Consider the following 56999-nt stretch of genomic DNA (forward strand, 5'->3'; position numbering starts at 1 on the left):
ACCGACAAGCAGGGCATCATCGACATCGCGCTGGAGGGTGCGCGGCTGTGCCGCGAGTACGAGAAGACCGTGCCCGAGGTGCAGGTCTTCTACGAGTACTCGCCGGAGAGCTACACCGGCACCGAACTGGAGTTCGCCGTCGACATCTGCAACCAGGTGATCGAGATCTTCGAGCCGACGCCCGAGCGCAAGGTCATCATCAACCTCCCCGCGACCGTGGAGATGGCGACGCCCAACGTCTACGCCGACTCGATCGAGTGGATGTCGCGGCATCTCAACCACCGCGAGAACGTGATCTTGTCGCTGCATCCGCACAACGACCGCGGCACCGCGGTCGCGGCGGCCGAGCTCGGCTACATGGCCGGCGCCGACCGCATCGAGGGGTGCCTGTTCGGCAACGGCGAGCGCACCGGCAACGTCGACCTCGTCGCCCTGGGCGTGAACATGCTGACGCAGGGCATCGATCCGCAGATCGACTTCAGCGACATCGACCAGATCAAGCGGACCGTGGAGTACTGCAACCAGCTGCCCGTGCCGGAGCGCAGCCCCTGGGCCGGAGACCTCGTCTTCACGGCCTTCAGCGGGTCGCACCAGGACGCCATCAAGAAGGGCTTCGAGGCGATGGAGGCCCGCGCGGAGGCGGCCGGCGTCACCATCGACGACATCGACTGGGCCGTGCCGTACCTGCCGATCGATCCGAAGGACCTCGGCCGGTCGTACGAGGCCGTCATCCGTGTCAACTCGCAGTCGGGCAAGGGCGGTGTCGCGTACCTGTTGAAGACCGATCACTCGCTCGACCTGCCGCGCCGCCTGCAGATCGAGTTCTCCGGTGTCATCCAGGCGAAGACCGACTCCCACGGCGGCGAGGTCACCAGCACGGAGATCTGGGAGGCGTTCACCGACGAGTACCTGCCCTCCGAGGTCGCCGAGAACCGGTGGGGACGCTTCGAGCTCGTCGGCACGCGCACCTCCAGCGACCTCAGCGGCGACATCGAGCTCACCGTGCGGCTGCGTGACGGCGACGAGGTCGAGGAGGCCGTCGGACACGGCAACGGACCGATCGCGGCGTTCCTGGACATCCTCGGAAGCCGCGCCATCGAGCTGTCGCTCTACGACTACGTCGAGCACACCCTCAGCGCCGGCGGCGACGCGCAGGCCGCGGCGTACGTCGAGCTCCAGGTCGACGGCCAGCGCCTCTGGGGCGTCGGTATCGACGGCGACATCTCGACGGCGTCGCTGAAGGCCGTCGTCTCGGCCGTCAACCGCTCCATCCGCGCACGCCACGAAGCCCCGGAGCTCGCGGCCGTCTGACGCGCGCACCGCCACCGTCACCGAGACTGCACCCGCGCCACGACACTGCTGCCCATGGCGGCTGTCTCGTGGCGCGGGTGCAGTCTCGCGATCGGGGCGCGCCGTCACGGCTGGTCGGACGGGCGCACGATCGGGATCGTGGAGGTCTCGACGGCCACCTTTCGCCGGTGCAGCATCCGCTGCTCGGGGAGCGACAGGTCGAAGACGACCGCCAGGATTCGGATGACCGCGGTCAGGACTATCCCCGCGATCGCGGCGATGAGCAGCGGGGCACCGAGCGCGTTCGCGCCCGCGAGCACGACGCAGCCCGCACCGGCGGCGACGGCGTAGAGCGAGCCGACGTGCATGATGGCGACGGGAAGACCCATCAGCACGTCCCGGAGGACGCTTCCCCCGACGGCCGCGCAGACCCCGACGAAGACGGCGGGGACGATCGGCAGGCCGATGCCGAGCGCTTTGCTGGTGCCGAACGCGCCGAACATGCCGATCACCAGCGCGTCGAGCGCGACGATGGCGCCGTTCAGCCGCTGGAAGAGCCCCGCGAGCAGCATGCCGACGAGGGCTGCCACCGTCGCGGTGATGAGATACCAGTTGCTCTGGAGCGTCGCGGGCACCACCCCCAGCAGCAGGTCGCGGATGAGGCCGCCGCCCATGCCGACCATGATGCCGATGATCGCCACCCCGAGGAAGTCGAGGCGGCGCTGCCCCCGGAAGCCTGAGGCGAAGAGCGCGCCCTGCACGCCGCCGAGCCCGACGGCGGTGAGGTCGGCCCAGAGCGGGATGAAGAACGAGGGCTGGTCCACGCTCCTATTGTGGCCGGGGCGCGGCGCGCCCGGTCGGACGCGCCGCGGCGGATAATGGAGGGGTGCCCACCTACCGCGACGAGGTCGTGGTCCTGCGTACCCACAAGCTTGGGGAGGCGGACCGCATCGTGACGATGCTCGGGCGCCGCACCGGCAAGATCCGGGCGGTCGCCAAGGGCGTGCGTCGCACGTCGTCGCGCTTCGGATCGCGGCTCGAGCCGTTCATGGTCGCCGACGTCCTGCTGTATCAGGGACGCTCGCTCGACATCGTGCAGCAGGCCGAGTCGCTCGGCGCCTACGGCGCCGACATCGTCGTGCATTACGACCGGTACACGTCGGCTTCCGCGATGGTCGAGACCGCCGATCGTCTGAACGAGGCCGAGGCGACCCCGCAGCAGTACCTGCTCCTCGTGGGAGGGCTACGGGCGCTCGCCCGTGGCGAGCACGCGGCACGGAGCGTGCTGGACTCCTACCTGCTGCGGGCCATGGCCCTTTCGGGCTGGGCACCCGGGCTCGAGGGGTGCGCGCGGTGCGGCGCCGCCGGCGAGCACGACGCCTTCGTGGCGCAGCTGGGTGGCATGGTGTGCGTCAACTGCGCGCCGGCCGGCTCCGCGCGCGTGGCCACCCCCACCGCGTCGCTCCTGCGCGCCCTCATCCGCGGCGACTGGGACCTGGTCGACAGCGCGGATGCCGCGGCCTCCGCCGGGGCATCCGGTCTCATCGCCGCCTATGCCCAGTGGCACCTCGAACGCGGGATCCGCTCGCTCGCGCACGTCGAGGGAGCGCGGTGACGCCCAAGCCCTACACGCACCGGGATGCGGTGCCCTTCCGGCCGCTCGACTGGACGGGCGAGCACCCGCCCGAGTTCCCCCGCGGCGCAGTGCCCGCCCACGTGGCGATCGTGATGGACGGCAACGGGCGCTGGGCCAATCGCCAGGGCCTCACCCGCGTCGAGGGACACCGCGCGGGAGAGGCGGCGCTGCTGGACGTCGTCGCCGGTGCCGTGCAGGCCGGGGTGAAGCACCTCTCGGTGTACGCGTTCTCCACGGAGAACTGGTCGCGTTCTCCCGACGAGGTGCGCTTCCTCATGGGTTTCAACCGCGAGGTGCTGCACCGGCGGCGCGACCAGCTGAACGAATGGGGCGTCCGCGTCCGCTGGGCCGGCCGCAGACCTCGGCTCTGGGGCTCGGTGATCAGAGAACTGCAGTACGCCGAGCAGCTGACCGCCGGCAACGACGTGCTCACCCTCACGATGTGCGTCAACTACGGCGGCCGGGTGGAGCTGGTGGACGCGATGCGGCGGATGGGTGAGGACATCGCCGCGGGACGGCTGAAACCCTCCGCCATCACCGAGAAGCTGGTACGACGCCACCTGTACCAGCCGGACATGCCGGACGTGGACCTGTTCGTGCGCTCCAGCGGCGAGCAGCGCACCTCGAACTTCCTGTTGTGGGAGTCGGCGTACGCCGAGTTCGTGTTCCTCAACACGCTGTGGCCCGACTTCCGTCGTCGCGATCTCTGGGAGGCGATCGGCGTCTACCTCGACCGCGACCGGCGCTTCGGCGGCGCCGTCGACACGCCCGGTGCATGACGGACGGAATGCGCGACGCCCGCGCGATGTTGCCAGAAGCGTGAGCGAACCCATCAAGATCGACGTGTGGAGCGACATCGCCTGCCCGTGGTGCTACATCGGCAAGCGCAACCTCGAGACCGGGCTGGCCGATGTCGCCCGAGACGACGACGCCCCGATCGTGGAGGTCGAGTACCACTCGTTCGAGCTGGCACCCGACACCCCCGTCGACTTCGAAGGTGGCGAGATCGACTACCTGGCGCACCACAAGGGCGTCTCGCCCGACCAGGCGGCGCAGATGCTCGAGCGTGTGACGGGTGTCGCGGCGGAGGCCGGCCTGGAATACCGCTTCGACCTGCTTCAGCACACCAACACCGTGAAGGCGCACGAGCTGCTGCACTTCGCCAAGGCTCACGGGCGGCAGATCGAGCTGGCCGAGCGGCTGATGTCGGCGTACTTCACCGAGGGGCGCCATGTCGGACGCGATGACGAGCTCGTCGCCCTGGCCGCCGACGTCGGCCTGGATGCGGAGCAGGCGAAGGTCGCGCTGGAATCCCACCGCTACCTGAGCGACGTGCGCGCCGACCAGGAGCAGGCGGCGGCGTACGGCATCAACGGCGTGCCGTTCTTCGTCGTCGACGGCAAGTACGGCGTCAGCGGCGCGCAGCCGGCGGCCGCGTTCGCGCAGATCGCGCGCCAGGTGTGGGCGGAGCGGACGGAGGCGGGGAACGCCGACACGGTGGACGAGCCCGCCGCCTGATTCAGCGCGGCAGGGCGCTTTCGATCACCGCGACGATCGCGGGGTCGTCAGGCTTGACGGCGGGGCGGAAACGGTGGATCTCGCCGTTGGGCGTCAGGACGAACTTCTCGAAGTTCCACAGGATCGGGCCGCGCTTGCCCTCCTCGTCCTTGGCGCGCTTGAGCGCCTTGTAGAGGGGAGCGGCGGAGCGGCCGTTCACCCGCACCTTCTCGGCGATGGGGAAGCTGACCCCCCACGTCGTGGCGCAGTAGTCGAGGATCTCGTCCATCGAGCCCGGCTCCTGACCCATGAACTGGTTGCAGGGGAACCCCACGACCGTGAACCCGCGGTCGGCGTACTCGCGCTGCAACTGCTCGAGCTGCTCGTACTGCGGTGTGAGGCCGCACTTCGAGGCGACATTGACGATCAGGACGACGCCGTCGCCGTAGTCGCCGAGGGTCGCGGTTCCCCCCGCCGCCGTCTCGAACGGGATGCTTCGCAGATCTGTGGATACCTCCGGCATGTCCCCAGGGTAGAGCGCGCACGAGGCGCCTCGGGTCGATCGTCTGGGAGAATATGGGAGTGACGTCGACCTTCGCTCCTGTGCGCCCGCTGCGCATCGGCCCCCTCGAGCTCGACGCGCCCGTCGTTCTCGCACCGATGGCCGGAATCACCAACACGGCGTTCCGTCGCCTGTGCCGTGAGTACGGCGCCGGGCTCTACGTCAGCGAGATGATCACGACGCGCGCTCTCGTCGAACGCAACGCCGCGACCCTCCGTCTCATCCGTCATCACGAGTCCGAGACGCCCCGGTCGATCCAGCTCTACGGCGTCGACCCGGTCACGGTCGAAGCTGCGGTGCGCATCCTCGTCGACGAAGACCGCGCCGACCACGTCGACCTGAACTTCGGATGCCCCGTGCCCAAGGTCACCCGCAAGGGCGGGGGAGCGGCACTGCCCTGGAAGACGGGTCTCTTCCGCGACATCGTCACCCGTGCCGTGCGCGCCGCCGGCGACATCCCCGTCACGGTGAAGATGCGCAAGGGCATCGACGACGACCATCTCACGTTCCTCGAGGCCGGCCGCATCGCCGAGGACGCCGGAATCGCCGCCGTTGCCCTCCACGCGCGCACCGCGTCGCAGTTCTACTCGGGAACCGCCGATTGGGCCGCCATCGCGGCGCTCAAGGAGACCGTGCAGAGCATCCCCGTCCTCGGTAACGGCGACATCTGGTCGGCCGACGATGCGGTGCGCATGATGGCGGAGACCGGATGCGACGGAGTGGTGGTGGGGCGGGGGTGTCTGGGCCGTCCGTGGCTGTTCGGCGACCTGGCCCGCGCCCTCGGCCCCGTCGACGCTGCGCCGGCGCCGGTGGACGCGACCCTCGGCTTCGTGGCCCGTGCGTTCCGCCGGCACGCCGAGCTGCTGGTGGACTTCTTCGAGGACGAGGACCGCGGATGCCGGGACATCCGCAAGCACGTCGCCTGGTATCTGAAGGGATATCCGGTGGGAGGCGACATCCGCGCGCGCCTGGCGACGGTGTCGAGCCTCGATGAGATCGACGCGCTCTTCGCCGAGCTCGACCTCGATGCCCCGTATCCGGGTGCGGCCGCCGAGGGCCAGCGCGGGCGGGCGGGGAGCCCGAAGCGCCCGGCGCTACCCGACGGCTGGCTCGCCTCACGAGACCTCGGCGATGCCGCCTCGCGTGAACTGGCCGACGCCGAGATCGACTCCAGTGGCGGTTGAGGTCGCGGGGCCGCGCCCGCGCCCGACCGGCTACGACGACGTCGACGCAGCACGGTTCCACGCCGAGACGCATCGCTCGCAACGCGATGACTTCGCGCGCGACCGCGCTCGCGTGCTGCATTCGGCCGCCCTCCGCCGACTCGCCGCGAAGACGCAGGTGCTGAGTCCGGCGAGCCCCGCCGATTTCGCACGCAACCGACTCACCCACTCCCTCGAGGTCGCGCAGGTGGGACGGGAGCTGGCGACCGCTCTGCAGCTGTCCCCCGACGTGGTCGACACTGCCTGCCTCAGTCACGACCTCGGGCATCCGCCGTTCGGGCACAACGGCGAACGAGCTCTGAACGAGTGGGCCGAGGACATCGGCGGATTCGAGGGCAACGCGCAGACGCTCCGCATCCTGACCCGCCTGGAGCCGAAGGTGGTCGACGCCCGCGGACACAGCTTCGGACTGAACCTGACGCGGTCGAGCCTGGACGCCGCGTGCAAGTATCCGTGGACGGCCGCGCATCCGGTGCCCGACCCGGGCGGGCGGTTGAAGTTCGGCGTCTACCCCGACGACGAAGACGTCTTCTCCTGGCTGCGCGAGGGCGCGCCGGGGCGGGTACGTTGCATCGAGGCCGAGGTCATGGATCTCTCCGACGACATCGCCTATTCCGTGCACGACTTTGAAGACGCCGTCGTGAACCGGTACCTCGATCCGGCCCGCCTCGCCGACACCGGCGAGCACCAGGGCCTGCTCACCGCCATCCAGACGTGGGTCGGGTACGACTTCGCCCGCGACGAATTGGAAGACGCGCTGTACCGGCTCATGCGTCTCCCGGAGTGGATCGGCGAGTTCGACGGCACGCGGCCCGCACTGGCCCGACTGAAGAACCTCACGAGCGACCTCATCGGCCGTTTCGCTCGCGCCGCGACGACCGCGACGCGGGAGGCGTACCCGTTCGAGTCGCTGACGCGCTACCGTGCGCACGTGGTGGTACCTCGTGTCATCGAGGCCGAGATGGCCGTTCTCAAGGGCATCATCGGTGCGACAGTGGTGTCCATCGAGGGACGCCGCTCGCTCTACAAGGAGCAGCGCCGCGTCCTCAAGCGCCTCGCGACGGCTCTCTGGGAACACCCCGAGGCGCTCGACGCCCTCCACGGAGCCGATTTCGCCGCCGCCGGGAACGACGGGGCACGGCGCCGCGTGATTATCGACCAGGTGGCCAGCCTCACCGATCAGCTGGCCCTCGCCTGGCACACCCGTCTCATCGGCGACGTCGACGCCGCCTCGCTGGGCATCTGGGCGCCGGGGATCTCCCGCAGCGGAGCGGCGCGCTGATGGCCGGCCGCATCCGCCAGGCGGACATCGACGAGGTCAAGGCCCGCACCAACATCGCCGACGTCGTGGGGGAGCGGGTGGCACTGAAGTCCGCCGGCGTCGGATCCATGAAAGGCCTGTGCCCGTTCCACGACGAGCGGAGTCCGAGCTTCCACGTGCGCCCGCAGGTGGGCTACTACCACTGCTTCGGATGCGGTGAGTCGGGCGACGTGTACTCGTTCCTGCGCGCGATGGACCACGTCTCCTTCACCGAGGCCGTCGAGCGCCTCGCCGGCCGCATCGGATACACCCTCCACTACGAGGACGGCGGAGCGACTCCGGAGACGTCGGGGCGTTCCCGTCTCTACGCCGCCAACGCCGCGGCGGCGGAGTTCTACCGACTCCGCCTGGCCGACCCCGAAGCCGAGACCGCGCGCCGTTTTCTCGGCGAGCGGGGATTCGACGCGGGAGCCGCCGCGCACTTCGGTGTGGGCTACGCCCCGAAGGGGTGGTCGGCGCTGACCGACCACCTCCTCGCCCAGAAGTTCACGCGCGAGGAGATCACGCAGGCCGGCCTGGTCTCGCAGGGGCAGCGCGGCGTCTACGACCGCTTCCGCGGCCGACTGGTGTGGCCCATCCGCGATGTGACGGGGCAGGTCATCGGATTCGGGGCGCGGAAGCTCTACGACGACGATTCGGGACCGAAGTACCTCAACACCCCCGAGACGCCGATCTACCGCAAGGCCCAGGTTCTCTACGGTCTCGACCTCGCCAAGCGCGACATGGCGCGCGGCGAGGTGCGCCGGGTGGTGGTCGTCGAGGGCTACACCGACGTGATGGCGTGCCATCTCGCGGGCCTCACGACGGCGGTGGCGACCTGCGGCACCGCCTTCGGCGCCGAGCACATGAAGATCGTCCGGCGCATCATCGGGGATGAGCAGTCCGCCGAGGTCGTCTTCACGTTCGATCCGGATGCGGCGGGGCAGAAGGCCGCGGTCCGCGCCTTCGCCGAGACGCGCACGCTCAACGCGCAGAGCTTCGTGGCGGTGGGCCCCGAGGGACTCGACCCGTGCGACCTGCGGCTCCAGCGCGGCGACGCCGCGGTGGCCGGGCTCATGCACGCCAAGGTGCCGATGTTCGAGTTCGTCATCGACCAGCGCATCAAGGGTCTCGATCTCTCGAGCGTGGAGGGTCGGCTCGCCGGATTGAACGCCGCGGCGCCGCTTCTCGCAGACATCCGCGACGAGCCGCTCCGTCGCCGGTACGAGCACGTCCTGGCCCGCCGGCTCGGCGAAGATCTGGGTGACGTGCACCGCGAGGTCGAGCGGGCACGCCGGAGGTCCGCCGCCCCGGACAGCGCGCCGGCATCCGCTCCCCGCGACGGCAAGCCCGTCGCCGACCCGGTGCAGGACCCGCCGGCTCTGCGGGTGACGATCGCCTCGCTGCCGCGCGATCGCGACACCGCCCTCGAGCGCGACGCCCTGATGGCGTTCCTGCAGTACGGGCACCGCCTCGACACCGACATCGTCGACCGGGCGCTGTCCCTGCAGTTCCGGCATCCGGCCCTGGACGCCGTGCGAGCCGCCGTCCAGAGCGCGGGGGACCGCGGGCGACCGGGATGGGCCGCGGATGCGGTCGGATCGGTGCGCGAGCCGTTCCGCTCTCTGGCGGCCGAGCTTCTCACCGCGGCCTTCCCCGCGCGCGATGAAGTCCATGCCATCGCGTCGGGCAACGATCTCGCCCGGCGTGTCCTCGTCCGCTCGCTCGAGCGCGAGAAGACGGAACTCCTCGGGGCCATTCAGCGCGTGCCCGCCGAGTCGGAGGAGGGACGTGCACTGCGCATCCGCCTGCGTGATCTCGACCGTGATCGGCAGCGACTGCTCGAGGTCGAGTAGCGCGGAGCGGTCGGCCACGGCAGGATGGGGCCATGCGCCGCCGAACCGAACCGGACGTTGCTGTCCGCGCCGATGATCTCTCGCTCTCCCGCGGGGGCGTCCGAGTCGTCGACGGCGTCTCACTCACCCTGACCCACCGCACGGTGCTGGCCATCATGGGTCCGACGGGTTCGGGCAAGTCGACGCTGGCGGCGTTCCTCGCCGGCCAGGAGGAAGACGGACTCCACGCCGTCGGCGGCTCCGCGCTCGTCCACGGCATCGACGCCCGCCATCCGGGGCGCTCCCGCCGCCAATGGACGTACGCCACGGGATACGTCCCGCAGCGCGCGGGGGCTGACCTCCCGTCGCGCCTGACGGTCGCCGATGTCATCGGCGAACCGATCACGAGTCGCGACCGGCGGGTGAACCCGCGGGCTCTCGCCGTCCGCGTGGCCACCCTCCTCGACGAGATGCAGCTGCCCCTGGGCGCAGCCGCCAAGTATCCGTACGAACTGAGCGCCGGCATGCGTCAGCGCGTGGCCCTTGCCCGTGCGCTGGTCCTGGACCCGCGTCTGCTCGTCGCCGACGACCCATACGCCAATCTCGACGTCGAGGTGCGGGGGGCGGCCCGGGAGGCCATCATGCGGCGACGTGACGGCTACGGGATGACGACGCTCCTCGTGACGAACGACGGCGACGCTGCACGGGAGTTGGATGCCGACGTGCTTGTGCTGAGAAGCGGACACCCCGTGGCCTATGGCCACAGCGGCGACGCGCTCCTGTGGACCCCCGACGGCGCCGACGCGCCCCGAGCGGGGGCGCGCTGAGTTCTTCGCACCCCCGATGCTTTGCTAGCATGGTGGGGTTGCCCGCGCGCAGCGCAGGCACATTCCTCGGTAGCTCAATTGGCAGAGCAATCGGCTGTTAACCGATAGGTTCTTGGTTCGAGTCCAAGCCGGGGAGCGGAACGGCTTCGGGCTCCACCCCGGGGCCGTTTCTCCATTTCCGCCCCATCCGCGAGTTCGTGTCGACGCCGAGCGTGTCCGGCGGGCGAGTCGCCCCGGGCCGCGGTATTTTCGTCTCAGCGAAAGGGGTCGGACGGATGGGTGAGCGTCGTGCACGGTCGAAGAGCATCCGCGTTCCTCGCCACGGCTACGCGTTCGTCTCCGTCACCGCCCGCGACGCGAACGGCTTCGTCCACCACTTCGACGAGATCGAGACGCCGCTGGGCGCCCTGCACGAAGCCGTCGCCGTGATGCAGCTGAAGTCCGTCGCGATGGAGACCGCTCACCGGGACGCTCAGGGAGCCTGAGCTCTCAGGCTCGCTCTCCGGCGAGCGGGCTGTCGTCGAGATCCGCGAGGATCTGAGCGACGTCGTCGTAGACGGCGATGGCGCCCGCGCGTCGCAGCTCCTCGGCCCCGGTGCCGCCGCTGAGCACCGCCACGCACCGCACGCCCGCGCGCTGTGCCGACTCCACGTCCCATACCGCGTCGCCGACCATGACAGCGTCCTGCGGAGCAGTCCCGGCGCGGTCGAGAGCGGCCTGGAGGATGTCGGGCGCCGGCTTGGCGGTGTCGGCATCCTCGGCCGACGTGACGACGTCGACCGTGTCGCCCAGATCGAGCGCCTTCAGCAGCAGCTCGAGCTCCTCCTCGGGCGCGGAGGTGGCTAGCACGACGGTGTGTCCGCGCGAGGAGAGCTCGCGCAGCAGCTCCCTCGCCCCCGAGAAGACGCGCAGGCGCTCGGCGAAACCGGCGTAGATGCGGCCGTGCGCCTCCTTCGCGGGTGGCCCGGCGGAGGCGACCTCGTCGCCCAGCAGCTCGTCGAGGAGCTTGGCGGAGTCCATGCCGATCCCGCGGTGGATGCGCCACGTGTCCACCGGATGCCCGGTCTCGGCGAAAGCCCGCGCCCAGGCTTCCACATGGAGGTAGTTGGAGTCGACGAGGGTGCCGTCGATGTCGAAGAGGATGGCGCGGGGGGTGTGAGCGGGCATGCGCCCAGCCAACACCTCCGTGACGAACGGCGCAGCGGGGTGGCGCGCGCGTCGGCGATGTGTCAGGCGGGGCCGTCAGGCCTCGATGTCGTCGACGCCGGGGGTCCAGGCGACGCCGGTGCGGCCCCATCCGCGCTTCTTCGCGATCTTCTGCGCGGTCTTCCAATCGCCGTCGTCGAGGCGATCGATGTACAGCACACCGTCGAGGTGATCGAACTCGTGCTGCATGATGCGCGCACGCCAGCCCGAGACCTGGATGCGCACCGGCTGAGCGTCGAGATCGGTGCCCGTGACGAGAACCTCATCCGACCGGCGGAGCGGGAACCGCTCGCCCGGGAACGACAGGCACCCCTCCGACTCCTCGTCCGGGTCGGGCGCGCCGGGCTCCAGTGGCCGCATCCACAGTTCCGGATTCAGGATGACCCCGCGCCACGGGTGGCCGTCGTCGTCGGCGTAGTTGTACACGTAGATCCGAAGCCCCACGCCCACCTGCGGAGCGGCGAGCCCGACGCCGGGCGCCGCGTCCATCGTGTCGAACATGTCGGCCACGAGGGTGCGGACCTCGTCGGTGACGGCCTCGACGGGGGAGGCGGGGGCATGGAGGACGGGGTCGCCCATGATGCGAATCGGGAGAACGGCCACGCCTTGAGCCTATCGACGGGTTCGGCCGGTTAGTGTCGGAGGGTGATTGTCGCGGATGTATCGCTCGGGGATGTGACCGACGAGCTCGTCGGCATCTTCCGCGATCCGCGTATCCTGCTGGGCATCCCGCTCGCGCTCCTGGGCGCCGTGTTCATGTCCTTCGGCGCGCAGTACCAGCATCGCGGAGTGGTGAAGGTCGAGCGCCTCAAGGGCAAGACGACCGGCGGACTCACCGGTGGGCAGATGGTGGCCCTGCTGCGCCGCCCCTCGTGGGTCGCCGGGACGGTGATGCTCGGGCTGGCGATCGGCTGTCAGCTCGCGGCGCTGTCGGTGGCGCCGCTCATTCTCGTGCAGCCGCTGGGCGCGATCGCCCTGGTCATCACGACCCTGCTGAACGCTCGACTGTCCGGCCACAAGCCGACCCGGCAATCGATCATCGCCATCGTGGCGTGCGTCGGCGGCATCTTCATCTTCGTCATGATCGCGGCGTTCTTCGCCACCGAGCATGCCGTGACATCCCGCGAGCTCCTCATCATCCTGGGGATCCTCGCCGTGGTGCTCGTCGCCTTCGCGATCCTGTGGGTGTGGCTGCGCCGCCGGATGCGGGCGCTGTTCTACATCACCGCGGCGGGTGTCATCTACGGATTCGTCGCCACGCTCGCGAAGGTCGTGATCAGCCGCATCCAATCGGGTGACTTCGAGTGGCTGACCATGCTGTGCGTGGTCGCGCTGCTGGCCGCCGTGGCGATCGGTGCCTATTTCGTGCAGACCGCGTACTCCGTCGGCCCGCCCGACCTCGTGATCGCCGGGCTCACGGTCATCGACCCGCTGGTGGCGGTGCTGATCGGTCTCCTCGTCCTCGGCGAGGCCTCCACGGCGCCGGTCTGGGCACTGCTCGGCTTCGCGGTGGCCGGCGCGATCGCCGTCTGGGGCGTCATCCAGCTGACGCGGCATCATCCGCAGATGGTCAGCGAGTCGCAGGAGATCCCGATCCCTCGCGGCAGCGACGGCGACTGACGACGACGGATGCGGCGCGGGCGGTAGGCTCGAGAGCACAGGGGGCGGTGGCCAAGCTGGTCAAGGCAGCGGGCTCATAACCCGACGATCGTGGGTTCAAGTCCCACCCGCCCTACACCTCCCCACGTTGGGGCGCTCGATGTGCTTTGGGGCGCATGATGGTCGCCCCAAAGCACATTCGCCGCCCCGAACGACGCCGGGCCGCCGCGGCGGCGGTCAGGGCATGGCGTTGCCGATGTAGGAGTACTTCACGAAGACCTCCGCCGCGAAGCCGGCCTCCTCGAGGACGCCCTGCACGGCGGCGAGCATGTAGCGCGAGTCCCATCCGCCGTAGAGGAAGTGGCCGTCATCGAGCGCCTCCCACTGCCCGTTCCACGCCATCGCCTCGTACACCGGGCCGCCGCGCCGCGCGCTGAACGCGATCACCGCGGGGCGGGCATCCGCCCACAGCCGCTGGAACACGCGGTTGAAGAGGTAGCGGACGTCGTACACCTCCCAGTGCTCGCCGCGGTACTCCACGTACTCCCACTCGCGCTCCCAGCCGCGCGGCCACCCGCGGCGCCGCTTGGCGTCGAGGATCGGGGTCAGGTCGTCGTCGTCGATTGCGACGACGGGGGGCTTCGGCCAGATCTCGAGGAAGCGTTCGCTCAGACGCGCGGACCGCGCCGAGATGGCGGCGGTGCTCCACGAGCGTTCTCCCGTCAACTCGGCCGACAGCCCGATCGCACTGCGCGCGTAGACGGCATCCCGCTTCTCGGGGAACGGCCTGTCCAGCGCCCGTTCGAAGAGGCTGTCCTCCAGGAGGGTCAGGTTGCCCAGCGTCTTCGCGAGCGCACGGGCGCTGTTCTGCTCGTCCTCGGAGTACTCCGCCCACATCCGCTCCCCGTCTCCGGTCCACGCATCACCCGGGGCGAGGGGAACGATGTACTCCACCTGCAGATCGGCCAGCCGTTCCACATCGGCGAGACGACCCAGGACGACGGCCGGATGCGGCAGATCGGCGTACTTCAGCCCCACGCGTACCCGCTCGTCCGATGGGGTGATGCGGGAGATGGCCCGCTCCAACGCCTCGTTCCCCGCGGCGCGCGCGCGGCACAACCGCGCGACGAGGCGATCGTTGCGCAGCCCCGAGACGCTCCGGCGCACCAGCAGCGATTGGACGAAACGGATGGTGCGGATGAGTTCGTCCCGCGTCACCGCGTCGGCGAGGAAATCGCCGTACGCCAACAGCAGCAGGGGATGCATGCCCCGCCCGAACGCGTTGAGCGTCTCCAACTCCCGCGTGAGTGCGGCGTCGGGGGCATGGGCGGGCTCGAGGAGGACGCGGTAGATCTCCGAGTAGGCCTTCCACTGCGCCGCCGCATCGCGGAGCGTCGACGGCTCCAGGCGAGGGAACTCGGCGCGGAACGCGTCGTACACCCCGCGTTCGCCCGTGTTCGTGACCTCGCGCCCTGTGCGCATCACGAGATAGTGGCGCCAGAACGCCGCGATGGCATCACCGGTATTCTGCTCGATCGGCAGCCAGTACTCGTCCTCGATCTCGATCTGCTCCGCGTGCGTGAGGCCCATGAGCACGTAGTTGTGGATGAGCTCGTGATCGCGCAGCGGCTCCCCGGTGGAGTTCAGGCTCTCGAAGATCTGCTGGGCGTTCGCGCCGGGGCCGAGCGTGATGGAGACGTGCTCGAGCTTTTGGAGTCCGCGCCAGATGCGCGGCGCCTCCTCGAGGCTGACCTGGCTGCGGAAGAACAGGTAGTTGTCATCGAAGCGGGATTCCCGGGGAACGGATGCGTCGTCCTGGTCGAGGACGACGGCCTCGAAGACATCGGCCCAGGCCCGGTGCGGCCGGAGCTTCGTCCGCGCCGGTGCGGAGGCCCTGACGAGCGCTCGCTCGAGCTCCGTCGCCAGAGCGGGATCGGCATCGCGCACCGTGTGGTGCAGCGCCGCGACGAGCAGCATCAGGGTCGTGATGCGCTGCTGTCCGTCGATGAGCACGAGCTCCGCATCATCGCCGGACCGCTCATCGTTGGCCGCGGAGAGGATCGACCCGAGGAAGTGCATCGTGCGGGTGTCGGCATCCGCCACAGCGCGGATGTCGGTGAGGAGCTGCTCACAGCCACCGATGTCCCACCGGTACTGCCGTTGGTACACCGGGACGACGATGTTGGTGCCGGGGGAGGAGAGCCATCCGATCGTGTTGACAGCTTGCGCATCGACGTTCGTGGCGCTGACCATGTCCCGTTCCGACCTCCACTCGTGCGAATGGGCCGCGGAGCCGCGGGAAGCGGCAGGCGAGCCCACGCGAGTCTATCTCGGGGGACCCTGAGGACCCGCAGGTAGGCTTGCCTTACCTGGGCCTGGAAAAACGTACTGGCCCCCTAGGAAAGGCATGACTCACCTCATGGGTTACATCAAGTCCGCCGCTCTCGAAGAGACCGGCTACGTCGTCCTCGACTCCTACAACCAGGAGCTCGACCCGAAGGAATGGCTCGACATCGAGTATGTCGACTGGAAGTCCTCGGGCGACACCCGCTTCGCCCCGCTCGCGTCGAAGGACGGCGAGATCGAGTGCGGCGGTTTCTGGAGCGGCAGGAACCCGCGCACCGACAAGGACGGCATCTGGATCCCGTCCCAGGTCGAGAAGGCCCCGCACCTGGTGCGGCGCGCGCAGGAGCCCGGAGCCAACGTGGGCCGCTGCCGCGTCATCGAACTGCAGCCCAACACGTACGCCGACTGCCTCTACAACCTCCACCAGGACGACAACAACCGCCTGAACACCGACGGCTCGGGCTGGGTCGTGCGCGGATTCTTCAACCTCACCGACGACAAGGACAGCTTCTTCGTCCTGCGCGACAACCGGACCGACCCGAGCGTGGAGTACCGCATCGCGCTGCCGGCCGGCGCGCAGCTGATCGTCGACACCCAGCGCATGTGGCACGCCGCGACCCACTCCGGCACCGAGCCCCGGTACTGCCTGATCACGTCGTGGACCTCGGGCCCCGAACTCGACGCGTACATCGAGAAGTATCACGGGCGACCGCTCGTGCCGAACTACGAGGTCTCGCAGGAGCTCCTCGACGCCGGCCAGGCCGAGCAGACCCGTCGTCTGGCCGCCCGCGCCGCCGCCCTGGCCGCGCGCGGTCAGCAGGAGCAGACGGTGATGAGCGAGGCCTGAGCCTCGTGAACTCCGCGGCGGGAATCACAGGCTTGTGATTCCCGCCGCTTGCTGCGAAAATGGCGGCAGCACAACCGAATAGCGCCGGTGTCATCCGGTCAGGTCGTAGGGGAAGACGTACCTGACGAAGGAGAAACCATGGCGAGCACGTTTTCGCGTGGAGTGATTCTGATCCACTCCGCGCCACGAGCGTTGTGCCCCCACCTCGAGTGGGCGGTCGGTCGAGCCCTCGGCCGAGCCGTCAACTTCGAATGGGTGGAGCAGCCCGTCCTCGCGGGCGCGCGGCGGGCGGAGTTCTACTGGGAGGGTCCGGTCGGCTCGGGCGCCGCACTGGCCACCGCGATCCGCGGCTGGGAGCATCTCCGCTTCGAGGTCACCGAGGACCCCACCCCGCGCAGCGACGGCGGGCGGTGGATGCATACCCCCGGCCTCGGGATCCACTACGCCCAGACCGACTCCGCCGGCAACGTCGTCGTCGGTGAGGACCGCATCAGGTACGCGCTCGAGGTGTCGGCCGGAGATGCCGCGGAGCTGCGACGCGAACTGGATGTCGCCCTGGGTGCGGCGTGGGATGAAGAGCTCGAACCGTTCCGTCACGCCGGCGATGACGCATCGGTGGTCTGGCTGCACAAGGTCGGATGAGGCTAGACTTCAGGTGGTTGATCGCGCCGGTACCGAAGGCTGGTGAAGTGTCCTGGCAGTTGGGACGGCGTGAACCCACCTGATATGAAGAACGGGCCCCGCGATGACGCGGGGCCCGTTCTCTTTGCCCAGACGCTCAGACGCTGGCGAACGCGGCGACGGCGTTGTGTCCGCCGAACCCGAACGAGTTCGTGATGGCGAGATGGTCGCCCGAGCTGAGCGGCGTCGGCGTACCGGAGAGGCGGAACGGCACCTCCGGATCCTGCTCGGTGATGTTGATCGTCGGCGGCGCGACGCGGTCGCGAAGCGCCAGGACCGTGAAGATCGCCTCCAGCGCGCCCGTCCCGCCGAGAAGGTGCCCTGTGGCCGCCTTCGTGGCCGACGTCGGGATCTCCTCCACCCGCGATCCGAAGACGGCACGCAGCGCCTGGTACTCGTTCGGGTCGCCGACCGGCGTCGACGTCGCGTGAGCGTTGATGTGCGTCACGTCGCCGACGGATGCCCCGGCCACATCGAGGGCCATGTGCACGGCGCGAGCGGCGCCCTTGCCCTCGGGGTCGTTGGCGGTGATGTGGTACGAGTCAGCCGTGACGCCTCCGCCGACCATCGTGGCGTAGATCCTGGCGCCGCGGGCCTTGGCGTGCTCCTCGGTCTCGAGGATGAGGGCACCGGCCCCCTCGCCCATGACGAACCCGTCACGGTCGATGCTGGTGGGACGTGACGCCGTCTCGGGCGAGTCGTTCCGGCGCGAGAGCGCCTGCATGGACGCGAAGGCGGCGAGGGTGATCGGGTGGATAGCGGACTCGGTGCCGCCCGCGATCACGACGTCGGCGAGGCCGGCACGCAGGTGCTCGAAAGCGTTGACGAGCGATTCGGTGCTGGAGGCGCAGGCACTGGCCACCGTGCGGGCGTAGGCGCGCGCGTTGAAGTGCAGGGACAGATTGCCGGCGGCCGCATTCGGCATGAGCATCGGCACCGTCATCGGCATGACACGGCGCGGGCCCTTCTCGCGCAGCGTGTCCCACGCATCCAGGAGGGTCCAGACACCGCCGATGCCGGTGGCGAAATCGACGCCCAGACGGTCGGGGTCGACCTCGGGGCTTCCCGCGTCCTGCCAGGCTTCGAGAGCGGCGACCATCGCCAGCTGAGACGCCGGGTCGAGGCGCTTCGCCACGGGGCGATCCAGCACGGTGTCGGGGCGCACCTTGGCCTCCGCGGCGAAGGTGACGGGCAGCTGGTACTGCTCTACCCAGTCATGCGTGAGGGTGTGGGTTCCGGATTCTCCGGCCAGCAGACCGCTCCAGCTGTCGGGCGCAGTGCCTCCCAGCGGGGAGGTCGCGCCGATACCGGTGACGACGATGCGAGGGGTGCTCATGTGGTTCCTCAGGGGATCCGGTGGGGGCCGAGCCCCCACCGGGAAACGATTACGCCTGGTTCGACGTGATGTAGGTGACGGCGTCGCCGACGGTCTTGAGATTCTTGACCTCGTCGTCGGGGATGGTCACGCCGAACTTCTCCTCGGCGTTGACGACGATCGTCATCATCGAGATGGAGTCGATGTCGAGGTCGTCCGTGAAGGACTTCTCCAGCGCCACCTCGTCGGCCGAGATGCCGGTCTCATCCGTGATGAGCTCGGCGAGTCCGGCCAGGACCTCGTCGTTGGTGAATGCCATGGTTTCTCCTGTTCTTCGGGGTTCGCGGGCCCCGCGGGGCCCCGTTCAGTCTAGGGTCGGGGCGGCGACGGCTACGGGAGCACGACCACCTGCGCGCCGAAGACGAGTCCGGCGCCGAAGCCGATCTGCAGGGCGAGACCGCCACTGAGCTCGGGGTGCTCCTCCAGCAGCCGGTGGGTGGCGAGGGGGATGGACGCGGCGGAGGTGTTGCCGGTCGTCTCGATATCGCGCCCGATCACCACGCTCTCGGGCAGTCCGAGCTGCTTGGCGAACTCGTCGATGATGCGCATGTTGGCCTGATGGGGTACGAAGGCGGCGAGGTCGGAGGCCTGGACGCCGGCGGCCTCGAGTGCGCGTCGAGCGACCTTCACCATCTCCCAGACCGCCCAGCGGAAGACGGTCGGCCCCTCCTGGCGGAGGGTCGGCCACGGCACCTTGCCGTCGCGGAAGTCGACGAGGGTGTGGTTCATCGTCACGGCGTCGGCCTTCGAGCCGTCCGAGCCCCACACCGTCGGGCCGATGCCCGGCGTGTCGCTGGGACCGATGACGACGGCGCCGGCGCCGTCGCCGAGGAGGAACGAGATGCTCCGGTCGGTGGGGTCCACGATGTCGCTGAGCTTCTCCACCCCCACCACAACGGCGTAGCGGGAGGCGCCGGAGCGGATCAGCGCGTCGGCCTGGGCGACGCCGTAGGCGAAGCCGGCGCACGCGGCGTTCATGTCGTACGCCGCGGCGGGATTCGCCCCTACGCGGTCCGCCACGATCGCGGCGACCGACGGCGTCTGCCGCGGATTGCTGATCGTCGCGATGATGACCGTGTCGATCTCGGATGCCGCGATCCCGGACCGCTCGATGGCCTCGGCCGCCGCATACGTCGACATCTCGATCGCGGTGGTCTCGGGATTGGCCCGCACCCGGGTGACGATCCCGGTGCGCTGCCGGATCCACTCGTCGGAGGAGTCGATGGGGCCGACGAGGTCGTCGTTGGGGACGACGCGCTCGCCTCGAGCCGCACCATATGAGTAGATGCGGGTGTGGGCGGGGCCCTGAGATTGTGTGAGGACGGCGCTCATGCGGCCTCTCCCTTCAGCAGCGCGACGGCTGCAGCAAGATCGTCGGGTGTCTTCACCGCGACCGTCGGCGTCCCCCGGAGGCCGCGCTTGACGAGGCCGGTGAGGGTGCCGGCCGGCGCGAGTTCGATGACGCCCGTGACTCCCGCCTCGCCGAACGCGGCCATGCACAAGTCCCAGCGGACCGGGGAGGCGACCTGGGACACGAGGAGGTCGAGGGCGCTGCGTCCGTCGGCCACGACGGACCCGTCGGCGTTGGTCCACACGGTCACCGCCGGATCGGCGGGTGCCAGCTGCGATGCGGCCTCGCGGAGGGCGTCGACGGCGGGGACCATATAGCGGGTGTGGAAGGCGCCTGCCACCTGCAGGGGGATGACCCTGCTTCCGGCGACCGGCTCGTCCGCCAGCTCCGCGAGGGCGGGGAGGCTCCCTGCCGCGACGATCTGCCCGCCGCCGTTGTGGTTGGCAGGGGTGAGGTCCAGGCTCTGCAGTCGCGCCAGGACCTCGGTCGCGTCGCCGCCGACGACCGCGCTCATGCCGGACTGCTCCAGCGCCGCCGCATCCGCCATCGCCCGTCCGCGAAGGCCCACGAGGCGCATGCCGTCGTCGTCGGACAACACCCCGGCAGCGACGAGCGCCGCGATCTCGCCGACCGAGTGTCCGGCGACGCCGCCGGCCCGCGCGTCGGTGCCGGATGTGAGCTGGTGCCAGGAGAGCAGGCTCGCGGCCACGATGAGGGGCTGCGCGACCTTGGTGTCACGGATCTGGTCGGCGTCCCATTCGGTGCCGGCAGCGACGAGATCGACACCCGCTCGATCGGAGTAGCGCTCTAGACGCTCCCGCGCGCCGTCGAGCTCGAGCCAGGGGGTCAGGAAGCCGGGAGTCTGCGAACCCTGCCCGGGGAAGACGGCGATGATCACCGTTCCATCCTGTCAAGGATTCGGCGCCCGCTTTCGGAGATGGTGCGACAAGAATCGCGAAGTCCTTTGTGTCCGCTCCACAGCAGCGGCGCGGACGGCGCACCGATCATGCGTTCGTGCGGCGCAGCGCCGGCGGGCGTCTGCGGGTGGCGTCGGTGCCGATAGCGCCGAGGATGAGAGCGGTCTGGAGGATGAGCGCCTCCCGAGGCCCGGTGGCATCCCAGCCGATCACCTCGGAGACCCGCTTGAGGCGGTAGCGCACCGTGTTCGGATGCACGAAAAGCTCGCGCGCGGTCGCCTCGAGCGATCGGCCGTTGTCGAGATAGCTCCACAGGGTCGTGACGAGGTCGGTGCTGTGCGCCTGCAACGGCCGGTAGATGCGCTCGACGAGCGTGTGCTTGGCCAGCGGATCGCCGGCCAGGGCGCGCTCGGGCAGCAGGTCGTCGGCGTCGACCGGGCGCGGGGCGCCGCGCCACGCGCGGGCGACCGCGAAGCCCGCGAGGGCGGCGCGTGCGCTCTGGCTGGCGTCCACGAGCGCGGGGACCGCCGGCCCGAGCACCAGATGTCCCGTTCCGAAACCCGGCTCGAGGCGGCGAGCGATCTCGGGGAACGGCAGCTCGGGCCCGGCGTCCTCACCGCGCGCCTGCGCACGTCCGACCACGAGCACGAGACGCGTGCCCTGTACGCCGATCAGCACGTCGACGCCGAGCTTGCGCGCTGTCCGGCGGAGCTGGTCCACATCGAGCTGGGGGGGAGTGGTGCCCACGAGGACGGCGACCTCGCCGTGGCCGTGCCATCCGAGGGCGGCGATCCGGCTCGGCAGCTCCTCGTCGGCCTCGCCGGTCAGGATCGAGTCCACGACGAGCGCCTCCAGGCGCGCGTCCCACAGACCGCGGGCCTCGGCCGCGCGCGCATACACATCGGCGGCGGCGAAAGCGACCTCGCGCGAGTACAGCAGAATCGCCTCGCGCACATCGTCGCCGCGACCGGCGACGCGTTCCTCGGTCACCTCGACGGTGGCGCGGATGAGCTGCAGCGTCTGCTGGAGGCTGACGCTGCGCAGCAGCTCCCGCGGCGCCGCGGCGAAGATGTCCGCCGCGATCCACGGCGTCGAGGTCGGGTCTTCGAACCACTGGATGAACGACGTGATGCCGGCCTGCGCCACCAGCCCGACCGCCGATCGCCGCGCGGGCGGCATCTCGGCGTACCAGGGGAGCGAGTCCTCCAGTCGCTGGATGGTGGCCGTGGCGAGGTCGCCGGAGATCCGGCGCAGCCACGCCAGGGTGTCCGACTTGCTCAGCGAAGCAGCGCCACGTTCACTCATCTGCGGTGCGGGTCGCCCCGCCTCAGCTCTCTCCGCCGGCGTTGCCGCTGGTTCCGGCCGTGACATCGTGGAGACGGTACTTCTCGATCGCCTGCGCCGAGAGGGTCTTGTCGACGGTTCCCTCGGCGGCGAGGGCCTGCAGGGTCTTCACGACGATCGACGGTCCGTCGATCTTGAAGAACCGGCGCGCCGCGGGTCGCGTATCCGAGAACCCGAAGCCGTCGGCGCCGAGGGTGTGGAAGTTGTGCTGCACCCACGGACGGATCTGCTCCTGCACCGCGTGCTCGAAGTCGCTGACGGCGACCACCGGGCCTGGGGTGCCGGCCAGCTTCTGCGTGATGTACGCCGTGCGCGGCTCCGCCTCGGGCTGGAGGAAGTTGTGCTCGTCGGCAGCGAGTCCGTCACGGCGGAGCTCGCCCCACGACGTCACCGACCATACGTCGGCGCTCACCCCCCAGTCATCCCTCAGCAACCGCTGCGCCTCGAGCGCCCACGGGACGCCCACGCCGGAGGCGAGGATCTGCGCGCGGGCGCCTTCGCCGGAGCCCTCGGAGATGCGGTGGATGCCACGGACGATGCCGTCGACGTCCACGCCCTCGGGCTCGGCCGGCTGCACCAGCGGCTCGTTGTACACCGTGAGGTAGTACATGACGTTCGGATCGGGGTGGTTGCCGCCGTACATGCGCTCGATGCCGGAACGCACGATGTGGGCGATCTCGTACCCGTAGGCCGGGTCGTAGCTGAGGACGGCCGGATTGGTGGAGGCCAGCAGCGGCGAGTGACCGTCGGCGTGCTGGAGCCCCTCGCCGGTCAGCGTCGTGCGGCCGGCGGTGGCTCCGATGAGGAAGCCGCGGGCCATCTGATCGCCGGCCGCCCACAGCGCGTCGCCGGTGCGCTGGAATCCGAACATGGAGTAGAAGACGTAGACCGGGATGAGCGGCTCGCCGTGCGTCGCGTACGAGGTTCCGGTGCCGGTGAACGCGGCGAGGGCGCCGGCCTCGTTGATGCCGACGTGGACGATCTGCCCCTGCGGGCTCTCCTTGTAGGCGAGGAGGAGCTCACGGTCGACCGAGGTGTAGTGCTGACCGTTCGGGTTGTAGATCTTCGCGGTCGGGAAGTACGCGTCCATCCCGAAGGTGCGCGCCTCGTCGGGGATGATCGGGACGATGCGGTGACCGAAGTCCTTCACCCGCAGCAGATCCTTCAGCAGCCGCACGAAGGCCATCGTCGTGGCCACCTCCTGCGTGCCCGACCCCTTCTTGGGGAGGGCATAGGCCTCGTCGCTGGGGAGCGAGAGCCCCACGTGATGCGACCGGCGCTCCGGCAGGAAGCCGCCGAGCGCCCGGCGGCGCTCCAGGAGGTACTGGATCGTCTCGTCCTGCGCGCCCGGGTTGTAGTACGGCGGCAGGTACGGGTTCTCCTCGAGCTGCGCGTCGCTGACGGGGATGTGCATCGCGTCCCGGAAGAGCTTGAGGTCGTCGAGGGTCATCTTCTTCATCTGGTGGGTGGCGTTGCGACCCTCGAAGTGCGGACCCAGACCGTAGCCCTTGATGGTCTTGGCGATGATGACCGTGGGCTGGCCCTTGTGCTCGACGGCGGCCTTGAAGGCGGCGTAGACCTTGCGGTAGTCGTGGCCACCGCGCTTGAGGTTCCAGATCTGCTCGTCGCTGTAGTCCTTGACCAAAGCGGCAGCGCGCTCGTCACGGCCGAAGAAGTGCTCGCGCACGTAGGCGCCGCTCTCGGCCTTGTAGGTCTGGTAGTCGCCGTCGGGGGTGACGTTCATGAGGTTGAGCAGCGCGCCCTCGGAGTCGCGCGCGAGCAGGTCGTCCCATTCACGACCCCACACCACCTTGATGACGTTCCATCCGGCGCCGCGGAAGAAGCTCTCCAGCTCCTGGATGATCTTGCCGTTGCCGCGTACCGGGCCGTCCAGGCGCTGCAGGTTCGCGTTGACGACGAAGGTCAGGTTGTCCAGACCCTCGTTCGCGGCCACCTGCAACTGGCCACGGCTTTCGACCTCGTCCATCTCGCCGTCACCGAGGAACGCCCACACGTGCGAGTCGCCGACGTCCTTGATGCCGCGGTTGGTGAGGTACTTGTTCGTCATCGCCTGGTAGATGGCGTTGATCGGGCCGAGACCCATCGACACCGTCGGGAACTGCCAGAACTCCGACATCAGACGCGGATGCGGGTACGACGGGATGCCGTACGGCGCCGCCGACTTCTCCTGGCGGAAACCGTCGAGCTGATCCTCCGTCAGGCGCCCCTCGAGGAACGCGCGGGCGTAGGTGCCGGGGGAGGCGTGGCCCTGGATGAAGATCTGGTCGCCGCCCGACGGGTGGTCGGCACCGCGGAAGAAGTGGTTGAAGCCGACCTCGTAGAGGGCGGCGGAGGAGGCATAGGTGGAGATGTGACCGCCGACGCCGATTCCGGGGCGCTGCGCGCGGTGCACCGTGATCGCGGCGTTCCACCGGATCCACGCCCGGTAGCGGCGCTCGACCTCCTCGTCACCGGGGAAGTCGGGCTCGTTCTCGGGGGCGATCGTGTTGATGTAGTCGGTGGTGGGAACCATGGGCACACCGAGGTGCAGGTCCTTCGACGACTTCAGCAGGCTCAGCATGATCTCCCGGCCACGACCGTGGCCCTTGGCCTGCACGAGCTGACGGAGAGACTCCTGCCATTCGGCGGTCTCTTCCGGGTCGCTGTCGCTGGCGTCCTGCGAGTACGGATCCTGGTCGTGAACAGTCACGGAAGACCTTTCTTCTGCTGGCAGATCGTGCCAGGCAATCGCTATAGGTGTGGCACATCCGTTGTTCGCTGCGCACAAGCACCATGTCCCAGCCTACCGAGTCGCCGGAACACAAGACGGCACCTCGTACACTCGGAGCACGGGCCTTTAGCTCAGCTGGTAGAGCGCCACGTTTACACCGTGGATGTCGTCGGTTCGATCCCGGCAGGGCCCACTTCTCCGAGCCTCTCCTCGAGAATGCATCGGGCGTCGGCGTCAGCGTGCGGAGAAGGCGCGATCGCAGGCGTCGAGCAGCAGATCGAACAGCGCGCCCGACGGCTCGGCGCCCACGGCGTGCCCTGCCTCGGTCGGCGGGCCGATCCGCAGGAATCCGCGCGAGGGCGACAGGACGTCGTACCGTTCGCCCTGGGGCGTGCGGACGAGGACGCCGGTCCACGCCTCGGAACCGTCGCCGCCCGTCGCGGCGACGTGCGCCTCCAGCTCGTCCGGCGTTACCCGCTCGTCCTCGTCGGTGACCGACCAGAACGGCCGTACCCCTGCCCAGGCGGCGAGGATCGCCGGCAGATGCTCCGCCGGCACCACGGCCGCGCGCCGGGAGTCGGGGCCGTCGAGCGGAGGCTCGGTTAGACCCGCACCGCACACCACGAGGGCGGCATCCTGCCCGGCGTATGCCGTGAGCGATTCGGATCTCTCGGCGCGGCGCAGTGTGATCGTGGCGACGTGCCGGTTCGCCCGCAGGATGTCGGCGACGCCCGCACCGAGCGGCGTGAGACGCGAGCGGTCATCGATCCACCCCGCATCGGCCAGGAGCCGTGCGGATGCGCCCGCGCGGTCCGACCGTGCGAGCACTCCGCGGGCTGCCCCGATCCGTCCTCGCTCGGCACCGGTCAGGAGCGGCTGGAGCGCGCCGATGCTCACGAGCGCTCCCTGCGCGACGAACGGCGCGACCGGCACGGAGGAGACATCCTCCAGCGGGAACCCCACGCGCTCGGAGAGCTGCGGCTGCAGCGGTGCGGCACCGATCGCGCGCGCCGCCGCACGCACCGCATCCGGATCAGCCGTCAGCTCGACCCCCGAGGCGACGGCGCTGAACACCGGCGCGAAGACGTGCGCCTGTGAGGGGAGACAGCTCGCGGACAGGTGCACATGCTCGGCCCCGGTCGCCCACACCCACTTGTGGACGAGCACGTCGCGCCCCTCATCTGCTCGGTACGCGAACACGATGCGGCGGGCGCGCGGGAGGCCGTCTGCGGGATCGAGGTCCCACGCGTCGCAGCTCAGCACGCGCGCACGGGGGTGTTGCTGCGGGGCCGCGAGCACCGCCGTCAGCGACGCATCCGTGAGCGGCGCGGTGCTGGGCACCGATGTCAGCACGAGATTGGGCCGGAATCCGGCGGCGCCCCCCGTGAACGCGAGAACGACGTCGGCGCCCTCGTGGGCCTCGGCCGCGAAGGACTCGGGACGGGGGAGGATGGCGTGCCGCGTCTCGACCACCGTGGCGCCGGTGGTCGTCGAGGCGTCGGGGTGCGGGGTCGTCATGACGGACCTTTCCGGCCGAGGGCGCTCGAGCGCAGGCGTCGGAACCACTCGGGCACGAGGAAGCGCGGGAGCCACCAGAATCCGATGACGGCGAGGACGAGGGCGACCCCCGCCACGGCGATGAGGATCAGGAACGCCGGCCGGCTGACGTCGGCCAGCGACAGAGCCAGACCGGCGAGGGCGAACGCCACGCCGAGATACAGCAAGGAGAAGCCGATGTACGTGCCGTAGCCGCGCGCCGTGGCGATCCACCCCTTCCAGCGACCGGTGTAGGCGAGCACGCCGGCCACGATGAACGCGGCGGCGAGGACCCAGGCGACGCCGTTCACAGGACGGTGCTCACAGGACCGGACCCGACGACTCGGTCGGCTCCCCGAGCGGACCCGGCGCCATGATGACGTCATCGGTGTCGCCGCGGACCTCATCGACGACGCCCTGCGCGGCCTCGCCGCCCAGCCACCCGCCGCCGATGCCGCCGATCACGCCGCCGATGATGCCTCCGATGATCGTGCCGGGACCGGGGAAGATCGAGCCGATCGCGGCTCCTGCCGCCGCGCCCGCCCACGCCCCGCCGGCCCCGCCGGCGACCGAGGCCGTGCCGACGACAGCGGAGTCCACCAGCGCCTCCTGCTGACGCTCCTCATCCGTCCAGTCCGGATGACGCGTCAGGGTGTCGTTGTAGCTCTCGCTGTAGACGCTCCAATAGGTCAGGCCCGCGCCGGCGACGCTCAGCGCGCGGCCCGCGTGCCCGGCCCACGCGGGCGGAGCGCCGATCTCGGGCGTGCCGGTGAACATCGGCCGCCCGTTCCAGCCCGGAAGGTTCGTCGAGGGGACCGGGCCATCCGGCAGCAGGTTGCTCTCCAGCATCCACAGGCCGGAGGGGCGCTGCACCCACGTCTGGCCGCCACGGATCTCCCGCGGCCACGTCGGGTTGATCGACGAAGGGCTCAGGCGCAGCTCGTCCGGGATGAGCGCGCCCGGTCCCGGGACGAGCAGCGTCCCGCGATACCGGCGCAGGAGCTCCGCGGCCAGACCCTGCACGGCGCCGCCCGGGGTCCCGGTGAGCGGGTCCAGCGAGTTCGAGACGTCCCACGTGAAGTGCTGTCGGAGGGCACGAAGAGCGCGGGCGCAGTCCGCGTCCGCCGTCGCGGCGTCGGCGTCGAAGGCGTTGCGGGCGGCGCGGACCTCGGCCTCGGTCGAGGCCCCCGGTTCCGGGGCGCCCGCGTCCTGCGTCTGGAGATCGGCGATGTCCGCCACGATCGCGGCACGTCGCGTCTCCAGGCCGTTGAGCGCCTCCGCGTACGTGCGCAGCGCCGATACCGCGGTGGCGAGCGAGGAGGCCAACGTGTCGCCCTCGGTGTTCAGCGGGGCGAGCGCACCGTAGGCGATCTCGGCCTCGGGCGCGGCGTACACCGCGCTCAACCCTCCCCACGACGTGGTGATGTCCAGGAGCGCGTCGTCGAGGGCGTCGAGCGAGCTCGCGAGCGTGTCGGCGGCCGCCGACACGGCTGCGGCGCTCGGGATACGGACGGGCGGGTTCACGGTTCGAGCCCCCGCATCGTCTCCTGCGTCTGCGCGGCCATGGCGTAGTCGGTCGCGTCGTAATAGTCGATGACCGCGCGGGTCGTCTGCGTCACCGTGCTCACCATCCGCCTCATCCCGGCGAGTTGGATGAGGAACGGGTCAGCCGCCACCTCTCCGAGGGCAGCCGAGGTCTCGCCGATCCCGTCGACGGCGGTCTGCGCGCCGTCGAAGGCGTTCGCGACCGACGTCGCCACCTCGTCCAGCTGGCCCGCCTGTTCGTCGGTGCTCGTGCAGACGGTGCGGGCGAGATCGGGGTCGATGCTCCAGCTCATCGCGGACTCCACTCCTTGATCGTCGTTCCTCCACCGTAACCGGCGACGACCGACGTCTCCGGGCCTCTTGCCCCGGAGCGCTCGGTCGTGGCAGAAGACCCGTCCCGACGGGGGTGTGTCGGCGGCCTGCGAGTAGGTTGGTGGAGTGAACGCCGACCCCGCCGACCAGCGCCGACTGCTCGATCTCGCCGAACTCGACGTGCGCATCCGCCGCACAGAGGTCGCCAAGGCGAATCCGCCTCAGGCGGCGCGCGTGCAGGAGCTCCTCACCCATCGCTCGACGCTGACGCAGGAGCTGGCCCGGCTCGCCGGCGCTCGCGACGACCTGCGCGCCGAGCTCTCCCGCATCGAATCGGATGTCGCCGTCGTCGATGCACGCGCGGAGCGCGACGCCCAGCGCCTCGCGGCCAGCGCCAACGCCAAGGAGGCCCAGAGCCTCGAGAACGAGCTGGCATCCCTCGCGCGGCGCAAGAGCGACCTCGAGGACGGCGAGCTGTCCGTCATGGAGCGACTGGAGACGGCCGAGAGCGAGGTGACGGCGCAGGAAGCACTTCTCGCCGAGACCAATGCCGAGGGCGCTCGCCTGAGCGCCGAGGCCAAGACCGCGGTGGCCGACGCGACGCGTGACCTCGAGGCTGCCACGCGTGACCGGGCCGCTGTCGCGGCGTCCGTGCCGTCCGACCTGCTGGCGATGTACGACCGCCTCGCCGCTCGCGGCAACGGCGCGGGCCTCCTGCGGCGCGGCACGTGCGAGGCGTGCAACATGGTGCTCTCGGGGACCGACCTCAGCAGCATCCGCGCCGCCTCGGCGGACGCCGTGCTGACATGCCCGGAATGCGGCGCGATCCTCGTCCGGACGGAGGAGTCCGGGCTGTGAGCCGGCTCGTCGTCGAAGCCGACGGCGGCTCGCGCGGCAATCCGGGCCCCGCTGCAGGAGGCGCGGTGGTGCTCGACGAGGGAGGACTCGTGCGCGCCGAGGTCGGAGTCTTCCTCGGCGTCACGACCAACAACGTCGCGGAGTACACCGGGCTGGTGGCGGGCTTGGAAGCAGCCTTCGAGCTCGATCCGGATGCGGCGGTGCACGTGCGGATGGATTCGAAACTCGTCGTCGAACAGATGACGGGGCGCTGGAAGATCAAGCATCCCGCGCTGCAGGACCTCGCCCACCGCGCCCGGGAGACCATCGCCGGCCGTTCGGTGACGTTCGAGTGGGTCCCCCGCCTGTCGAATTCGCGCGCCGACAGCGCGGCGAACGAGGCCATGGACCGGCGGGAGAGCTTCCGCCGTGGGCCCGCTGATGGACAGGGCTGAGCCGGGCTGGATCGTCCTCGGCCGAGAATCCGGGAGAGTGGTCGCCGTGGAGCTGGCGCCCGACGGTTCGGAGCGCGCTCGCGAGCGCGTCGTCACCCTCGCAAGCTGGGTGGCGGAGCGGGAACGCGCGGATGCTCCCCGCTGGGTGTGGCACGACACCCCGGCGTGGTACGGCGCGCTGTTGGCCGCCGGCATCCGCGTCGCTCGCGCGCACGATCTGCGGCTCGCGCACGCGATCCTGCGGGACGCGGCGGGAGTCGTCGACGACGCGGGCCTGCGGCGACGCAGCGAATGGGACGCATCGACGCCGGAGACGAGTTCGGCCGACGCCCTGTTCGACCTCGGCGCCTCCGCGGGCGGTCCGCCAGACGACATCGAGGCCGCCGTGGCGGAGTTCTCCCGGCAGCGCAGCGCCCTCGCCGGTGCGCGCGACCCCGGGGCGCTCCGCCTCCTCCTCGCCGCGGAGTCGGCGGGCGCGCTGCTGGCATGCGAGTTGCACGCGGCGGGGCTCCCGTGGGACGGCGAAGAGCATGACCGGATCCTCCGTGCGGCGCTCGGCGAGCGACACGCCGGCGGTCTCCCGACGGAGATCCAGCGCCGCGCCGACGAGGTGCGTGCGGCCCTCGGCGACCTCTCGGCGAGCCTGGACTCGCAGCCGAAGCTGCTGCGGGCGCTCCATCGCGCCGGCGTGCTCGTGGACTCGACCAGCCGCTGGGAGTTGCAGCGGCATGACCATCCCGTCGTCGAGCCGCTCATCGCCTACAAACGCCTCATGCGCCTCTACACCGCCAACGGGTGGGCGTGGCTGCGCGAGTGGGTGCGCGACGGGCGATTCCGGCCGGTCTACGTGCCCGGCGGCGTCGTCACCGGTCGATGGGCGTCTTCGGGCGGCGGCGCGCTGCAGATTCCGCGTCAGCTCCGCCCGGCGGTGCGGGCCGACCCCGGTTGGTCGCTCGTCGTCGCCGACGTCGCGCAGCTGGAGCCCCGCATCCTCGCGGCGATGTCGCGCGACACTGCGCTGGCCGAGGCGGCACGAGGGCGCGACCTGTACGCGGGCATCGTCGCTCAGGGTGCGCTGACCACGCGCGCGGAGGCGAAGGTGGCGCTGCTCGGCGCGATGTACGGGGCGACGAGCGGCGACAGCGGCCGGCTCGTGCCACGGCTTCGACGTGCCTTCCCGCGGGCGATGGCGTTCGTCGACGACGCCGCGCGAGTCGGTGAGGCCGGCGGCACCGTGTCGACGTGGCTCGGACGTTCGTCACCGCCGCCGTCCGCCGGGTGGGCGGCCGTGCAGTCGGGTGCCAGTGACGTGGCGGCATCAGAGATGGATGAGTCCCGCGCGCGGCGATCCGCGCGTGACCGGGGGCGGTTCACGCGCAATTTCGTGGTCCAGGGAACGGCGGCGGAGTGGGCGCTGGCGTGGCTCGCCGACCTCCGCGGTCGTCTCGCGGCTCTCCCGGAGGTGGCGACGGATGCGGCGGCACCGCGCTCGGGCGCGGTGTTCGCGACTCGTCCGCATCTGGCGTTCTTCCTCCACGACGAGATCATCGTGCACACCCCTGACGAGCACGCCGAGGCCGTCGCATCCGCGGTGCGTGAGGCGGCAGCATCCGCGGGCCGCCTGCTGTTCGGGGAGTTCCCTGTGGACTTCCTCCTCGACCTCAAGATCACCGACAGCGCGGAGAAGGACTGACGCGGCGGCTACACTCGGCTTGCGAATGGGTCGGCTGGACGGTCGCGTGGCGGGCAACCGCACCGAGGAACGTCCGGGCTCCACAGGGCAGGGCGGTGGGTAACACCCACCCGGAGTGATCCGCGAGACAGTGCCACAGAAAGCAGACCGCCGGGGGAGACCCCGGTAAGGGTGAAAGGGTGGTGTAAGAGACCACCGGGGCCGTGGTGACACGGCTCGCACGGTAAACCTCGCCCGGAGCAAGGTCAGACAGGGGATGTTGACGCGGCCCGCCGAGTCCCCGGGTAGACCGCTGGAGCGGCACGGCAACGTGTCGCCGAGAGAGATGACCGTCCACGGAGCCTCGGCTCCCGGACAGAACCCGGCGTACAGGCCGGCCCATTCGCCCTCGATCCCGCCCCCTCCGGCGCACCGGCGCTTCCCAACTCCTCACGATTCGAGAGGCCGGGGCCAATCGGGCCCGTTTCGGCCGGATGCGGTTCGGGTTTGCGGAGTTGCGCAGCCGGAGTGGCCGAGACTCGGGCTACTCGGTGACGGCGGACGTCGCCTCGGGCACGGCGAGGCCGAGCGCGGCGGCACCGATGATCCCGGCGTTGTTGCGGTGCACCGCGGGCACGATCGGCGCCTTCAGCTTCAGGAGGTGGAGGAACTCGTCGGAGTGCTTGGACACGCCGCCTCCCACGATGATCAGGTCGGGGCTGAACAGGAATTCCACGTAGTCGTAGTACCACTGCAGGCGTTTCGCCCACTTCTCCCACGACAGCTCCTCGCGCTCCATCGCGGAGTAGGCGGCGTAGCCCTCGGCATCGCGCTTGTGGCCGGCACGCTGCAGGTGCCCGAGCTCGCTGTTGGGGACGAGCACCTGGTCGTAGATGAGCGCCGAGCCGATGCCGGTGCCGAGGGTCGTGAGGATGACCAGACCGTCGACGCCCTTCGCGGCGCCGTAGCGCAGCTCGGCGATGCCGGCGACATCGGCGTCGTTGGCGAAGTGGATGTCGCGGCCGAGGCCGTCTTCGAAGAACTTCTCCGCTTCGAAGCCGATCCATTCCTCCGACACGTTCGCGGCCGAGAGGGTGCGGCCGTTCTTCACGATCGCGGGGAATGCCACGCCGAGCGGGATGTCGGTGTCACCGGCCACGCCCAGCGAATCGAGCACCTGCTCGACGGCGTCCAGGACGTCTTTCGGCTTCGCTCCGGTCGGCGTCGGCACCTTCATCCGGTCGCTCACCAGCTGACCGGCTTCCAAATCGACCACGCCGGCTTTGATGCCGGTTCCGCCGATGTCCACTCCGACCGCGCGAGACCCCTGGGCTGCCATGCGCTCAGCCTATCCAGACGGGGCGGGCCTCCCCAGCGAGCGCGCGCGAATCAGTAGGATCGATCGCAGCGCCCGGGTCGAGCTCGGAGTGCACGCGAACGCAGGGGAGTCACGGTGGCCGCCGACAGCGAGAAGTACTGGTACAACCTCACGACCGGGCAGGTGGAGCGCGGGTTCGCGTCGCCCGCCGTCGATCGTGCCGGCCCGTTCGACACCGAGGAGGAGGCCGCTCACGCTCCGCAGCTGTTGAAGGAGCGTTCGCGAGCCTGGGCCGAAGACGACGCGCGTGAGAACGACTGGGGCTCGGGAAACTCCGAGAAGTAACCCTAGAACGAGGGGAAAGCATGGACAAGCAGCGGGATTTCGTGCTGCGCACGATCGAAGAGCGCGGCGTGAAGTTCGTGCGTCTGTGGTTCACAGACGTCATCGGCACGCTCAAGTCGGTGGCGATCGCGCCGGCCGAGGTCGAAGGCGCCTTCGGCGAGGGGCTCGGGTTCGACGGCTCGGCGATCGAGGGTCTGACCCGGTCGTACGAGTCCGATCTGCTCGCCCACCCCGACCCGACGACGTTCCAGATCCTGCCGTGGCGGGGCGAGATCGACCCCACCGCGCGCATGTTCTGCGACATCACCACCCCCGACGGTGCACCCGCGGTGGCCGACCCCCGGCACGTGCTCAAGCGCACGCTCGCCAAGGCCGCGGATGCCGGCTTCACGTTCTACACGCACCCGGAGATCGAGTTCTACCTGCTGAAGTCCTCGCAGCTCGGTCCCGACGGCATCCCCGTCCCGGTGGATTCCGCCGGCTACTTCGACAACGTCCCCGGCGGCACGGCGCACGACTTCCGTCGGCGCTCGGTGCGGATGCTGGAAGATCTCGGGATCTCCGTCGAGTACAGCCACCACGAGGGGGGCCCCGGTCAGAACGAGATCGACCTCCGCTACGCCGACGCCCTGGCCACGGCCGACAACATCATGACCTTCCGCACGGTCATCAAAGAGGTCGCGATCGAGCAGGGCGTCTACGCGACCTTCATGCCGAAGCCGCTGAGCGGACAGCCCGGCAGCGGGATGCACACGCACATGTCGCTGTTCGAGGGCGACATGAACGCGTTCTACGAGGAGGGCGCGCAGTACCAGCTCTCCCAGGTGGGCCGCCAGTTCATCGCGGGCCTGCTGCGCCACGCGAACGAGATCTCCGCCGTGACGAACCAGTTCGTCAACTCGTACAAGCGCCTGTGGGGCGGCGACGAGGCGCCGAGCTTCATCTGCTGGGGTCACAACAACCGCTCGGCGCTCGTGCGCGTGCCGCTGTACAAGCCCAACAAGGGGCAGTCCTCGCGTGTGGAGTACCGCGCGCTGGACTCCGCCGCCAACCCTTACCTCGCGTACGCGCTCATGCTCGCCGCGGGCCTCAAGGGCATCGAGGAGGGGTACGAGCTTCCTGCCGAGGCCGAGGACAACGTCTGGTCGCTCACCGACTCCGAGCGCCGGGCACTGGGATACGCGCCGCTGCCGCAGAGCCTCGATCACGCCCTCGGCTACATGGAGGAGTCCGAACTCGTCGCCGAGACGCTGGGGGAGCAGGTCTTCAACTACGTCCTTCTCAACAAGCGTCGCGAGTGGCAGGAGTATCGCTCCCAGGTGACGCGCTTCGAGCTCCAGAGCAACCTCGAGATGCTCTGACGCCGTGCCGGCGATGTCGTCGGGCGAGCGCAGCACCGGGCTCACCGCTCTCGCGCGAAGCGGGTTCGCCCGCCTCGGCGAGGCGGATGAGCTGCTCACCGAGCTCGCCGGGCTCGTGCCTGCGGGCCGGGAGCAGCTGACCCAGGCGGCCTCGCTCGGTGCCGACCCCGACGACGCACTCGGTGCCGTCGTTCGGATCGCGCGCCGGGATGCCGACGCGGTGGCGGCGCTGCTTGCGGATGCCGCCGGCTGGCGCGCACTGTGGCGCCTGGTCGGAGCATCCAGCGGATTCGCCGAGTTCTACCTGCGTCACCCCGAGGAGCTGCGACACCTGACGGGTGCGGGCACCGACCTCCCTGGGGCGGCCGAGGTGAACGACGAGCTCCTGGATGCCGTGGGCGCTCACGACGGCTTCGCCGCATCCGGAGCGGACGACGCCTGGGTGTCGCTCCGCGTCCGCTACCGGCGCGCCCTGGCCCGCATCGCCGCCTTCGACCTCGCCGCCCCCGACCCCGCCGACGTCGTGGATCGGGTGTCGGCGCGACTGGCCGATGCCGCGGGGGCAGCGCTCGAGGCCTCTCTCGCGGTGGCACGTGCCCGCGTGAGCGGGTCGGGCGGCGCCCCCCTGTTCCCGCGGGAGCAGGTCGCGGCGACCCAGCTGGCGATCATCGGGATGGGGAAGGCCGGGGCCCGGGAACTGAACTACGTCAGCGACGTCGACGTCATCTTCGTCGGCGGCACGGCGGACGACGAGGTCGTGTCGGAGCCCCGGGCGATCGACATCGCCACGCGTCTGGCCGTGCAGACGATGCGCGGCATCTCGAGCCCCGAGATCGAGCCGCCGCTGTGGGAGGTCGACCCCAACCTCCGCCCGGAGGGCAAGCAGGGCGCCCTGGTCCGGTCGCTCGCGTCGCACCTGTCGTATTACGACAGGTGGGCGCACAGCTGGGAGTTCCAGGCCCTGCTGAAGGCGCGTCCCCTCGCGGGGGACCCGGGTCTCGGCGCCGAGTACGTCGTCGCCGTGCAGCCGAAGGTGTGGACGAGTGCCGCACGGGAGAACTTCGTCGACAATGTCCAGCGGATGCGCGAGCGCGTCACCGACAACATCCCCGCGGCCGAGGTAGCCCGTCAGGTCAAGCTCGGCCCCGGCGGCATCCGCGACGTGGAGTTCACGGTCCAGCTCCTCCAGCTCGTGCACGGCCTGACCGACGACCGCATCCGTCAGCGCGGCACGCTGGAAGCCCTTGAGGCCCTCGTGACGGAGGGGTACATCGGCCGTGCCGAGGCCGCGGCTTTCGCGCGGGATTACCGGATGCTGCGCGTGCTGGAGCATCGCCTGCAGCTGCGGGGGCTCCGGCGGACGCACCTCATGCCGACGCGGCCCGAAGACCTGCGCGTCCTCGCGCGTGCGAGCGGCCTGGCGGAGTCGGGCGACGCCGTGCAGGAGCGGTGGGAGGCGATCAAGCGCGAGGTGCGCGACATCCACGTGCGGCTGTTCTATCGCCCGCTGCTGAGCGCCGTCGCCGGCCTCGGTGAAGAGGAGCGCACCCTCTCGGCGGAGCAGGCGCATGACCGCCTCGCCGCGATCGGCTTCCGCGACCCGAAGGGCGCCCTCCGCCACATCGCGGCGCTCACGACCGGACTGAGCCGCAAGACGACGATCCAGCGTCACCTCATGCCGGTCATGATCCGCTGGTTCGCCGACGGCGTCGATCCCGACTACGGGCTGCTCGTGTTCCGGCGCATCAGCGAGCGGCTGGGCGATACTCCGTGGTTCCTCCGGATGCTCCGCGACTCGTCGGCCGCGGCGGAGAGCCTGACGCACCTGCTCGCCGGATCCCGCTACGTGGGCGAGCTCATGGAGTGGATCCCGGAGTCGGCGGCCTGGCTCGACGACGACGAGCTGCTGCGGCCCCGCAGCGGACTCGCGCTCCAGGAGGAGGCACGCGCCATCCAGACCCGTCACGCGTCGATCGAAGACGCGATGCGCTCGGTGCGCGCCCTCCGGCGGCGGGAGATGCTCCGCACGGCCATGGCCGCGGTGCTCGGCAACCTGACGATCGACGAGCTGGCCGGAGCGCTGACCACCATCACCGAGGTCACGATCCAGGCCACCCTGCGCGCCGTACGCCGCGAGATCGTGCCCCCGGAGGACGAGTCGCTCGACTTCTCCGTCGTGGCGATGGGCCGGTTCGGAGGCCGGGAGCTCGGCTTCGGCTCTGATGCGGACGTCATCTACGTCTACCGCGCGAACGACGTCGATCCGCAGCGGGCGCACCAGCTCGCGCTGCAGATCGTCGCCGGGCTCCGGCAGCACTCCGAGGACCACCGGCTGCCGCTCGACCTCGACGCAGGTCTGCGCCCCGAGGGCCGCAACGGCCCGGTGGCCCGATCGCTCGAGGCGTACGCCGAGTACTACCGCCGGTGGTCGCTGTCGTGGGAGGCGCAGGCGCTGCTGCGCGCGCGCGGGATCGCCGGGAGCCTGAAGCTCATCGACGCCTTCACGGCCCTCGCCGACGAGGTGCGGTACCCCGCACAGGTGGATCCGAACGGGCTGCGGGAGATCAAGCGCATCAAGGCGCGCGTGGAGAGCGAGCGCCTGCCGCAGGGCACCGACCCCGCCCGGCACCTGAAGCTCGGGCCCGGATCGCTCAGCGACGTCGAATGGCTCGTGCAGATCCTGCAGCTGCAGCACGCACATGCCGTTCCCGGCATGCGGACCCCGTCGACCCTCGCGGCGCTCGACGCTGCGCGGGAGGCCGGGCTGGTGGGTGCACCGGAGGCCGATCGCCTGACCGCGGCCTGGCGCCTTGCGAGCCGGCTGCGTTCGGCTGCCACGCTGCTGTCGTGGCAGACGAGCGATGTCCTTCCCACCGACCGGGGGAAGCTCGACGGGATCGGGCGCATCCTGGAGTATCCGCCGCGCTCTGCGACACGGGTCGAGGAGGACTACCTCGCCACGACCCGTCGGGCGCGCCGCGTGTTCGAGAAGCTTTTCTACGGCTGAGCGCCGCGCTGTCACGAACGGAGTGCATGTCACGAGCGGAGGGTGAACCCCGCGCCGTGCGCACTCCCTCCGTGAGATGCACTCCCCTCGTCACCGCGGTCGGGGCGGAAGGGAGCTCGGCACGAACGACGGAGGGGCCCCGCGCGATGCGGGGCCCCTCCGGTGCAGTGGGCGTCAGACGCCGAAGTACAGCTCGTACTCGAACGGGTGCGGGCGCTGGGCGATCGGCTGGATCTCGTTCTCGATCTTGTACTCGATCCAGGTCTCGATGAGCTCCTCGGTGAAGACGCCGCCGGCGAGCAGGAACTCGTGGTCGGCGCGGAGGGCCTCGAGCGAGTCCAGCAGCGAGTTCGGCACCTGCGGGATGTTCTTCGCCTCTTCGGCCGGCAGCTCGTACAGATCCTTGTCGACCGGCTCGTGCGGCTCGATGCGGTTCTTGATACCGTCGATCCCGGCCATCAGCTGCGCCGCGAAGGCGAGGTAGGGGTTCCCCGAGGCATCCGGAGCGCGGAACTCGATGCGCTTGGCCTTGGGGTTCGAACCCGTGATCGGGATGCGGATGGCCGCGGAACGGTTACCGGCCGAGTAGACCAGGTTGACCGGTGCCTCGAACCCCTTCACCAGACGGTGATAGCTGTTGAGGGTCGGGTTGGTGAAGGCCAGCACGGCGGGGGCGTGGGCGAGGATGCCGCCGATGTACCAGCGCGCGACGTCGGAGAGCCCGCCGTATCCGGTCTCGTCGTAGAACAGCGGCGAGCCGTTGTTCCACAGCGACTGGTGGGTGTGCATGCCCGAGCCGTTGTCGCCGAACAGCGGCTTCGGCATGAAGGTCGCGACCTTGCCCCACTCCAGAGCGGTGTTCTTGACGATGTACTTGAACTTCAGGATGTCGTCGGCGGCGTGCACCATCGTGTCGAAGCGGTAGTTGATCTCCGCCTGGCCGCCCGTCCCGACCTCGTGGTGCGCACGCTCGAGGTGCAGACCCGACTCGATGAGCTTGAGGCTGATGTCGTCACGCAGGTCGGCCTGCTTGTCGACGGGGGAGACGGGGAAGTAACCGCCCTTGTAGGGGGTCTTGTTGGCGAGGTTTCCGCCCTCTTCCTCGCGACCGGTGTTCCACGCGCCTTCTTCGGAGTCCACCGAGTAGAAGCTCTTGTTCTGCTTCACCTCGTAGCGCACGTCGTCGAAGATGTAGAACTCCGCCTCGGGGGCGAAGTAGGCGGTGTCGGCGATGCCGGTGGAGGCGAGGTACTTCTCGGCCTTCTTGGCGACCTGACGCGGGTCCTTCGAGTAGATCTCGCCGTTGCGCGGGTTGTAGATGTCGAAGACCATGATCAGCGTCTTCGCCTCGCGGAACGGGTCGAGGTAGGCGGTCGTCACATCCGGGATGAGCTGCATGTCGGACTCGTGGATGTTCGCGAACCCGCGGATCGACGAGCCGTCGAAGAGCTGACCGACGGTGAAGAACTCCTCATCGACGGTTGCCGCGGGGATGTTGAAGTGCTGCTGCACGCCAGGCAGGTCCGTGAACCGGATGTCGAGGAACTTCACGTCCTCGTCCTGGATGAACTTCAGCACCTCGGATGAATCTTTGAACATGACGACTCCAGAGGTAGGGCATTCGGGATCGTCGGCCCGCCGGGCTGACGACTCGAACCTATCCAGTGGGCATTGCCCGGCAGTGTCTCCTATGTTTCCGGCATGTTACGCGCGCCTGATTAGGCTGAAGTAATGCCCGACGTGCTTCCTCCCGACTCGTACCCCGGCGAGCGGCTCGGCCTTCCTCGCGAGGGCACCGGCAGCATCGCCACCCTGGGACGACGAATGGGGGCGATCGCCCTGGACTGGGGCTGCGCCGTGCTCATCTCGATCGCGTTCTTCGCCTACGCGCCGCTGGCGACCACGCTCATCTTCGTGATCGTGCAGGTCGTGTTCATCCCGACGATCGGTGGCAGCCCCGGTCATCGCGTCTTCGGCATGCGTGTGCAGCGCGTGACCGGCGGATGGCCCGGCGTCTGGCGCCCGATCATCCGCTCGGTGCTGCTCGCGCTCGTCATCCCCGCGGTGATCTGGGATGCCGACAACCGCGGCGTCCACGACAAAGCGGCCGGGACGGTCCTGGTCCGCGCCTGAGGATCAGCGCGGGCGCGGGGCGCGGGCGCGCTGCGGGTCGATGCCCTTGGGGATCGGGAGCGACGTCACGGACTGCGACACGGAGTCGACCCGCTTGATCACCGCGGCCATCGTCGCCCGGTCGACCTTCTTCGGCAGTCCCTTGATGGTCTTGGCGAGGTTCTTGACGGCCACCTCGTCCTCGCCGTGGCCGACGAACAGCACCGTGACGGGGACCCCGGATGCGACGCGCTGCACCTTCGCCCGCTCATCGTTGATGAGGCGGGTCAGCCGGCCGCGCGAGCCCTCGCCGACGATCACGACGCCACCGCGACCGATCGTCCGGTAGACCGCGTCCTGCGTTCGCGGGTTCACGCCGACCGGCATCTCCGACGCGCTCCAGTTACGACCGAGGGAGCTCGACAGGACGTAGCCGGCCGAGCCGGGCATGCCATCGATCTTGCGGTACATCGCCGTGGTCGACAGCCGCGTCATCGTGAACATCGCGCCGAGGATGCCGGCGAGAAGGCCGGTGACGCCCCACAGGATGACGCTCCAGATGGCGACGGGCGGGATGAGGAAGCCGATCAGCACACCGACGGCGATGCCGGCGAGCACGATGCCCGCGAGCGCGAAGGGCACCCAGGGGTACGCCTCCCGCGTGAAGCGGAAGAGCGTGCGGAGCTGGGAGAAGAAGCCGGGGCGCTTCTCGGGTGCGGTACTGCGGGCCATGCACCGATTCTACCGTTCGCGAGGCGGCGGCAGAGGGCCACCTGTCCTGCACAGACCCACCGCAGGCCGTTCCCTCCACCGACACGACCGCGCGCGCCGTTTCGGCGCCTCGCTCACGAGGAGTGTGGATCACGTGCGATCTCCCGCTGCGCCTCCCGCCTACGACGCGTACCCCCTCATCCGCGCGGTCGGTCCGCCTGACGTGCCCTTCGACGGCGTGCTGGCGAGGGCTCCGGACGGTCGCACGGTTCTCCTCGTCGATCGGGAATCCCTCGATGGATGGCCCGGATGGACCGCGCCCGTCGACAGCCACATCCTCGCGCCCATGGATCTCCTGCGGCGCCCCGACGGGCACGATGTCGTGCTCCCCGCGGCTCAGCTGCGGGCCGACCGCCTGCTCGCCCGTCGCACGGGCGCGGGTGTGCCGCTGACGGAGGGGGAGATCGTCACGCTGGCCGTGAGTGCTGTGCGGGGCACGGCGACCGCGATCGACGAAGACCTGGCCGAAGCGACGGGCTCATGGTGGATCACCGACGACGGCAAACCCGTGCTGGCGTGCGGGAGCGGCGACAGCGATGTGCTCCGCGCATCGGCGGTTCTCCTCCGGACGCTCGCGGAGCACGCGTCGAGGGCTGCCCTCGCAGCCGTCCTCCGCGAGCTCGCCGACGCCGTCGTCGATCCGCGCACCTTCCCGCGGCGCGCCGACGACGATGAGGAGGCGCTGTTCGCGCACGCGGATCCTGAACCGCTCACCCTCGAGGTCCTGGGCCCCGTCCGCACCCCTGCGCCGCGCGATGCGGTCGACGCCCGCCGGGAGCGACGCCGGGCGGCCGACTCGTGGTGGCACCGCCTGGCCGGCGCGGCCGACGGCGGTCTTGCCGATCTCGTGTCCGACCAGCTCGACAGGATGCGCCGGCGCCCTCGTCGGGAGCGTCGCCGCCTTCGGCCCGTCTGGCTGGCGGCAGGCGCGGCCGCGGTCGTTCTGGGCATCGGGTTGGCGTGGCCGGATACGACGGATCCGGCCACCCGGGCCGGAGACGCTTCCCCACCCCCGGCTGCCGCGACAGACCCGACCGCGACCGCTACGCAGCCCGCTGCGGCCGACGAGATTCCCCCTGACCTCCCGGCGGCCGAGGCGCTCACCGCGCTGCTGGAGACGCGGCGCTCCTGCCCGGATGCGGCATGCCTCTCAGCCACCCAGGAGGATGCGGAGGCATCGTTCCCCGACGGGGCGTTCGCCGCGGAGAATCCGGCGGTCACGCTGCTGGACGACTTCGGCGGGCTGGCGGTGCTGCGCGTGGATGCCGAGAGTGCCGCCTCGCAGTTCGTCACGGTCGCGGCGACGGAGACGGGGTGGCGGATCCGCGACGTGTTCGATGCCGCGGATCCGCCGACCTGATCAGATCCCGAGGTCGCCCTGGAACTGCGCGGCCTCGAGGCGCTCCTTGACCGCGGACAGGAACCGCGCCGCGTCGGCGCCGTCGATCACGCGGTGATCGTACGACAGCGCGAGGAATACGTAGGAGCGCACCGAGATGGCGTCCTTGCCGTCGACGGAGACCACTCCGGGGCGCTTCACGACGATGCCGGTCCCGAGGATCGCCGACTGCGGGAGGAACACGACAGGCGTGTCGAACAGCGCGCCGCGGGATCCGGTGTTCGTCACCGTGAAGGTGCCCCCGGCCAACTCGTCGGGCTTCAGCTTGTTGCCGCGCGTCCGAGCAGCGAGGTCTGCGATCTCGTGGGCGATCTGGGCGATGTTCTTGTCGCCCGCGTCACGGACGACGGGGGTGAGCAGGCCGCGCTCGGTATCCACGGCGATCGAGACGTTCTCCGACGGCGCGTAGACGATGTTCTCGCCGTCGACCGTCGCATTGATGACCGGGTACGCCTGCAGCGCTTCGGCCGCGGCACGGACGAAGAACGGCAGGAACGACAGCTTGTCGCCGGTCTTGGCGAGGAAATCGGCCTTCACGGTGTCACGGAACGCGGCGAGTCTGGTGACGTCCACCTCGACGACGGTGGTGAGCTGCGCGGTGGCCTGCATGGAAGCGACGGCGCGCTCCGCGAGCACCTTGCGCAGCCGCGACATCGGCTGCGTCGTGCCTCGCAGCGGCGAGACCTCCACCGGCGCGGGGGCAGCGGCGGCGGGCGCCTGCTCGGCCGGTGCGGCGGCGGCAGCCTCGGCGGCCTTGAGCACGTCCTCCTTGCGGATGCGGCCACCGACGCCGGTACCGGTGACGGTGGTCAGATCGACGCCCTGCTGCTGCGCGAGGCGACGCACGAGCGGCGTGACGTAGGCGACCTCGTCGTTCGAGGCGGCGAGGGAGTCGCCGGACCGGGACGCCGATGCGGCGGGAGCGGGCGCAGCGGCCGGCTCGGGCGCGGCGGCCGGTTCGGGGGTGGCGGCGGGCGCGGCGGCCGCTGCAGGTTCGGAAGCGGGCGCGGCCTTCTCTTCGGCGGGCTGAGCCGGGGCCGCATCCGCCTCTGCCGGCTTGTCGGTCGACGGCGCCTCGGGTGCGCTCTGCGCAGCAGGAGCCGGGGCGGCACCGCTGCCGATGCGGGCGAGGGCGGAGCCGACGGCGACCGTCTCGTCCTCGCTCACGAGGATCTCCTGCAGCACGCCGGCGACGGGCGAGGGGATCTCGGTGTCGACCTTGTCGGTGGAGATCTCCAACAGCGGCTCGTCGACGGCGACCTCGTCGCCGACCGACTTCAGCCACCGGGTGACGGTGCCCTCGGTCACGCTCTCGCCGAGCTCCGGGAGGACGACCTCGCGACTGTCGCCTCCGGACGCGGAGGGGGCGGGCGCAGCTGCTGCCGGCGCGGGCTCCTCGGCGGGTGCGGGCTCATCCGCAGCGGGCTCATCCGCAGCGGGCTGCTCCGCAGGCGCGGCGTCGGCGGGAGCGGACTCCTCGGCCGGAGCCTCGGCGGCCGGGGCGGCGTCATCGCCGGAGGCTCCTTCGCCGTCGCCGATCTTCGCCAGCACGGCGCCCACCTCGACGGTCTCGTCCTCCTGAACGAGGATCTCCTCGATCACACCGCTGACGGGGGAGGGGATCTCGGTGTCGACCTTGTCGGTCGAGATCTCCAGCAGGCCCTCGTCCTCCTGGATCGTGTCACCCACCTTCTTGAGCCAACGGGTGACCGTACCCTCTGTGACGCTCTCACCGAGCGCGGGGAGGACGACGGAAGTGCTCATGAGCTGATCTCCTTCAGAAGCGGATGCGATGTCTAGCTTAGTGACGCGGCTGGGTCACAGCGTGTGCAGCGGCGAGCCCGCGAGGGCGAGGAACGCCTCGCCGAGCGCCTCGCTCTGGGTGGGGTGCGCATGGATGTACGGCGCGATGTCCTCGGGATGCGCTTCCCAGCCGACGGCCAGCTGCGCCTCGGTGATGAGCTCGCCGACGCGGTCTCCCACCAGGTGCACTCCGATGACGGGGCCGTCGACGACCCGGACGACCTTCGCGATACCCGCGGTCCCGAGGATCTCGCTGCGGGCGTTGCCGGCCAGGTTGTACTCGTGCACGGCGATGCGCTCCGCGCCGTGCTGCTCGCCGGCCTGCGCCTGCGTGAGTCCCACGGAGGCGACCTCCGGGTGGGAGTACGTCACACGGGGGATGTGGTGCTCGGGGATGCGCACGGGCGCGCGCCCCGCGATCTCCTCGGCGACGTAGATCCCCTGCTGGAAGCTGCGGTGAGCCAGCTGCAGTCCTGCCACCACGTCACCGACCGCCCACACGTGGGCAGCGTCGGTGCGCAGGTTCTCGTCGGTGCGGATGAACCCGCGCTCGAGGACGACGCCGGCCTCTTCGAGACCGAGCCCCGCCGTCGAGGGGCCGCGCCCGACAGCCACGAGCAGGTAGTCGGCGTCGAGCGACGTACCGTCCTCGAGCTGCACGGTCACCGCATCCGCGGTCTGCGAGGCTGACGCGAATCGCGTGCCGAGGCGGAACTGGATGCCGCGCTTGCGGTACGCGCGCTCGAGCGTCTTGCTGGAGGCTTCGTCCTCGGCCGGCACGAGATGGTCGAGGGCCTCGATGATGGTGACCTCGGCGCCGAACGAGCGCCACACGCTGGCGAACTCGACTCCGATGACGCCACCGCCGAGCACGATGACGCGTCCGGGGATCTCGTCGAGCTCGAGCGCCTGCTCACTCGCGATCACACGCCCGCCGAGCTCCAGCCCCGGCAGGCTCCGGCTGTACGACCCCGTGGCGATGATGACATCGGTGCCGCGGTAGAGGTCGTCGCCCACGCGCACCGCCGGACCGGACTCGAGACGGCCCTCGCCCGAGACGACGGTGATCTTGCGCGCGGACAGCAGCCCCTCCAGGCCCCGGAACTTCTTCGACACGATGCCCTCGCGGTAGGCGCGTACGCCGGCCGGATCGATGCCCTCGAACGTCGCCTGCACGCCCACCTCGGCAGCGCCGCGCGCCGAGTCCGCCACCTCGGCGGAGTGCAGCAGCGCCTTCGTCGGGATGCAGCCGCGGTGCAGGCACGTGCCTCCGACCTTGTCCTTCTCGATCACGACGACGCTCTTGCCGAGTTCCGCGGCGCGCAGCGCGGCGGCGTACCCGCCGCTGCCTCCGCCGAGGATGACGAGATCTGACGTGTGTTCGGTCATGCGGTGGCCTCCGTCGTGAGCAGGTCGATGAGGGTTCGGACGGTGGCGCCGGTCACGCCCTTGTCCGTGACGCCGTAGGGGGCTCCCTTGTGGGTCCCCGATCCGGCGATGTCCAGGTGCACCCAGGGGATGCGGTCGGCGTCCGCGTCATCCGACACGCGGCCGACGAAGTGTCGCAGGAACAGGCCCGCGAACAGGGATCCGCCCGCGGGATCCCCGATCTTCGCGTTCTGCAGGTCGGCGATGGGGGAGTCGAGCTCGTCGACCATGTGCTCCGGCAGCGGCATGTGCCACGCCGGCTCGTCGGTGCGCGTGGCAGCGGCGAGGTAGCGCGCCACCGCATCGTCGTTCCCGAAGACGCCGGTGTGGCGGTTTCCCAGCGCCACCACGATCGCGCCCGTCAAGGTGGCCACGTCGACGATGAGGTCGGGGTGCTCCCGGCTGGCGGCCGCCAACCCGTCGGCGAGCACGACGCGGCCCTCGGCGTCGGTGTTGAGCACCTCGATGGTCGTCCCGTCCAGGGTGCGCACGACGTCCCCCGGTCGCGTCGCCCGGCCGGAGGGCATGTTGTCGGCGATGCACAGGAAAGCCGTGACGCCGATCGGCAGGCCCAGGGCTGCGACGGCCTGGGTGACGGCGAGCACCGTGGCCGCCCCGGCCATGTCGTACTTCATTCCCACCATCGACGCGGCGGGCTTCAGCGACAGGCCCCCCGTGTCGAACGTGATCCCCTTGCCCACGAGCGCGACGCGACGCGTCGCCGCGGCGGGGGCGTAGTCCAGCCGCACGAGACGCGGCGGGCGATCGGATCCCTGGCCGACGGCGAGGATGCCGCCGTATCCGCCCTCGCGGAGGGCCGCCTCGTCGAGCACGGTGACCTCGACGGGAAGACCCGCGACCGCGTCGCGGGCGGCGTCGGCGAGGTCGGCGGGACCCATCCACTCGGCGGGGGTGGTCACGAGATCCTTCACGAGGGCGACGGCGCGCGCGGTGGCGACGACGCCGGCCTGCTCCTGGGCGTTCGGGGCGACGGCGGTATGCACGGTGACCGACTCCGCGCGCTGCTTCGGAGCCTCGCTCTTGTAGCCCGCGAAGCGGTATCCGCCCAGAGCCGCGCCCTCCGCGAGCGGGCGCCATGCCGCCTCGGGAGTCGCCGGCGCGGAGACGGCGACGTGCGGAAATCCGGTGAACTGCCGGATGCCGGTCGCGACGGCCGCGCGATGAGCCGCGTCATCCGACGCGCGCCCCGTACCGACGAGCGCGACGGGGACCTCGACACCGGGAACGGCGACCCGAGCGAACGACCCCGCCGCGCCGGTGAAGCCCACCGCGGTGGCGGCATCTCCCAGTCCGGGCCACTCGGACAGGTCGGCGCCGTCGTCCAGGAGGGGGAGAACGAGAAGGAGCGCGTCTGCGGTGGCGGAGCGCGCGGGCGCGCTGCTGTGCGCCACAGAGGGGAACGGCATCCTCCCATCCTAGGTTCGGCTGTTCGCTCTGAGCGGGACGCGCGAGCGCGTCGCCGCGCCGGGGCGCTCGTAGAGTGGTGCCATGCCCTTCGCTGCGCCGCTGTATTCTCGCGCCGTCTCGGCACCGCCGGTGCCCTCGGGATTGCCGCTGGTCATTGCGCTCACCGGCTTCACCGACGCGGGCAACGCCGTCTCCCGCCTGACGGAGTACTTCCGGGATGACCTCGATCCGACGCCGCTGTACGTCTTCTCCAATGACGTCCTGCTGGATTACCGCGCGCGGCGTCCGATCATCTCCTTCGTCGAGGACCACCTCACCGACTACCGCCCGCCGCGCCTGGAGTTCTCGCTCGCGCATGACGCTCTCGGCCAGCCGTTCGTGCTCCTCTCCGGCTACGAGCCCGACTTCGCCTGGGACGCCTTCGTCGAGGCGGTGCTGGAGATCAGCGCGTCGCTGCAGGTGTCGTCGGTGACGTGGGTCCACGCCATCCCGATGCCGGTGCCGCACACGCGCCCGATCGGAACGACGGTCAGCGGCACGCGCGGTGACCTGGTCGAAGCGCACTCCGTCTGGCGGCCGCAGACCCGAGTGCCCTCGACGGTGGGTCACCTCCTGGAGTACCGCTTCGCCGACGCCGGGGCGAAGATCGCCGGGTTCGTCCTGTTGATCCCGCATTACCTCGGCGACACCGAGTACCCGGCGGCGGCGCTGGCCGGCATGGACAGCATCACCGTCGCGACCGGCCTCGTCTTCGACGGCGACGGCGTGCGGGAGGAGAACCGCGAGTACCTCGAGAAGGTCGAAGAGCAGGTGACCGGGAGCGACGAGCTGTCCCGGATGCTGGAGGGCCTGGAGGAGCGCTACGACGCCTACATGGCCGGATCCACGTCCGCGACGCCCATCATCCACACGGGTGATCTCCCCAGCGCCGACGAGCTCGCCGCCGAGCTGGAACGGTTCCTGGCGACTCGTCCGGGCGGCGATGAAGACAAGCGCGGCGGTCCCAGTCTGGGGTGAAAGGGAATATCTCCCTGGTCGCAGCGGTTGTTCATGGTGTAATCTCCGCGCGTCATGCTGGTCGCTCAACGTGTGAGACAATGAAAGACCTGACCCGTTGTCGACCGTGTCGGAAGCACAGCTTTCCGATCCGGACTTGACAAGGGTCTTAATAGTGTCCGAGAACGACCGGCGGCGAGCGACGCGCACACCCCGGTGAAAGGCGAAACGTGGCAGGCACGAACACCCAGACCCGCTCCCGCAGCGGCGAGGACACCGAGCTCGAGACGGTCGACCAGACCGTCTCGTCGACGTCGAAGAAGACGGCGACCAAGAAGTCTCCGGCCAAGTCCAAGGCGACCTCCGCCAAAGCGAAGTCCTCGGCGAAGGATGCCGACGACTCCGACGACGAAGAGATCGACGACGTCGAACTGGACGCCGACATCGAAGACGGCGACGACTCCGCCGAGACGGACGACACCGACGACGAGGCCACGGATGCGGCACCCGCCGCGACGAAGACCGCTGTCGCCACCGAGGAGAGCGAAGAGGACGACGAGGAGGCCACCAAGCCGGCCTTCACGGAGCCCCTCCCCACCGGTGCCATCGTCATCACCTCCAGCGACGACGACGAGGTTCCGGTCTACTCGGCCCAGATCACCGGCGCGACCGCCGACCCGGTCAAGGACTACCTGAAGCAGATCGGCAAGGTGCCGCTGCTGAACGCGGCCGAAGAGGTCGAGCTCGCCATGCGCATCGAGGCGGGTCTGTTCGCCGAGGAGAAGCTGTCGCACATGTCGGCGGCCGAGAAGTCCTCACAGCTCGGTCTCGACCTGCAGTGGGTCGCCCGCGACGGCCAGCGCGCCAAGTCGCACCTGCTCGGCGCGAACCTGCGCCTCGTCGTGTCGCTGGCCAAGCGCTACACCGGCCGTGGCATGCAGTTCCTGGATCTCATCCAGGAGGGCAACCTCGGTCTCATCCGCGCGGTCGAGAAGTTCGACTACACCAAGGGCTTCAAGTTCTCGACGTACGCGACCTGGTGGATCCGTCAGGCGATCACGCGCGCCATGGCCGACCAGGCCCGCACCATCCGCATCCCGGTGCACATGGTCGAGGTCATCAACAAGCTCGCCCGCGTGCAGCGGCAGATGCTGCAGGATTTGGGCCGCGAGCCCACGCCCGAGGAGCTCAGCCGCGAGCTCGACATGACCCCCGAGAAGGTCATCGAGGTGCAGAAGTACGGCCGTGAGCCGATCTCGCTGCACACCCCGCTCGGCGAGGACGGCGACAGCGAGTTCGGTGACCTCATCGAAGACACCGAGGCCGTCGTCCCGGCCGATGCGGTGGGGTTCACGATGCTGCAGCGTCAGCTGGAGTCGCTCCTGGACTCGCTCTCCGAGCGCGAGGCGGGCGTCATCCGCATGCGTTTCGGCCTCGGCGACGGGCAGCCCAAGACCCTCGACCAGATCGGCGACACGTTCGGGGTGACGCGCGAGCGGATCCGACAGATCGAGTCGAAGACGATGGCGAAGCTGCGCCACCCGAGCCGCTCGCAGTCGCTGCGCGACTACCTGGAGTGATCCGGGGGTGACGGGAAGCAGCATCCGTTACGTGCCGGCGGTCCTCGCCGGCAAGCTGGCCCGATTCGCCACGCGCCTGCGCGGTGGCGGATCGGCGTTTCCGGGGCATCTCGCCAACCGGATGGCACCGACGCTCCTGAACACCCTCGGCGGTCAGTTCCGCTACGGCGTCGTGTTCGTCCTCGGTTCCAACGGCAAGACCACGACGACGCACATGATCAGCGAGATCCTGCGCGCGCACGGGCTGCGGGTGTTCACCAATCCCACCGGGGCGAACCTTCCCCAGGGCGTGACGAGCGCGCTGCTGGCAGACGCCACGCTCACCGGCAAGGTCCGCGCGGACGTCGCCGTGCTCGAGGTCGACGAAGGCTTCGCGGCCGACCTCGCCGACATCCTCGAGCCGCGGGTCATCGTCGCGCTGAACGTCCAGGTCGACCAGCTGTACCGGTTCTACGAGACCGAGCGCGTCGCCGACATGATGCTCGATGCCGCACGCCGCGCCGAGGTCCGCGTCGTGGTCAATCGCGACGATCCGTACCTCAGCAAGATCGACGAGTCGGGCCTTCGTGCTCCGGTGTCGTTCTTCGGCGCCTCCGAAGACGTCGTCGCCGCCTCGGCCCACGGGCTGGTGAACGCGGCCGACACGCGCAGCGGTGAGGCCGGCGCGCGGGCCCGCGTCGCGGAGACCGAGGTCGTCGCCGTTCAGGGGCGGAACGTCCGGCTGTCGGTCGACGGCGCGGAGTTCGCAATCACCCTGCCCGCGCGGGGGCTGCACTACGCCGTCGATGCCGCCGCCGCCGTGAGCGTCGCTCGGCACGTGCTGGGGAACGAGTTCCGCTCGACCGCGGCCGCCGAGGGCTTCTCGCGCATGACACCGGCGTACGGACGCGGCGAGCTCGTGCCGCTCCGACGGGAGGGGAGCGAGCAGGTCGAGTTCGTGATGTTCAAGAACGGACCGAGCCTGCAGCTCAACGTCGATGCCCTCGAAGCCGCCCCGGAGCGTCTCCTCATGGCGATCGACGAGGGGACGCCCGACGTGTCGTGGCTGTACGACGTCGATCTGTCGCGGATCGATCACGTCGACGTCGTCGCGGGGGACAAGGCGCACCAGATCGCCACGCGCCTCGCGTACGCGGGCATCCGGATCGGGACTGTCGAGCCCGACATGGACAGGGCCGTCGCCCTCATGCGCGCGTTCTCGCCCACCGTGACCGGGCGGCAGATCTGGTTCGTCAACTACGAGCTCATGATGATCGGCCGTCGCCTCCTCGGGCACGGCGATCAGGAGGTGGCCCGCCGATGACGACGCTCAGGATCGCGCAGCTCTACCCCGACCTGCTCGGCGTGACGGGCGATCGCGGGAACGTCGAAGTCCTCGCCACGCGAGCGCGGCTCGCGGGCGCGGAGGTCCAGGTCACCCTCGTGGGCCTCGGCGACGAGAGCCCCGCCGAGGCCGACATCGTCATCCTCGGCAACGGTCCGCTCTCCGCGCTGCGGACGGTGGGCGCCGATCTCGCCGCTCGCCGCGAGTGGCTCTCGTCCCGGCTCGACGCCGGTGCGGTCGTCCTCGCCGTCGGCGGCGGGGCGGAGCTGCTCAGCAGCGGCATCGATCTCCTCGACGGCACGAGCCTCGACGGACTCGGACTGCTGCCCCTCCGTGTCGTGCGCACCCGGCAGCGGCGCGTGGGCTACGTCGTCGCCGAGACCGCGGACGGCCGGCTCGTCGGGTTCGAAGATCACGCGTCGGAGTGGGCGCTGGCACCGGATGCCGAGGGCTCGGTGCGTTACGGACGGGTGGTGGCGGGGAACGGCAGCTTCGCCGACGGCCACGAGACCGTGCGGATCGGGCGCCTTTATGCGACGAATGTGCAGGGCCCGGCCCTTCCGCTGAACCCTCAGCTCGCCGACGCGATGCTCCGCGAGGCGTTCGAGCGCAGCGGGGCGTCCTACGTCCCCGGGGACGGCCACGCGCAGATCGACGCCCACGCCGCCCAGGCCCGCGCCGCGATCGAGCGGCTCGCCACGGTCAAGCGGTTCACCGCCATCCAGCTCTAACGACCGCATGTCCGCTGCCTTCGCCGCACCCCGAGCCGTGATCGACCGGACGGCCCTCGTGCGCAACATCCGTGCCGCCGCGTCCTCCGGCGCGGTCGATCTCCGGCGCGACGCGCACGGTCTCGGCTTCGGCAACGTGCTCGACGCCGTCCTGGCCGGCACCGACGTCGACGTCGTCGCGGATGCGGCCGACGTGCGCCGTGCCGGACGGTCCTCCTCCCGTCTCCTCATCGCGGCCGGCGCCGGCATCTCGGCCGCAACGGCCCTCGGCGTCGATGGATCCGGCACGTCAGTCGTGAGCCTCCGCGGGACCGTGCTGAGCGTCAAAGATCTGCGTGCCGGCGAAGGCGTCTCGTACGGGTACACCCATCGGGCGACGGCAGACACGCGTATCGCACTGGTCAGCGGCGGCTACGGGCAGGGGGTTCCCCGTTCCGTCGGCAACCGCGTGCGAGCGGTCGTCGCCGGTGGCCGGCACCCCGTCATCGGCCGGGTCGCCATGGACGTCTGCATGCTCGACATCGGCTCGTCGGCGGTGGATCGCGGCGACGAGGTGACGTTCCTCGGCGACCCGGTCGAGGGCGCACCGTCGGTCGCCGAGTGGGCGGAGGCCAGCGGACTGGGCGCGGTGGAGATCCTCGTCGCCATCGGCCTGCACGCCCGACGGGAGTATCGCTCATGACCGCGACCCTCACGGTCGACCTGGAAGCATTCGACCGCAACATCGCCACCGTCCGCGGCCGCGTCGCGCCGGCCGAGGTCATGCTGGTGGTGAAGAACGACGCCTACGGCCATGGGCTCGACGCGATCGTCGACCGGGCGCTGTCGCGCGGCATCCGGTGGTTCGGCGCGTTCGATGTCGCCACCGGCCTGCGCGTCCGCGATCGGGCGGGGGAATCCGCGCGGATCTTCAGCTGGCTGGTCTTCGGTCGCGGCGACGCGGCCGACGCCGTGAACGCCGGTCTCGACATCGGCGTCGGGGATGCGGACACCCTCGAGGAGGTCGCGGCGGCAGCGACCGATCGCCCCGCGCGCGTGCATCTGAAGATCGACACCGGCCTGCACCGCAACGGGATACGACCGGAGAGCTGGGACGCGGTCCTGGACCGCGCGGCAGAGCTCGCCACCCGGCGGGCCATCGAGGTCGTCGGAGTATGGAGTCACATCGCCGAGGCATCCGATGCCGACGACGATGCCGCGCGGGCGCTCTACGAGGCGGCACTACGGCGCGCGGAGTCGGTGCTCGGCACCCTTCCGCTCCGCCACCTCGCCGCGAGCGCGGCCTCGTTCGCCCGCGCTGACTTCCGCTACGACCTCGTGCGCGTAGGGGCGTTCTGCTACGGCATCCGCCCGGCGGGCGGCCCCTCCGATGCGGATCTCGGGATCGAGCCGATCGCGAGCCTCGACGCCGGCGTCGTCTCGGTCAGCGGGAGCGAGGTGCGCGTCGACATCGGATCTGCCGACGGGATCCCCTCGATCCTCGCCGGCGCGATCGAGGTGAGCACCCCCGATGGCCCGCGGCGCGTGCGCGCGATCGGTGCGACATGCATGATGATCGACGCGTGGCCGAGGGCGACAGCGGGTCAGGCGGTGCGGATCTACGGGCGTGACGCAGCGTCGGCGACTGATCTCGCCGAGGCCGTCGACACGATCGGCGAGGAGATCGCGGTACGGATCTCCCCGCTGATCGAACGGGTCTACGCCTGAGTCAGGCCCGTGCGCGTCAGGCCGACGCGTCGAGGCGTGACGTCTCGTCGTGCCACGACGTCGCGATGCTGCGCAGCTTCTCTTCGTACTTGCGCCCGTGGTGTGCGCAGAAGAGCAGCTCGCTGCCGTTGACCTCAGCGGCGATGTAAGCCTGCGCGCCGCACGAGTCGCACCGATCCATCGCGGACAGGCGGTACTCGAGGACGGCGGCCTCGTCGGTCGGTGTCGATAGCGTGTTCATCTCGGTACCCTCCTCCGTGGTGCTCCGCGGTCATCAGTCCCTTCATACAACCACGCGGTTCCCCACCGTCTGCCCGCATTGCCGACCATTTCGCTGAGCGCGTACGCTGCGCCATCGCGGCCGTGTCTGTGCGCAGGGGAGCGCGGCGGCGCGGTTATCGTGGGAGATTGTGACCGCCGAGTATTCCGCCCACCACCTTCAGGTGCTCGAAGGGCTCGAAGCGGTCCGCAAACGCCCCGGCATGTACATCGGGTCGACCGACTCCCGCGGGCTCATGCACTGCCTCTGGGAGATCATCGACAACTCCGTCGACGAGGCGCTCGGCGGCCACGGAAACCGCATCGACATCGTCCTGCACGCCGACGGCAGCGTCGAGGTCCGCGACCGCGCCCGCGGCATCCCCGTCGACATCGAGCCGCGCACCGGACTCTCCGGCGTCGAGGTCGTCTTCACGAAGCTCCACGCCGGCGGCAAGTTCGGCGGCGGCTCGTACGCCGCCTCCGGCGGACTCCACGGCGTCGGCGCATCCGTCGTCAACGCCCTCTCCGAGCGCCTCGACGTCGAGGTCGACCGCGGCGGCAAGACCTACGCCATGTCGTTCCACCGCGGCGAACCCGGCGTCTTCGCCGGGCCCTCACCCGACTCCACCTTCACGCCGTTCGAGAACAGCAGCGAGCTGCGCGTCACCGGCAAGGCCGCGAAGGGCGTCACCGGGACCCGCATCCGTTACTGGGCGGACCGCCAGATCTTCACGAAGGATGCCGCGTTCGGCGTCGAGGAGCTCGAGCAGCGCGTGCGGCAGACCGCATTCCTCGTCCCCGGGCTCGAGCTCGTCGTGCGCGACGAGCGCACGACGGAGCCGGTGGAGACCGCGTATCGCTTCGACGGCGGGATCTCGGAGTTCACCGACTTCCTCGCCCCTGACGCGGGGGTGACGGACACGTGGCGCCTGACCGGCTCGGGAACCTTCACCGAGACCGTCCCCGTGCTGCAGCCGACCGGTGCGATGGTGCCGACGGAGGTCGAGCGCGAGTGCGAGGTCGACGTGGCCGTGCGGTGGGGCACCGGCTACGAGACGGTGATGCGGTCGTACGTGAACATCATCGCCACGCCCAAGGGCGGTACCCACCAGCAGGGGTTCGAGCAGGGGCTCATGAAGCTGCTCCGCAGCCAGGTGGAGGCCAACGCCCGCCGGCTGAAGGTCGGCAATGACAAGCTCGAGAAGGACGACATCCTCGCCGGCCTCACCGCGGTGCTCACCGTGCGGCTGCCGGAGCCGCAGTTCGAGGGGCAGACCAAAGAGGTGCTCGGCACCCCCGCCGTGCGCCAGATCGTCTCGAACGTGGTGACGAAGGCGCTCAAGGAGCGTTTCGCCTCCTCGAAGCGGGACGACAAGGCGCAGACGGCGCTGCTGCTGGAGAAAGTCGTCTCCGAGATGAAGGCGCGCATCTCCGCCCGCACGCACAAGGAGACCCAGCGCCGCAAGAACGCACTGGAGTCGTCCTCGCTCCCCGCGAAGCTCGTCGACTGCCGCTCCAACGACGTCGCGGACTCCGAGCTGTTCATCGTGGAGGGCGACTCGGCGCTCGGCACGGCCAAGCTGGCCCGCAACAGCGAGTTCCAGGCTCTGCTTCCGATCCGGGGCAAGATCCTCAACGTGCAGAAGGCGTCGGTCAGCGACATGCTCTCCAACGCCGAGTGCGCATCCATCATCCAGGTGATCGGCGCCGGCTCGGGGCGATCGTTCGATCTGGACGCCGCCCGTTACGGCAAGATCATCCTGATGAGCGACGCCGACGTCGACGGCGCCCACATCCGTACCCTGCTGCTGACCCTGTTCTTCCGGTACATGCGGCCCCTCATCGAGGCCGGCCGGGTCTTCGCGGCCGTCCCGCCGCTGCACCGCGTCGTCGTCATGAACCCGGGCACGAAGCCGAACGAGACGATCTACACCTACAGCGAGCAGGAGCTGCACGCACTGCTGACGAAGCTCACCAAGGCCGGCAAGCGCTGGCAGGAGCCCGTGCAGCGCTACAAGGGGCTCGGCGAGATGGACGCCGACCAACTGGCCACCACCACGATGGACCGCGCCGGCCGCACCCTCCGCCGCGTGCGCGTGGAGGATGCCGAGCCCGCCTCCGCCGTCTTCGAACTGCTCATGGGCAACGACGTCGCGCCGCGCCGGGAGTTCATCGTCGAGGCGAGCGACCGCCTCGCGCGCGAACGCATCGACGCCTGACGGCTTTCCCCGCGAGACGGCATCTGCGCCACGAGACCGCTGACGCCGCACGCAGTCCGGTGGCGCAGATGGCGTTTCGCGGTCTGGACGGTGCTCAGCGCACGGCGGTGCCGACCGCGCCGACGACCGCGTCGAGCGGGGTCCCGGATGCGTCCCGCTTGGCGCCGGAGTCCGGCAGCTGGCGCACCGCGCCGTCGGGTCCGACCGCGCGCGGCTCGGAGCCGACCCAGGCGAGGGTCAGAGCGTCCTCACCCTTCAGGAATCGCTGGGCACGCACGCCGCCCGTGCCACGACCCTTGGCAGGGTACTCGGTGAAGGGCGACACCTTCGCGCTACCGGCGTCCGTGCCCGCCAGAGCGGTCGTCGATCCCGCGACGGTGACGACGACGGCATCGAACGCGGATGCTCCCACGACGAAGAATCCGATCGCCTCGACGCCCGGCGTCAGGCGCATACCGGCCATACCCCCGGCCGCCTTCCCCTGCGGTCGCACGGCCGAGGCGTCGAAGCGCAGCAGCTGTGCGTCGGCGGCGATGAAGACGAGCTCAGCGCCGTCGGGCGCGGGCGCCGCGCCCACGACGCGGTCTCCCTCGCGCAGCGCGATCATCAAAACGTCGTGCTTCGTGCCGAGCTCGGTCGCCGCGATCCGCTTCACGATGCCCTGTGCGGTGCCGACGGCGATCGGCGGATCACCGGCGATCGGCACGACGGCGACCACGTGCTCGCCGCCCGAGAGGCCGAGGTACTGATCTGCGCGCGTCCCCGCTGCCAGCTGCACGGCGTTGCCCGGAACGGACGGCAGATCGACCGGCGAAAAACGGATGAGGCGTCCCAGGCTCGTGACGGCGCCCACGTCGCCGCGCGTCGTCGTGTCGACCGCCGACCGGATGGCGTCATGCTTGGAGCGCCGCGTCGGCGCGACGATGCCCTCGTTGGGCGCGTCGAGGGTTCGCTCGGCCCGCACCATCCGCCCGGTGGCGGAGAGGAACACGCGGCAGGGAGCGTCGGCGATCTGCAGGTCCACCGGCGCCGCCGATCGGGAGGAGCGCGCAGCGACCGGACCACCGTTGAGCAGCAGCGTGCGCCGCGGCGTGCCGTGCGCGTCGGAGGCCGCCTCCAACTCGCGCGCGACCTGGGCTCGGAGCAGCGCCTGATCGCCCAGCAGCTCGACGAGGGCGTCGATCTCAGCCTTGAGCGAATCCCGTTCCGCCTCGAGCTCGATGCGCGAGAACTTCGTCAAGCGACGCAGCCGCAACTCGAGGATGTACTCGGCCTGCGCCTGAGACAGGTCGAAGACGTCCTGCAGCCGGCCGCGAGCCTGCTCGCCGTCGTCGGACGTCCGGATCACCTGGATGACCTCGTCGATGTCGAGGATCGCGATGAGAAGTCCCTCGACCAGATGCAGGCGCTCCCGACGACGGGCGAGCCGGTACTCGCTCCGGCGCGTGACGACTCGCATCCGGTGCTCGAGATACACACGCAGCAGGTCGCGGAGCCCGAGGGTCTGCGGCTGACCGTCGACGAGGGCGACGTTGTTGATGCCGAACGAGTCCTCCAGAGGAGTGAGCCGGTACAGCTGCTCGAGGACGGCGTTCGGGTCGAACCCCGTCTTGATGCCGATCACCAGACGCAGCCCGTTCGTGCGGTCGGTGAGATCGGTGACGTCTGCGATGCCGGTGAGCTTCTTGCTCGTCACGGCATCCTTGATCTTCTCGATCACCCGCTCGGGGCCCACCAGATACGGCAGCTCGGTGATGACGAGCCCGGTGCGGCGGGGTCCGAGCGACTCCACCGACACCTTCGCGCGCGTGCGGAAGGTGCCCCGTCCGTTGGCGTAGGCGTCGCGGATCCCGTCGAGCCCGACGATGATCCCGCCCGACGGCAGATCCGGGCCGGGGACGAACTCCATCAGCTCCTCTAGTGTCGCCTCGGGATTCTCGAGGAGATGCACGGCGGCGGCCACGACCTCGATCAGGTTGTGCGGCGCCATGTTCGTGGCCATGCCGACGGCGATGCCGGCGGCGCCGTTGACGAGGAGATTCGGGAAGGCCGCCGGAAGCACCTCGGGCTGCTGGAACTGCCCGTCGTAGTTGGGGATGAAGTCGACGACGTCCTCGTCGAGATCGGCCGTCAGCGCGAGGGCTGCGGCGTCGAGTCGTGCCTCGGTGTACCGGGGCGCGGCGGGGCCGTCGTCGAGCGAGCCGAAGTTGCCGTGGCCGTCCACGAGCGGGACGCGCAGGGAGAACGGCTGCGCGAGGCGCACGAGCGCATCGTAGATCGGCGCA

The 56999-nt window shown here is 70.2% G+C and carries 50 protein-coding genes, 3 tRNA genes and 1 other RNA gene (2 of these 54 running past the window's edge); 31 read left to right on the forward strand and 23 right to left on the reverse strand.

The genetic code is table 11. The features are described from left to right. Positions 1 to 1311, forward strand: partial view of a 2-isopropylmalate synthase gene (leuA, locus tag ACTU3I_RS17505; RefSeq protein WP_442927005.1) — the 3' portion only. It extends 450 nt beyond the left edge of the window; 1311 of the gene's 1761 nt are visible here — the last part of the coding sequence; its start codon lies off the left edge, out of view; its stop codon occupies positions 1309 to 1311. A 104-nt stretch (positions 1312 to 1415) separates the two neighbouring features. On the opposite strand, the gene ACTU3I_RS17510 is transcribed toward leuA, so the two are convergent. Then, positions 1416 to 2114 (reverse strand): trimeric intracellular cation channel family protein, encoded by a 699-nt coding sequence (locus ACTU3I_RS17510; RefSeq protein WP_442927006.1) that lies wholly within the window; start codon positions 2112 to 2114, stop codon positions 1416 to 1418. A 62-nt stretch (positions 2115 to 2176) separates the two neighbouring features. Here ACTU3I_RS17510 and recO point away from each other — a divergent pair, with 62 nt between their 5' ends. Genes recO through ACTU3I_RS17525 form a run of 3 tightly spaced genes read left to right on the forward strand, consistent with a single transcriptional unit; the run spans position 2177 to position 4444 of the window. After that, positions 2177 to 2905 carry a DNA repair protein RecO gene (recO, locus tag ACTU3I_RS17515; RefSeq protein ID WP_442927007.1) on the forward strand — a complete coding sequence of 243 codons (729 nt, stop codon included), beginning with the start codon at positions 2177 to 2179 and terminating at the stop codon, positions 2903 to 2905. Beyond that, on the forward strand, positions 2902 to 3705 hold the full coding sequence (locus tag ACTU3I_RS17520) for an isoprenyl transferase (protein ID WP_442927008.1): 804 nt from the start codon (positions 2902 to 2904) through the stop codon (positions 3703 to 3705). The genes recO and ACTU3I_RS17520 overlap by 4 nt, the downstream gene beginning before the upstream one ends. Positions 3706 to 3745: 40 nt before the next feature. Next, positions 3746 to 4444: a DsbA family oxidoreductase gene (locus tag ACTU3I_RS17525; protein ID WP_442927009.1), complete on the forward strand. Its 699-nt coding sequence runs from the start codon at positions 3746 to 3748 to the stop codon at positions 4442 to 4444. Position 4445: 1 nt separating this feature from the next. On the opposite strand, the gene ACTU3I_RS17530 is transcribed toward ACTU3I_RS17525, so the two are convergent. Next, positions 4446 to 4946, reverse strand: a complete 501-nt coding sequence (locus ACTU3I_RS17530; RefSeq protein WP_442927010.1) for a glutathione peroxidase — start codon at positions 4944 to 4946, stop codon at positions 4446 to 4448. 53 nt (positions 4947 to 4999) lie between these two features. Here ACTU3I_RS17530 and dusB point away from each other — a divergent pair, with 53 nt between their 5' ends. From dusB to ACTU3I_RS17560, 6 genes are all read left to right on the forward strand, one after another. Beyond that, entirely contained in the window at positions 5000 to 6169 is a 1170-nt protein-coding gene (gene dusB, locus ACTU3I_RS17535; protein WP_442927011.1) for a tRNA dihydrouridine synthase DusB, read from the forward strand. Then, the gene (locus ACTU3I_RS17540; protein ID WP_442927012.1) at positions 6159 to 7490 is read left to right on the forward strand and encodes a deoxyguanosinetriphosphate triphosphohydrolase; all 1332 of its coding nucleotides are present in this window, start codon (positions 6159 to 6161) and stop codon (positions 7488 to 7490) included. The genes dusB and ACTU3I_RS17540 overlap by 11 nt, the downstream gene beginning before the upstream one ends. Next, positions 7490 to 9364 carry a DNA primase gene (gene dnaG, locus ACTU3I_RS17545; protein ID WP_442927013.1) on the forward strand — a complete coding sequence of 625 codons (1875 nt, stop codon included), beginning with the start codon at positions 7490 to 7492 and terminating at the stop codon, positions 9362 to 9364. The genes ACTU3I_RS17540 and dnaG overlap by 1 nt, the downstream gene beginning before the upstream one ends. Before the next feature lie 32 nt (positions 9365 to 9396). Beyond that, positions 9397 to 10170 carry an ATP-binding cassette domain-containing protein gene (locus tag ACTU3I_RS17550; RefSeq protein WP_442927014.1) on the forward strand — a complete coding sequence of 258 codons (774 nt, stop codon included), beginning with the start codon at positions 9397 to 9399 and terminating at the stop codon, positions 10168 to 10170. A gap of 63 nt (positions 10171 to 10233) precedes the next feature. After that, positions 10234 to 10306 (forward strand) — tRNA-Asn (locus ACTU3I_RS17555). 139 nt (positions 10307 to 10445) lie between these two features. Further along, a complete protein-coding gene (locus ACTU3I_RS17560) occupies positions 10446 to 10655 on the forward strand; it encodes a hypothetical protein (protein WP_442927015.1) in 210 nt (69 codons plus the stop codon). Positions 10656 to 10659: 4 nt separating this feature from the next. On the opposite strand, the gene ACTU3I_RS17565 is transcribed toward ACTU3I_RS17560, so the two are convergent. Both ACTU3I_RS17565 and def read right to left on the reverse strand, forming a co-directional pair. Then, the gene (locus tag ACTU3I_RS17565; protein WP_442927016.1) at positions 10660 to 11337 is read right to left on the reverse strand and encodes an HAD family hydrolase; all 678 of its coding nucleotides are present in this window, start codon (positions 11335 to 11337) and stop codon (positions 10660 to 10662) included. 75 nt (positions 11338 to 11412) lie between these two features. Next, entirely contained in the window at positions 11413 to 11979 is a 567-nt protein-coding gene (def, locus tag ACTU3I_RS17570) for a peptide deformylase (protein ID WP_442927017.1), read from the reverse strand. A 42-nt stretch (positions 11980 to 12021) separates the two neighbouring features. Between def and ACTU3I_RS17575 the strand changes: the two genes are divergently transcribed. Continuing rightward, positions 12022 to 12996: a DMT family transporter gene (locus tag ACTU3I_RS17575; protein ID WP_442927018.1), complete on the forward strand. Its 975-nt coding sequence runs from the start codon at positions 12022 to 12024 to the stop codon at positions 12994 to 12996. A gap of 41 nt (positions 12997 to 13037) precedes the next feature. Further along, a tRNA-Ile gene (locus ACTU3I_RS17580) sits at positions 13038 to 13111 on the forward strand. A gap of 101 nt (positions 13112 to 13212) precedes the next feature. On the opposite strand, the gene ACTU3I_RS17585 is transcribed toward ACTU3I_RS17580, so the two are convergent. Beyond that, a complete protein-coding gene (locus ACTU3I_RS17585; RefSeq protein WP_442927019.1) occupies positions 13213 to 15228 on the reverse strand; it encodes a DUF262 domain-containing protein in 2016 nt (671 codons plus the stop codon). Positions 15229 to 15394: 166 nt separating this feature from the next. On the opposite strand from ACTU3I_RS17585, the gene ACTU3I_RS17590 reads away from it, so the two are divergent. Further along, on the forward strand, positions 15395 to 16168 hold the full coding sequence (locus ACTU3I_RS17590) for a hypothetical protein (protein ID WP_442927186.1): 774 nt from the start codon (positions 15395 to 15397) through the stop codon (positions 16166 to 16168). A gap of 138 nt (positions 16169 to 16306) precedes the next feature. Then, positions 16307 to 16810 carry a DUF3145 domain-containing protein gene (locus tag ACTU3I_RS17595; protein ID WP_442927020.1) on the forward strand — a complete coding sequence of 168 codons (504 nt, stop codon included), beginning with the start codon at positions 16307 to 16309 and terminating at the stop codon, positions 16808 to 16810. 136 nt (positions 16811 to 16946) lie between these two features. Here ACTU3I_RS17595 and ACTU3I_RS17600 read toward each other — a convergent pair whose 3' ends face one another. The 6 genes from ACTU3I_RS17600 to aceE form a co-directional block, all read right to left on the reverse strand. Continuing rightward, positions 16947 to 18185 (reverse strand): beta-ketoacyl-[acyl-carrier-protein] synthase family protein, encoded by a 1239-nt coding sequence (locus ACTU3I_RS17600; protein ID WP_442927021.1) that lies wholly within the window; start codon positions 18183 to 18185, stop codon positions 16947 to 16949. Between the two features lie 49 nt (positions 18186 to 18234). Continuing rightward, positions 18235 to 18483 carry an acyl carrier protein gene (locus ACTU3I_RS17605; RefSeq protein WP_124293295.1) on the reverse strand — a complete coding sequence of 83 codons (249 nt, stop codon included), beginning with the start codon at positions 18481 to 18483 and terminating at the stop codon, positions 18235 to 18237. Between the two features lie 71 nt (positions 18484 to 18554). Continuing rightward, positions 18555 to 19556, reverse strand: coding sequence for a beta-ketoacyl-ACP synthase III (locus ACTU3I_RS17610; protein ID WP_442927022.1), 1002 nt, complete (start codon positions 19554 to 19556; stop codon positions 18555 to 18557). Further along, positions 19553 to 20473 carry an ACP S-malonyltransferase gene (locus tag ACTU3I_RS17615; protein ID WP_442927023.1) on the reverse strand — a complete coding sequence of 307 codons (921 nt, stop codon included), beginning with the start codon at positions 20471 to 20473 and terminating at the stop codon, positions 19553 to 19555. The genes ACTU3I_RS17610 and ACTU3I_RS17615 overlap by 4 nt, the downstream gene beginning before the upstream one ends. Positions 20474 to 20579: 106 nt before the next feature. Further along, positions 20580 to 21797 carry a PucR family transcriptional regulator gene (locus tag ACTU3I_RS17620; RefSeq protein ID WP_442927024.1) on the reverse strand — a complete coding sequence of 406 codons (1218 nt, stop codon included), beginning with the start codon at positions 21795 to 21797 and terminating at the stop codon, positions 20580 to 20582. 22 nt (positions 21798 to 21819) lie between these two features. Continuing rightward, a complete protein-coding gene (aceE, locus tag ACTU3I_RS17625; RefSeq protein WP_442927025.1) occupies positions 21820 to 24546 on the reverse strand; it encodes a pyruvate dehydrogenase (acetyl-transferring), homodimeric type in 2727 nt (908 codons plus the stop codon). A gap of 141 nt (positions 24547 to 24687) precedes the next feature. Between aceE and ACTU3I_RS17630 the strand changes: the two genes are divergently transcribed. Beyond that, positions 24688 to 24760: transfer RNA gene (locus ACTU3I_RS17630), tRNA-Val, on the forward strand. 41 nt (positions 24761 to 24801) lie between these two features. Here ACTU3I_RS17630 and ACTU3I_RS17635 read toward each other — a convergent pair. The 4 genes from ACTU3I_RS17635 to ACTU3I_RS17650 are packed head-to-tail and all read right to left on the reverse strand — an operon-like array spanning position 24802 to position 27941. Further along, positions 24802 to 26085: a hypothetical protein gene (locus ACTU3I_RS17635; RefSeq protein WP_442927026.1), complete on the reverse strand. Its 1284-nt coding sequence runs from the start codon at positions 26083 to 26085 to the stop codon at positions 24802 to 24804. Next, the gene (locus ACTU3I_RS17640; RefSeq protein ID WP_442927027.1) at positions 26082 to 26414 is read right to left on the reverse strand and encodes a hypothetical protein; all 333 of its coding nucleotides are present in this window, start codon (positions 26412 to 26414) and stop codon (positions 26082 to 26084) included. Before ACTU3I_RS17640 ends, ACTU3I_RS17635 begins: the two co-directional genes overlap by 4 nt. A 10-nt stretch (positions 26415 to 26424) precedes the next feature. After that, a complete protein-coding gene (locus ACTU3I_RS17645) occupies positions 26425 to 27627 on the reverse strand; it encodes a hypothetical protein (protein WP_442927028.1) in 1203 nt (400 codons plus the stop codon). Next, positions 27624 to 27941, reverse strand: coding sequence for a DUF6507 family protein (locus tag ACTU3I_RS17650; RefSeq protein WP_442927029.1), 318 nt, complete (start codon positions 27939 to 27941; stop codon positions 27624 to 27626). Before ACTU3I_RS17650 ends, ACTU3I_RS17645 begins: the two co-directional genes overlap by 4 nt. Before the next feature lie 145 nt (positions 27942 to 28086). On the opposite strand from ACTU3I_RS17650, the gene ACTU3I_RS17655 reads away from it, so the two are divergent. From ACTU3I_RS17655 to rnpB, 4 genes are all read left to right on the forward strand, one after another. Beyond that, a complete protein-coding gene (locus tag ACTU3I_RS17655; RefSeq protein ID WP_442927030.1) occupies positions 28087 to 28818 on the forward strand; it encodes a zinc ribbon domain-containing protein in 732 nt (243 codons plus the stop codon). Then, a complete protein-coding gene (locus ACTU3I_RS17660) occupies positions 28815 to 29252 on the forward strand; it encodes a reverse transcriptase-like protein (RefSeq protein ID WP_442927031.1) in 438 nt (145 codons plus the stop codon). Before ACTU3I_RS17655 ends, ACTU3I_RS17660 begins: the two co-directional genes overlap by 4 nt. Then, positions 29239 to 30945: a bifunctional 3'-5' exonuclease/DNA polymerase gene (locus ACTU3I_RS17665; RefSeq protein WP_442927032.1), complete on the forward strand. Its 1707-nt coding sequence runs from the start codon at positions 29239 to 29241 to the stop codon at positions 30943 to 30945. Before ACTU3I_RS17660 ends, ACTU3I_RS17665 begins: the two co-directional genes overlap by 14 nt. A gap of 26 nt (positions 30946 to 30971) precedes the next feature. Next, an RNA gene (gene rnpB, locus ACTU3I_RS17670) (RNase P RNA component class A) lies at positions 30972 to 31330 on the forward strand. A gap of 138 nt (positions 31331 to 31468) precedes the next feature. Here rnpB and ppgK read toward each other — a convergent pair. Continuing rightward, positions 31469 to 32263, reverse strand: a complete 795-nt coding sequence (gene ppgK, locus ACTU3I_RS17675; protein ID WP_442927033.1) for a polyphosphate--glucose phosphotransferase — start codon at positions 32261 to 32263, stop codon at positions 31469 to 31471. A gap of 114 nt (positions 32264 to 32377) precedes the next feature. On the opposite strand from ppgK, the gene ACTU3I_RS17680 reads away from it, so the two are divergent. From ACTU3I_RS17680 to ACTU3I_RS17690, 3 genes are read left to right on the forward strand one after another with little or no spacing between them, the layout of a single operon-like run. Next, on the forward strand, positions 32378 to 32587 hold the full coding sequence (locus tag ACTU3I_RS17680; protein WP_442927034.1) for an SPOR domain-containing protein: 210 nt from the start codon (positions 32378 to 32380) through the stop codon (positions 32585 to 32587). A gap of 20 nt (positions 32588 to 32607) precedes the next feature. Next, complete coding sequence (locus ACTU3I_RS17685) at positions 32608 to 33948, forward strand: glutamine synthetase family protein (protein WP_442927035.1); 1341 nt, start codon at positions 32608 to 32610, stop codon at positions 33946 to 33948. A 13-nt stretch (positions 33949 to 33961) separates the two neighbouring features. Continuing rightward, positions 33962 to 36955 (forward strand): bifunctional [glutamine synthetase] adenylyltransferase/[glutamine synthetase]-adenylyl-L-tyrosine phosphorylase, encoded by a 2994-nt coding sequence (locus ACTU3I_RS17690; protein ID WP_442927187.1) that lies wholly within the window; start codon positions 33962 to 33964, stop codon positions 36953 to 36955. Positions 36956 to 37129: 174 nt separating this feature from the next. Here ACTU3I_RS17690 and glnA read toward each other — a convergent pair whose 3' ends face one another. Next, the gene (glnA, locus tag ACTU3I_RS17695) at positions 37130 to 38554 is read right to left on the reverse strand and encodes a type I glutamate--ammonia ligase (protein ID WP_442927036.1); all 1425 of its coding nucleotides are present in this window, start codon (positions 38552 to 38554) and stop codon (positions 37130 to 37132) included. A 132-nt stretch (positions 38555 to 38686) separates the two neighbouring features. Between glnA and ACTU3I_RS17700 the strand changes: the two genes are divergently transcribed. Further along, positions 38687 to 39088 (forward strand): RDD family protein, encoded by a 402-nt coding sequence (locus ACTU3I_RS17700; RefSeq protein WP_442927037.1) that lies wholly within the window; start codon positions 38687 to 38689, stop codon positions 39086 to 39088. Between the two features lie 3 nt (positions 39089 to 39091). Here the strand turns inward: ACTU3I_RS17700 and ACTU3I_RS17705 are convergent, their stop codons facing one another. Further along, a complete protein-coding gene (locus ACTU3I_RS17705; RefSeq protein ID WP_442927038.1) occupies positions 39092 to 39799 on the reverse strand; it encodes a DUF4191 domain-containing protein in 708 nt (235 codons plus the stop codon). A gap of 133 nt (positions 39800 to 39932) precedes the next feature. Between ACTU3I_RS17705 and ACTU3I_RS17710 the strand changes: the two genes are divergently transcribed. Continuing rightward, positions 39933 to 41198, forward strand: a complete 1266-nt coding sequence (locus ACTU3I_RS17710; protein WP_442927039.1) for a hypothetical protein — start codon at positions 39933 to 39935, stop codon at positions 41196 to 41198. On the opposite strand, the gene sucB is transcribed toward ACTU3I_RS17710, so the two are convergent. Genes sucB through ACTU3I_RS17725 form a run of 3 tightly spaced genes read right to left on the reverse strand, consistent with a single transcriptional unit; the run spans position 41199 to position 45895 of the window. Next, positions 41199 to 43001: a 2-oxoglutarate dehydrogenase, E2 component, dihydrolipoamide succinyltransferase gene (gene sucB / locus ACTU3I_RS17715; RefSeq protein ID WP_442927040.1), complete on the reverse strand. Its 1803-nt coding sequence runs from the start codon at positions 42999 to 43001 to the stop codon at positions 41199 to 41201. Positions 43002 to 43055: 54 nt separating this feature from the next. Then, positions 43056 to 44429, reverse strand: a complete 1374-nt coding sequence (lpdA, locus tag ACTU3I_RS17720) for a dihydrolipoyl dehydrogenase (protein ID WP_442927041.1) — start codon at positions 44427 to 44429, stop codon at positions 43056 to 43058. After that, positions 44426 to 45895 (reverse strand): leucyl aminopeptidase, encoded by a 1470-nt coding sequence (locus tag ACTU3I_RS17725; RefSeq protein ID WP_442927042.1) that lies wholly within the window; start codon positions 45893 to 45895, stop codon positions 44426 to 44428. The genes lpdA and ACTU3I_RS17725 overlap by 4 nt, the downstream gene beginning before the upstream one ends. Before the next feature lie 82 nt (positions 45896 to 45977). On the opposite strand from ACTU3I_RS17725, the gene ACTU3I_RS17730 reads away from it, so the two are divergent. The 6 genes from ACTU3I_RS17730 to ACTU3I_RS17755 all read left to right on the forward strand — a co-directional run bounded on the left by ACTU3I_RS17730 (position 45978) and on the right by ACTU3I_RS17755 (position 52234). Beyond that, the gene (locus ACTU3I_RS17730; RefSeq protein WP_442927043.1) at positions 45978 to 46913 is read left to right on the forward strand and encodes a proteasome assembly chaperone family protein; all 936 of its coding nucleotides are present in this window, start codon (positions 45978 to 45980) and stop codon (positions 46911 to 46913) included. 209 nt (positions 46914 to 47122) lie between these two features. Beyond that, on the forward strand, positions 47123 to 48472 hold the full coding sequence (locus ACTU3I_RS17735; RefSeq protein WP_442927044.1) for an RNA polymerase sigma factor: 1350 nt from the start codon (positions 47123 to 47125) through the stop codon (positions 48470 to 48472). Between the two features lie 31 nt (positions 48473 to 48503). After that, entirely contained in the window at positions 48504 to 49775 is a 1272-nt protein-coding gene (locus ACTU3I_RS17740; protein ID WP_442927045.1) for a MurT ligase domain-containing protein, read from the forward strand. Continuing rightward, entirely contained in the window at positions 49772 to 50527 is a 756-nt protein-coding gene (locus ACTU3I_RS17745; protein WP_442927046.1) for a type 1 glutamine amidotransferase, read from the forward strand. Before ACTU3I_RS17740 ends, ACTU3I_RS17745 begins: the two co-directional genes overlap by 4 nt. 7 nt (positions 50528 to 50534) lie before the next feature. Then, positions 50535 to 51209 (forward strand): alanine racemase C-terminal domain-containing protein, encoded by a 675-nt coding sequence (locus ACTU3I_RS17750; protein WP_442927047.1) that lies wholly within the window; start codon positions 50535 to 50537, stop codon positions 51207 to 51209. After that, positions 51206 to 52234 carry an alanine racemase gene (locus ACTU3I_RS17755; RefSeq protein WP_442927048.1) on the forward strand — a complete coding sequence of 343 codons (1029 nt, stop codon included), beginning with the start codon at positions 51206 to 51208 and terminating at the stop codon, positions 52232 to 52234. The genes ACTU3I_RS17750 and ACTU3I_RS17755 overlap by 4 nt, the downstream gene beginning before the upstream one ends. Positions 52235 to 52250: 16 nt before the next feature. On the opposite strand, the gene ACTU3I_RS17760 is transcribed toward ACTU3I_RS17755, so the two are convergent. Next, positions 52251 to 52475 carry a DUF7455 domain-containing protein gene (locus tag ACTU3I_RS17760; RefSeq protein ID WP_442927049.1) on the reverse strand — a complete coding sequence of 75 codons (225 nt, stop codon included), beginning with the start codon at positions 52473 to 52475 and terminating at the stop codon, positions 52251 to 52253. A gap of 169 nt (positions 52476 to 52644) precedes the next feature. Between ACTU3I_RS17760 and ACTU3I_RS17765 the strand changes: the two genes are divergently transcribed. Further along, the gene (locus ACTU3I_RS17765) at positions 52645 to 54714 is read left to right on the forward strand and encodes a DNA gyrase/topoisomerase IV subunit B (protein ID WP_442927050.1); all 2070 of its coding nucleotides are present in this window, start codon (positions 52645 to 52647) and stop codon (positions 54712 to 54714) included. A gap of 94 nt (positions 54715 to 54808) precedes the next feature. On the opposite strand, the gene ACTU3I_RS17770 is transcribed toward ACTU3I_RS17765, so the two are convergent. Further along, positions 54809 to 56999: the 3' portion of a DNA gyrase/topoisomerase IV subunit A gene (locus ACTU3I_RS17770; protein ID WP_442927051.1), read on the reverse strand. The gene runs 263 nt beyond the window's last position; the window shows 2191 of its 2454 coding nt (coding positions 264–2454); its start codon lies beyond the right edge, outside the window; the stop codon is at positions 54809 to 54811.

The sequence above is a fragment of the Microbacterium sp. RD1 genome (assembly GCF_052220165.1).
GTDB lineage: Bacteria > Actinomycetota > Actinomycetes > Actinomycetales > Microbacteriaceae > Microbacterium.

Coding starts and splice junctions, on each gene's coding strand:
- ACTU3I_RS17530 (WP_442927010.1), bottom strand. CDS start 4,946: ATGCCGGAGGTATCCACAGATCTGCGAAGCATCCCGTTCGAGACGGCG.
- dusB (WP_442927011.1), top strand. CDS start 5,000: ATGGGAGTGACGTCGACCTTCGCTCCTGTGCGCCCGCTGCGCATCGGC.
- dnaG (WP_442927013.1), top strand. CDS start 7,490: ATGGCCGGCCGCATCCGCCAGGCGGACATCGACGAGGTCAAGGCCCGC.
- ACTU3I_RS17550 (WP_442927014.1), top strand. CDS start 9,397: ATGCGCCGCCGAACCGAACCGGACGTTGCTGTCCGCGCCGATGATCTC.
- ACTU3I_RS17560 (WP_442927015.1), top strand. CDS start 10,446: ATGGGTGAGCGTCGTGCACGGTCGAAGAGCATCCGCGTTCCTCGCCAC.
- ACTU3I_RS17565 (WP_442927016.1), bottom strand. CDS start 11,337: ATGCCCGCTCACACCCCCCGCGCCATCCTCTTCGACATCGACGGCACC.
- ACTU3I_RS17585 (WP_442927019.1), bottom strand. CDS start 15,228: ATGGTCAGCGCCACGAACGTCGATGCGCAAGCTGTCAACACGATCGGA.
- ACTU3I_RS17590 (WP_442927186.1), top strand. CDS start 15,395: ATGGGTTACATCAAGTCCGCCGCTCTCGAAGAGACCGGCTACGTCGTC.
- ACTU3I_RS17595 (WP_442927020.1), top strand. CDS start 16,307: ATGGCGAGCACGTTTTCGCGTGGAGTGATTCTGATCCACTCCGCGCCA.
- ACTU3I_RS17600 (WP_442927021.1), bottom strand. CDS start 18,185: ATGAGCACCCCTCGCATCGTCGTCACCGGTATCGGCGCGACCTCCCCG.
- ACTU3I_RS17605 (WP_124293295.1), bottom strand. CDS start 18,483: ATGGCATTCACCAACGACGAGGTCCTGGCCGGACTCGCCGAGCTCATC.
- ACTU3I_RS17610 (WP_442927022.1), bottom strand. CDS start 19,556: ATGAGCGCCGTCCTCACACAATCTCAGGGCCCCGCCCACACCCGCATC.
- ACTU3I_RS17620 (WP_442927024.1), bottom strand. CDS start 21,797: ATGAGTGAACGTGGCGCTGCTTCGCTGAGCAAGTCGGACACCCTGGCG.
- ACTU3I_RS17635 (WP_442927026.1), bottom strand. CDS start 26,085: ATGACGACCCCGCACCCCGACGCCTCGACGACCACCGGCGCCACGGTG.
- ACTU3I_RS17650 (WP_442927029.1), bottom strand. CDS start 27,941: ATGAGCTGGAGCATCGACCCCGATCTCGCCCGCACCGTCTGCACGAGC.
- ACTU3I_RS17665 (WP_442927032.1), top strand. CDS start 29,239: ATGGACAGGGCTGAGCCGGGCTGGATCGTCCTCGGCCGAGAATCCGGG.
- ppgK (WP_442927033.1), bottom strand. CDS start 32,263: ATGGCAGCCCAGGGGTCTCGCGCGGTCGGAGTGGACATCGGCGGAACC.
- ACTU3I_RS17685 (WP_442927035.1), top strand. CDS start 32,608: ATGGACAAGCAGCGGGATTTCGTGCTGCGCACGATCGAAGAGCGCGGC.
- ACTU3I_RS17690 (WP_442927187.1), top strand. CDS start 33,962: ATGTCGTCGGGCGAGCGCAGCACCGGGCTCACCGCTCTCGCGCGAAGC.
- glnA (WP_442927036.1), bottom strand. CDS start 38,554: ATGTTCAAAGATTCATCCGAGGTGCTGAAGTTCATCCAGGACGAGGAC.
- ACTU3I_RS17700 (WP_442927037.1), top strand. CDS start 38,687: ATGCCCGACGTGCTTCCTCCCGACTCGTACCCCGGCGAGCGGCTCGGC.
- ACTU3I_RS17705 (WP_442927038.1), bottom strand. CDS start 39,799: ATGGCCCGCAGTACCGCACCCGAGAAGCGCCCCGGCTTCTTCTCCCAG.
- sucB (WP_442927040.1), bottom strand. CDS start 43,001: ATGAGCACTTCCGTCGTCCTCCCCGCGCTCGGTGAGAGCGTCACAGAG.
- lpdA (WP_442927041.1), bottom strand. CDS start 44,429: ATGACCGAACACACGTCAGATCTCGTCATCCTCGGCGGAGGCAGCGGC.
- ACTU3I_RS17725 (WP_442927042.1), bottom strand. CDS start 45,895: ATGCCGTTCCCCTCTGTGGCGCACAGCAGCGCGCCCGCGCGCTCCGCC.
- ACTU3I_RS17730 (WP_442927043.1), top strand. CDS start 45,978: ATGCCCTTCGCTGCGCCGCTGTATTCTCGCGCCGTCTCGGCACCGCCG.
- ACTU3I_RS17745 (WP_442927046.1), top strand. CDS start 49,772: ATGACGACGCTCAGGATCGCGCAGCTCTACCCCGACCTGCTCGGCGTG.
- ACTU3I_RS17750 (WP_442927047.1), top strand. CDS start 50,535: ATGTCCGCTGCCTTCGCCGCACCCCGAGCCGTGATCGACCGGACGGCC.
- ACTU3I_RS17755 (WP_442927048.1), top strand. CDS start 51,206: ATGACCGCGACCCTCACGGTCGACCTGGAAGCATTCGACCGCAACATC.
- ACTU3I_RS17760 (WP_442927049.1), bottom strand. CDS start 52,475: ATGAACACGCTATCGACACCGACCGACGAGGCCGCCGTCCTCGAGTAC.